The 57,671-nt window shown below is 42.7% G+C and carries 50 protein-coding genes and 3 pseudogenes (1 of these 53 running past the window's edge); 26 read left to right on the plus strand and 27 right to left on the minus strand.

Features of this window, described 5'->3' with window-relative positions:
* Nucleotides 1–491 precede the first annotated feature (491 nt).
* The 3 genes and pseudogenes from V6259_RS20040 to V6259_RS09655 all read right to left on the minus strand — a co-directional run.
* Nucleotides 492–695: an IS66 family transposase gene (locus V6259_RS20040; RefSeq protein ID WP_445928510.1), complete on the minus strand. Its 204-nt coding sequence runs from the start codon at nt 693–695 to the stop codon at nt 492–494.
* A gap of 182 nt (nt 696–877) precedes the next feature.
* Nucleotides 878–1,197: pseudogene (locus tag V6259_RS09650) on the minus strand (IS66 family transposase); the annotation flags it as partial.
* Nucleotides 1,198–1,369: 172 nt separating this feature from the next.
* A pseudogene (locus tag V6259_RS09655) lies at nt 1,370–1,895 on the minus strand (IS5 family transposase); the annotation flags it as partial.
* Nucleotides 1,896–2,059: 164 nt separating this feature from the next.
* Here V6259_RS09655 and V6259_RS09660 point away from each other — a divergent pair.
* Nucleotides 2,060–2,677 carry a MarC family protein gene (locus V6259_RS09660; RefSeq protein ID WP_133010955.1) on the plus strand — a complete coding sequence of 206 codons (618 nt, stop codon included), beginning with the start codon at nt 2,060–2,062 and terminating at the stop codon, nt 2,675–2,677.
* A 485-nt stretch (nt 2,678–3,162) separates the two neighbouring features.
* Nucleotides 3,163–3,417, plus strand: a complete 255-nt coding sequence (locus tag V6259_RS09665; RefSeq protein ID WP_240536974.1) for a hypothetical protein — start codon at nt 3,163–3,165, stop codon at nt 3,415–3,417.
* Nucleotides 3,418–3,503: 86 nt separating this feature from the next.
* On the opposite strand, the gene V6259_RS09670 is transcribed toward V6259_RS09665, so the two are convergent.
* From V6259_RS09670 to V6259_RS09680, 3 genes are all read right to left on the minus strand, one after another.
* Nucleotides 3,504–3,626: a hypothetical protein gene (locus tag V6259_RS09670; protein WP_341584364.1), complete on the minus strand. Its 123-nt coding sequence runs from the start codon at nt 3,624–3,626 to the stop codon at nt 3,504–3,506.
* Between the two features lie 173 nt (nt 3,627–3,799).
* Nucleotides 3,800–5,080, minus strand: coding sequence for an alpha/beta hydrolase family protein (locus V6259_RS09675; RefSeq protein ID WP_341584365.1), 1,281 nt, complete (start codon nt 5,078–5,080; stop codon nt 3,800–3,802).
* 513 nt (nt 5,081–5,593) lie between these two features.
* Nucleotides 5,594–6,565, minus strand: a complete 972-nt coding sequence (locus V6259_RS09680) for a histone deacetylase family protein (RefSeq protein ID WP_341584366.1) — start codon at nt 6,563–6,565, stop codon at nt 5,594–5,596.
* A 171-nt stretch (nt 6,566–6,736) separates the two neighbouring features.
* Here V6259_RS09680 and V6259_RS09685 point away from each other — a divergent pair, with 171 nt between their 5' ends.
* The gene (locus V6259_RS09685) at nt 6,737–7,198 is read left to right on the plus strand and encodes an EVE domain-containing protein (protein WP_341584367.1); all 462 of its coding nucleotides are present in this window, start codon (nt 6,737–6,739) and stop codon (nt 7,196–7,198) included.
* Between the two features lie 27 nt (nt 7,199–7,225).
* Here the strand turns inward: V6259_RS09685 and V6259_RS09690 are convergent, their stop codons facing one another.
* On the minus strand, nt 7,226–7,909 hold the full coding sequence (locus V6259_RS09690; RefSeq protein WP_341584368.1) for a hypothetical protein: 684 nt from the start codon (nt 7,907–7,909) through the stop codon (nt 7,226–7,228).
* 194 nt (nt 7,910–8,103) lie between these two features.
* On the opposite strand from V6259_RS09690, the gene miaB reads away from it, so the two are divergent.
* Genes miaB through lnt form a run of 5 tightly spaced genes read left to right on the plus strand, consistent with a single transcriptional unit; the run spans nt 8,104 to nt 13,462 of the window.
* The gene (gene miaB, locus V6259_RS09695; RefSeq protein ID WP_133011654.1) at nt 8,104–9,459 is read left to right on the plus strand and encodes a tRNA (N6-isopentenyl adenosine(37)-C2)-methylthiotransferase MiaB; all 1,356 of its coding nucleotides are present in this window, start codon (nt 8,104–8,106) and stop codon (nt 9,457–9,459) included.
* Between the two features lie 12 nt (nt 9,460–9,471).
* Nucleotides 9,472–10,518, plus strand: a complete 1,047-nt coding sequence (locus V6259_RS09700) for a PhoH family protein (RefSeq protein ID WP_133011653.1) — start codon at nt 9,472–9,474, stop codon at nt 10,516–10,518.
* A complete protein-coding gene (gene ybeY / locus V6259_RS09705; protein ID WP_341584369.1) occupies nt 10,518–10,982 on the plus strand; it encodes an rRNA maturation RNase YbeY in 465 nt (154 codons plus the stop codon). Before V6259_RS09700 ends, ybeY begins: the two co-directional genes overlap by 1 nt.
* A gap of 12 nt (nt 10,983–10,994) precedes the next feature.
* A complete protein-coding gene (locus V6259_RS09710; RefSeq protein ID WP_341584370.1) occupies nt 10,995–11,858 on the plus strand; it encodes an HlyC/CorC family transporter in 864 nt (287 codons plus the stop codon).
* A 2-nt stretch (nt 11,859–11,860) separates the two neighbouring features.
* A complete protein-coding gene (gene lnt, locus V6259_RS09715; protein WP_341584371.1) occupies nt 11,861–13,462 on the plus strand; it encodes an apolipoprotein N-acyltransferase in 1,602 nt (533 codons plus the stop codon).
* A gap of 56 nt (nt 13,463–13,518) precedes the next feature.
* Here the strand turns inward: lnt and V6259_RS09720 are convergent.
* Nucleotides 13,519–13,968 (minus strand): annotated as a pseudogene (locus V6259_RS09720) (zinc ribbon-containing protein); the annotation flags it as partial.
* A 154-nt stretch (nt 13,969–14,122) separates the two neighbouring features.
* On the opposite strand from V6259_RS09720, the gene leuS reads away from it, so the two are divergent.
* From leuS to V6259_RS09755, 7 genes are all read left to right on the plus strand, one after another.
* Nucleotides 14,123–16,561: a leucine--tRNA ligase gene (leuS, locus tag V6259_RS09725; protein ID WP_341584372.1), complete on the plus strand. Its 2,439-nt coding sequence runs from the start codon at nt 14,123–14,125 to the stop codon at nt 16,559–16,561.
* 63 nt (nt 16,562–16,624) lie between these two features.
* Nucleotides 16,625–17,143 carry an LPS-assembly lipoprotein LptE gene (locus V6259_RS09730; RefSeq protein WP_133011647.1) on the plus strand — a complete coding sequence of 173 codons (519 nt, stop codon included), beginning with the start codon at nt 16,625–16,627 and terminating at the stop codon, nt 17,141–17,143.
* A 24-nt stretch (nt 17,144–17,167) separates the two neighbouring features.
* Entirely contained in the window at nt 17,168–18,202 is a 1,035-nt protein-coding gene (holA, locus tag V6259_RS09735; protein ID WP_341584373.1) for a DNA polymerase III subunit delta, read from the plus strand.
* A gap of 175 nt (nt 18,203–18,377) precedes the next feature.
* On the plus strand, nt 18,378–19,037 hold the full coding sequence (locus tag V6259_RS09740; RefSeq protein ID WP_341584374.1) for a putative 2OG-Fe(II) oxygenase: 660 nt from the start codon (nt 18,378–18,380) through the stop codon (nt 19,035–19,037).
* Between the two features lie 115 nt (nt 19,038–19,152).
* Nucleotides 19,153–19,761: a flavin reductase family protein gene (locus V6259_RS09745; protein ID WP_341584375.1), complete on the plus strand. Its 609-nt coding sequence runs from the start codon at nt 19,153–19,155 to the stop codon at nt 19,759–19,761.
* Nucleotides 19,762–19,787: 26 nt separating this feature from the next.
* Nucleotides 19,788–22,406 carry a cyclic nucleotide-binding domain-containing protein gene (locus tag V6259_RS09750; protein WP_341584376.1) on the plus strand — a complete coding sequence of 873 codons (2,619 nt, stop codon included), beginning with the start codon at nt 19,788–19,790 and terminating at the stop codon, nt 22,404–22,406.
* A gap of 389 nt (nt 22,407–22,795) precedes the next feature.
* The gene (locus V6259_RS09755; protein ID WP_341584377.1) at nt 22,796–23,863 is read left to right on the plus strand and encodes a polysaccharide lyase family 7 protein; all 1,068 of its coding nucleotides are present in this window, start codon (nt 22,796–22,798) and stop codon (nt 23,861–23,863) included.
* 130 nt (nt 23,864–23,993) lie between these two features.
* Here the strand turns inward: V6259_RS09755 and V6259_RS09760 are convergent, their stop codons facing one another.
* Entirely contained in the window at nt 23,994–24,608 is a 615-nt protein-coding gene (locus tag V6259_RS09760; protein ID WP_341584378.1) for a LysE family translocator, read from the minus strand.
* 344 nt (nt 24,609–24,952) lie between these two features.
* Between V6259_RS09760 and dapA the strand changes: the two genes are divergently transcribed.
* A complete protein-coding gene (dapA, locus tag V6259_RS09765; protein ID WP_341584379.1) occupies nt 24,953–25,831 on the plus strand; it encodes a 4-hydroxy-tetrahydrodipicolinate synthase in 879 nt (292 codons plus the stop codon).
* 102 nt (nt 25,832–25,933) lie between these two features.
* On the opposite strand, the gene V6259_RS09770 is transcribed toward dapA, so the two are convergent.
* From V6259_RS09770 to V6259_RS09810, 9 genes are all read right to left on the minus strand, one after another.
* Nucleotides 25,934–26,797, minus strand: coding sequence for an isocitrate lyase/PEP mutase family protein (locus V6259_RS09770; RefSeq protein ID WP_133011640.1), 864 nt, complete (start codon nt 26,795–26,797; stop codon nt 25,934–25,936).
* A 435-nt stretch (nt 26,798–27,232) separates the two neighbouring features.
* On the minus strand, nt 27,233–28,240 hold the full coding sequence (locus V6259_RS09775; RefSeq protein ID WP_133011639.1) for a TIGR03842 family LLM class F420-dependent oxidoreductase: 1,008 nt from the start codon (nt 28,238–28,240) through the stop codon (nt 27,233–27,235).
* A gap of 99 nt (nt 28,241–28,339) precedes the next feature.
* Nucleotides 28,340–29,032 (minus strand): NADPH-dependent F420 reductase, encoded by a 693-nt coding sequence (gene npdG / locus V6259_RS09780; protein WP_341584380.1) that lies wholly within the window; start codon nt 29,030–29,032, stop codon nt 28,340–28,342.
* A gap of 105 nt (nt 29,033–29,137) precedes the next feature.
* Nucleotides 29,138–29,911, minus strand: a complete 774-nt coding sequence (gene cofE / locus V6259_RS09785; RefSeq protein ID WP_133011637.1) for a coenzyme F420-0:L-glutamate ligase — start codon at nt 29,909–29,911, stop codon at nt 29,138–29,140.
* On the minus strand, nt 29,904–30,563 hold the full coding sequence (gene cofC / locus V6259_RS09790; protein ID WP_133011636.1) for a 2-phospho-L-lactate guanylyltransferase: 660 nt from the start codon (nt 30,561–30,563) through the stop codon (nt 29,904–29,906). The genes cofE and cofC overlap by 8 nt, the downstream gene beginning before the upstream one ends.
* Complete coding sequence (gene cofD, locus V6259_RS09795; RefSeq protein WP_341584381.1) at nt 30,563–31,522, minus strand: 2-phospho-L-lactate transferase; 960 nt, start codon at nt 31,520–31,522, stop codon at nt 30,563–30,565. Before cofD ends, cofC begins: the two co-directional genes overlap by 1 nt.
* Entirely contained in the window at nt 31,522–32,736 is a 1,215-nt protein-coding gene (gene cofH, locus V6259_RS09800; RefSeq protein ID WP_341584382.1) for a 5-amino-6-(D-ribitylamino)uracil--L-tyrosine 4-hydroxyphenyl transferase CofH, read from the minus strand. Before cofH ends, cofD begins: the two co-directional genes overlap by 1 nt.
* The gene (gene cofG, locus V6259_RS09805) at nt 32,733–33,890 is read right to left on the minus strand and encodes a 7,8-didemethyl-8-hydroxy-5-deazariboflavin synthase CofG (RefSeq protein WP_341584383.1); all 1,158 of its coding nucleotides are present in this window, start codon (nt 33,888–33,890) and stop codon (nt 32,733–32,735) included. Before cofG ends, cofH begins: the two co-directional genes overlap by 4 nt.
* A gap of 245 nt (nt 33,891–34,135) precedes the next feature.
* Nucleotides 34,136–34,792 carry a TetR/AcrR family transcriptional regulator gene (locus V6259_RS09810; protein ID WP_133011632.1) on the minus strand — a complete coding sequence of 219 codons (657 nt, stop codon included), beginning with the start codon at nt 34,790–34,792 and terminating at the stop codon, nt 34,136–34,138.
* Nucleotides 34,793–35,126: 334 nt separating this feature from the next.
* Here V6259_RS09810 and V6259_RS09815 point away from each other — a divergent pair, with 334 nt between their 5' ends.
* The 3 genes from V6259_RS09815 (at nt 35,127) to hydA (ending at nt 39,558) form a co-directional block, all read left to right on the plus strand.
* The gene (locus V6259_RS09815) at nt 35,127–36,368 is read left to right on the plus strand and encodes a Zn-dependent hydrolase (RefSeq protein ID WP_133011631.1); all 1,242 of its coding nucleotides are present in this window, start codon (nt 35,127–35,129) and stop codon (nt 36,366–36,368) included.
* Between the two features lie 106 nt (nt 36,369–36,474).
* Nucleotides 36,475–37,959 (plus strand): NCS1 family nucleobase:cation symporter-1, encoded by a 1,485-nt coding sequence (locus tag V6259_RS09820; protein WP_341584384.1) that lies wholly within the window; start codon nt 36,475–36,477, stop codon nt 37,957–37,959.
* Nucleotides 37,960–38,118: 159 nt separating this feature from the next.
* Complete coding sequence (hydA, locus tag V6259_RS09825; protein ID WP_341584385.1) at nt 38,119–39,558, plus strand: dihydropyrimidinase; 1,440 nt, start codon at nt 38,119–38,121, stop codon at nt 39,556–39,558.
* Between the two features lie 131 nt (nt 39,559–39,689).
* Here the strand turns inward: hydA and V6259_RS09830 are convergent, their stop codons facing one another.
* Together V6259_RS09830 and V6259_RS09835 are read right to left on the minus strand one after the other, a co-directional pair.
* Nucleotides 39,690–40,523 (minus strand): inositol monophosphatase family protein, encoded by an 834-nt coding sequence (locus V6259_RS09830; protein WP_341584386.1) that lies wholly within the window; start codon nt 40,521–40,523, stop codon nt 39,690–39,692.
* Nucleotides 40,524–40,752: 229 nt separating this feature from the next.
* On the minus strand, nt 40,753–41,997 hold the full coding sequence (locus tag V6259_RS09835; protein WP_341584387.1) for a PqiA/YebS family transporter subunit: 1,245 nt from the start codon (nt 41,995–41,997) through the stop codon (nt 40,753–40,755).
* Nucleotides 41,998–42,424: 427 nt separating this feature from the next.
* Between V6259_RS09835 and V6259_RS09840 the strand changes: the two genes are divergently transcribed.
* From V6259_RS09840 to V6259_RS09850, 3 genes are all read left to right on the plus strand, one after another.
* Nucleotides 42,425–44,137: a glucan biosynthesis protein G gene (locus V6259_RS09840; RefSeq protein ID WP_341584388.1), complete on the plus strand. Its 1,713-nt coding sequence runs from the start codon at nt 42,425–42,427 to the stop codon at nt 44,135–44,137.
* The gene (mdoH, locus tag V6259_RS09845) at nt 44,134–46,251 is read left to right on the plus strand and encodes a glucans biosynthesis glucosyltransferase MdoH (RefSeq protein WP_341584389.1); all 2,118 of its coding nucleotides are present in this window, start codon (nt 44,134–44,136) and stop codon (nt 46,249–46,251) included. Before V6259_RS09840 ends, mdoH begins: the two co-directional genes overlap by 4 nt.
* A 414-nt stretch (nt 46,252–46,665) precedes the next feature.
* A complete protein-coding gene (locus tag V6259_RS09850) occupies nt 46,666–48,291 on the plus strand; it encodes a Na/Pi cotransporter family protein (protein ID WP_341584390.1) in 1,626 nt (541 codons plus the stop codon).
* 72 nt (nt 48,292–48,363) lie between these two features.
* Here the strand turns inward: V6259_RS09850 and rluF are convergent, their stop codons facing one another.
* A complete protein-coding gene (rluF, locus tag V6259_RS09855; RefSeq protein ID WP_341584391.1) occupies nt 48,364–49,395 on the minus strand; it encodes a 23S rRNA pseudouridine(2604) synthase RluF in 1,032 nt (343 codons plus the stop codon).
* Nucleotides 49,396–49,649: 254 nt separating this feature from the next.
* Here rluF and V6259_RS09860 point away from each other — a divergent pair, with 254 nt between their 5' ends.
* Nucleotides 49,650–50,141, plus strand: a complete 492-nt coding sequence (locus V6259_RS09860) for a cytochrome b (protein WP_341584392.1) — start codon at nt 49,650–49,652, stop codon at nt 50,139–50,141.
* 144 nt (nt 50,142–50,285) lie between these two features.
* On the plus strand, nt 50,286–51,365 hold the full coding sequence (locus tag V6259_RS09865) for an FAD:protein FMN transferase (RefSeq protein WP_341584393.1): 1,080 nt from the start codon (nt 50,286–50,288) through the stop codon (nt 51,363–51,365).
* A 92-nt stretch (nt 51,366–51,457) separates the two neighbouring features.
* Here V6259_RS09865 and V6259_RS09870 read toward each other — a convergent pair whose 3' ends face one another.
* Nucleotides 51,458–53,095, minus strand: a complete 1,638-nt coding sequence (locus V6259_RS09870) for an NAD+ synthase (protein WP_341584394.1) — start codon at nt 53,093–53,095, stop codon at nt 51,458–51,460.
* A gap of 73 nt (nt 53,096–53,168) precedes the next feature.
* Here V6259_RS09870 and V6259_RS09875 point away from each other — a divergent pair, with 73 nt between their 5' ends.
* Nucleotides 53,169–53,429, plus strand: coding sequence for a PP0621 family protein (locus tag V6259_RS09875; RefSeq protein ID WP_341584395.1), 261 nt, complete (start codon nt 53,169–53,171; stop codon nt 53,427–53,429).
* 2 nt (nt 53,430–53,431) lie between these two features.
* Here the strand turns inward: V6259_RS09875 and V6259_RS09880 are convergent, their stop codons facing one another.
* The 5 genes from V6259_RS09880 to V6259_RS09900 form a co-directional block, all read right to left on the minus strand.
* Complete coding sequence (locus V6259_RS09880) at nt 53,432–53,872, minus strand: hypothetical protein (RefSeq protein WP_341584396.1); 441 nt, start codon at nt 53,870–53,872, stop codon at nt 53,432–53,434.
* 24 nt (nt 53,873–53,896) lie between these two features.
* Nucleotides 53,897–54,793 carry a hypothetical protein gene (locus tag V6259_RS09885; RefSeq protein ID WP_341584397.1) on the minus strand — a complete coding sequence of 299 codons (897 nt, stop codon included), beginning with the start codon at nt 54,791–54,793 and terminating at the stop codon, nt 53,897–53,899.
* Nucleotides 54,786–55,148, minus strand: coding sequence for a hypothetical protein (locus tag V6259_RS09890; RefSeq protein ID WP_341584398.1), 363 nt, complete (start codon nt 55,146–55,148; stop codon nt 54,786–54,788). Before V6259_RS09890 ends, V6259_RS09885 begins: the two co-directional genes overlap by 8 nt.
* Nucleotides 55,145–55,648 carry a GspH/FimT family pseudopilin gene (locus V6259_RS09895; protein WP_341584399.1) on the minus strand — a complete coding sequence of 168 codons (504 nt, stop codon included), beginning with the start codon at nt 55,646–55,648 and terminating at the stop codon, nt 55,145–55,147. Before V6259_RS09895 ends, V6259_RS09890 begins: the two co-directional genes overlap by 4 nt.
* Nucleotides 55,649–55,840: 192 nt before the next feature.
* Nucleotides 55,841–56,707, minus strand: coding sequence for an alpha/beta fold hydrolase (locus tag V6259_RS09900; protein ID WP_133011614.1), 867 nt, complete (start codon nt 56,705–56,707; stop codon nt 55,841–55,843).
* 69 nt (nt 56,708–56,776) lie between these two features.
* Between V6259_RS09900 and pabB the strand changes: the two genes are divergently transcribed.
* A protein-coding gene (gene pabB, locus V6259_RS09905; RefSeq protein ID WP_133011613.1) for an aminodeoxychorismate synthase component I crosses the window boundary here: on the plus strand, nt 56,777–57,671 show its 5' portion. 530 nt of this gene lie beyond the right edge of the window; 895 of the gene's 1,425 nt are visible here — the first part of the coding sequence; the start codon lies at nt 56,777–56,779; the stop codon falls past the right edge of the window.

Consider the following 57,671-nt stretch of genomic DNA (forward strand, 5'->3'; position numbering starts at 1 on the left):
TCAAACCTTCTTGGGTAGTGTTGCTAAGAATGTGTTAAGCCACTCACATATCCCAATGTTGATAGTGCCTTTGCCGGAGCTTTAAAGCTTAGCTTACGACTCTTATGACTACGCGTTAATCTGCGTTGATCTACATTAGCCTCGTTATTATTTAAACGGGGCTTTTTTTTATGTTAGGTTTTCTGCCTTTCATCTTGCTTATCTATCTACATTTCAAACCGCTGCAGGCTCTAGAAGTCATGCTTAGTGTCTATATCTTCTCGTTGTTTTTTTAGCTATTGCTATGGTCTAAAGGTGAGTTTGTCCCATTAATTGAGATTATATTGGATAGCTTTGCCTAAGAGTGTTTTTGGCGGCACTTGTTGAGCGGACTTCTCCAGCCACACTTTGTACTTTGCTAATATCTTGTCGGATGTGAAGGGCTTCTTCAGCCATCCCTTGCTGTTTGGCTAAGACTTCGACGACATATAGTTTTTTAAAATGATTGATCGCTACTGTCGCTTTGCCCGGTTTCCCTTTGGGCATGCCTTTTTCCACTTCAATAATTTTCGGCGTGCGTGGGTCCAGCAACCGGCAAGCGTTGCCTTGGTCGATTCGTAGGCTTGGTAGCCATCTCCATTCAGATACCCATCGAACCCTTGTAAAAAATCGATGGAACATTGAGCACTTCGTGTGGGCTGGAAGTCGTATAACAGTGTAAGCGTCCGGCCATCACCACCAAGATAGGCTTAAATTAACTCACTTTTTTAATTTTGTTATTGGCGTAAAACGAGAAGCTGGTCTAGGGTTATGTGTAGACAGAGAGCAAGGGATTGTTAAAGCCTTCAGGATGATCTCCGCGCGACAAGGATGCTGTAAAGAGTCCTTTCCGTTGTCTCTATTTGATGTTCCATGGCAGTAAGCTGTCTATTTCTTTCTGGTCACTTTCATCGGCCAATAACGGCAGTTTTTCAAACAGCATCACCAGATAGTCGGATGGGATCAGCCCATTCGCTTTGACAGTCTCGATAATGCTGTAAAGCATCGCGCTGGATTGGCGTCATTGCCGGTGTTTGAGAACAACCAATTTTTACGGCCAATCACGAAGGGTTTGATCGCGCGTTCTGCTCGGTTATTGTCGATATTAATATCACCGTCTTGGAGGTAAGTGGTGAGTTTGTCCCATTGATTCAGATTGTATTGAATCGCTTTTCCAAGCAAGAGGCCGGCAGGACCTGTTATGCAGATTTGTCTAAGGAACATGCGATCAAGTAGAGCTGCTCGCCTTAAGGTTCTAAAAAATCCCATGGCAGTCAGTAATATGGCTGCTTTGTTACTTTTTTACCACTAAACAAGATAATTAAACCTTGTTTAGTGGTTTTTAAACGGATTAACCCCTCGCTGCTCGTATCATTTGATCCACTCGAACTACATTAGCAAGAGCAAGAGCAAATAACATTGCCAGCTTATTGTCATTTTTAGCAACTCCTCGATAGATCGCTTTTCTGAACCCAAACTGACACTTAATGATTCGAAACGGATGCTCTACTTTCGTTCGAATAGGTTGTTTATTCTTTCTTGGATGCTTGCTCCAAGCCTTTATTTTGCTCTGCATTTCTGAAATCAACCAATTGGCTTTTACATGCTTTAGTTCTTCTCTTTTTTGCGCGCCACGGTAACCAGAATCCGCTGTGATAAAATACTCTTCTCCGTGAAGAAGATTTGCTGTTTCATTAAGATCATGAATGTTCGCTGCGGTTGTACTTAAACTATGTGTTAAGCCTGTTCGGGCATCGACGCTAATATGCGCTTTCATTCCAAAATGCCATTAATTTCCTTTTTGAGTCTGATTCATTTCAGGGTCTCTTTGTCTTGTTTTTGGTCAAGCTGGCCGCCTCAATAATAGTCGCGTCAACATGGAAATACTCGAAGGTTAAAAATGAATTGTCTCATGAGTAGGACTTATTCGCATGCTCCCTAGCCGCAAGGGGCGTTCTTGCGGCTCACAAATGGTTAGTAGTAACATGGCAACACAACTGACTCACAAGCGCGTTAGCGCCATCAATGGAATAATAACTATATGAGCGATCTGTATACGCAAATGATCACCGTTTTTTTAGGTTTTTTTGCCATAATGAACCCGATCGCAAACACGGCAGCCTTCGCGGGCTTAGCCGGAGACAAAAGCAAAGCCGAACAAGTCAAAATCGCCGCAAAAGCATTGATCATTACATTCATCGTCATCTTATCTTTTGCTCTACTTGGCAAAGCCATCTTTCATTTATTTGGCATTACCATTTCTGCATTGAGGATAACGGGGGGCATTCTGGTGTTTCTAGTCGGTTATCACATGCTTAATGGACGCACCTCTAAAATGCATTCCGCTGAACAGCATGAAGAAGCAGACATCGCCGTATCGCCTTTGGCTGTGCCACTGCTTGCTGGCCCCGGCACCATTGCTACCGCAATGAATTACTCCTCATCAGGCGGCTTAACCGGCATATTAGTAACATTGTCGGTATTCGCCGTTTTATGCATCATCACTTTTTTCTGCTTTGTGTTCAGCTCACGTATTTTGGCACTCATAGGAGAAAGCGGACTCGATATCGTCACTCGTCTAATGGGATTAATTCTGGCCGTCATAGGCATGCAAATGGCAATCGCTGGCGTTACCGAAGTAGTCAAAGCCATGAGCTAAAACGACTCAAAGCCTAGTCAATAATCTTTAACGAGAAGGTGGAGAATTGGGATTCACTGACTTTTATACGCTGCTGGCACATCGCCAGCTCAACCATGGCTTCCCTTCGAAAGCACCGCCTACCTCATCAAAAGCACCAATTGATCTTACCTAAAAATCACCAAGCCTCATGGGCTTGTTACAATTTTGAGGTAGCTGTGGTGTTATTTACCCACTAAATAGACTATTGAGCGCTCTTCCCTTATCTTTTACCCTATCTATACCAATTTTAATCAAATTAAAGTAATCAGCTGACGGTGTTATGATGTAAGATGTTGATCTATACATTGCTGTTTATCATAGTAGTTGACGTTCCTATATTGTACATTAGAACTACATATCTAAAGGATGGTGTTTGTTACACTCCATTCTGAATACGCTTCGCTACTTTATCCCAAAACTCCACACTACAAAGACGCTTTCTTAGAAAGGCCTTAACTGTATTTATGATTGGAGCAACAACCTTATGTCAAACAAGAGAAATACCTTATATGAAAGATAAAAACTATATCTTTGAGCGAATTCAAAACTTCGCTGGAAAAGATTTTGATCCGACTGCTGATAGCCAGGTGGCGGCGGTGTTGCGTTCTAAGTTTAATATTTATTTACCACAGAGAATATCCATTGATAAATCGTTAGAATCAACAAGCAGTGACCATGAAATAATCAGTCTTATTTTAAAATATCGCACGATGAACTAAGAACAACTCGATCGTCCGCAGCCGTTGCTTTCAAATGACACTCTCTTCATGCAGACCTGTTCAAAGTACGCTTTATACCAACACCACTAGCATGACAGAAATCTTTTTTTCCAGACTCGATCTGCAGCTTGGTGCAATAAACTATGACGCCACGCGACACGCTCTTCTTGTCGATCGTAGCCACCACCAATAACACACGCTACTGGCAAACCTTGTACACCTGTTTATTAGGAGAGGCACCCCCAACTCTTTGTTATTAATAAATTTTAAAGATGCCTGTCCTAGCTAAATCTAGCCAATCGTCTCGTTAAATGTAACAAGCTGAATGGCGGTTTATTAGAGTATCCATGCTTATTTTAAATATTTTTGGCAAAGCGTTAACTTAATGACCCATCTTACTTTTCCATTCCATACCAACAGAATAGCGCTTATCAAAACCAAACCATGGGTGGTCTTCATCTGCATTAGATCTTTCAGATAGTGATAAATATTTACACTGTTTAGCGATATTTTTTACGTAGCAATCCATCATCGCTAAAGCAAAATGTTTGTTTATAGTATTTAATTTTTGAGTATCCCAAGTGGGTTCGTCGTAATGCCCTAAATCAAATGCATTTTTATACGCTATAGCCGGCGCTGGGTGAGGGGCAGTATTATGTCGAGCATTTTCATAAGTCAGCAAGAAAGTATTTTTTGAGCCAGTATTGTTATACAGTTTTACAATACTTTTATAGTCAGCCACATCATCAAGATCACCAGCAACATACAATAGTGGCGTTGTTATTTTTGCCAAACTATCCAGTGAAAACAAACGATATGCCTCACCCCATGGATCCATGGCTATCACAGCATCCCAGTGACTCGTACGCTGTTTTTCAGAAGGGCATTTATTCAGAAGGTTTTTAATATCATTGGCTACTTTTATATCTTTAACACCCATAAATTTGTTTATATTTTGATCGCTAAAATGATAACAACCTCCTGCTGATTTTATAGCGCCATACCCTCCCATAGAATATCCAATTAAACCGGATTTCTGTGTATCAAGTACCCCTGAAAGAAATGTTTTATTATGATTGAAATACTTTTTAGTGAACTCTTGATCTCTAGACCGGTTTATTAGAGTGCTTGGAAATCCTGAATAGGGGGATGATTTAAAATCGACTTCTGCATTTGTTGAGTCGGTATGATCAATACCTACTACTATGTACCCGTTAGATGCTAAGTGCTCACCTAAATAAAACATAATTGTTCTGTAGCCAGTATACCCATGAGAAAGAATGATAAGTGGAAATTTTCCTGCCGTATTAACAACCGCTGAATTTCTAACGGCATTTGCGATAATTGAAAACGGTTGCCCTGATCGAGTTACATTGTCATACGTAGTGGCATTATTACTATTTACTTTTTCACTACCTGGATACCAAACTTCTAGTTTCAGCGTTCTTGTCTTGTTGTCTGCATTAGTAAACGGGTCGTAATAATTTTTATCCGTTATTTCCATTGTTCTTACACCAACGCTATACCCCCCTGCTTTTGCCAAATCAGGGCTCATTTCTGATGGAACGTTAGTGTATAACTGCTCAGGCGTTGGCGGAACTGAAGCGATTGCCTGTTGTGAACATATAATAGTTGATAAAGAGAACAACATTATTTTAAACATACTCATCCTTAATTTTTGTCTTTATTATTTTGTTGACTTTATCACCCTACCAAATTACGTAAAAGATAACATTAGCGAAAAATTATTTTCAAACTGAGATTGGATGGGGAGAGTTATTTATCCATAACCTCATACACAAAAGTGGAACCTTTAAAAAACTCTCATCGTTTTGACTATGAAGCAACGACGTTATTACACACTAAGAAACCTGTGTTTTATGGCAGATAAGTACTTTATTTTTAAACGAATTCAGGATTTTACTAGTTGAGGGGTTGGTTCAAGCGCAAATGGTTAGGTCGCGGGGATGCCACTTCCTAAATATAATATTTATTTACCTCAGAAAAACTCTATCGATCCACCGCTGGAGTCTTTCAGCAGCGTCACAAAATTATCAGTTTTATTATCCAATGCTGCCCGCCTAAGCTTTTTACCTGTTTTTATTCATTACTATTGGGCGTGTTTTTCTAACTAACGGGCCTGTGCAAAAAAATGCTGCGTGAGTGAATACAAAGCTTACGAAGATGAAAGACTATTCTCTTCCCAGACTTGAGCTGCCGCTTGGTGCAATAAACTATGACGCCACGCGACACGCTCTTCTTGTCGATCGTAGCCACCACCAATCACACACGCCACTGGCAAACCTTGTTCAATGCAGGTGCCGATCATATAGCGATCACGTGCTAACACGCCACTGTCCGTCAGATTGACGTAACCTAATCGATCGTCTTTGTGCACATCAACTCCAGCATCATAGAAGATGAAATCCGGTTGATACTCAGCAAGCAAGCTCGGTAAGGTATTTTGCAGAATAGACAAATAGCATTCGTCATCGGCACCTTTTGGAATCGCGATATTGATGCCTTTTGTTTGCTTCACACTGGGGTAGTTTTCTTCACAATGCCAAGAAACAGGGATTATGTCGGTACGGTCTTGAAAGAAGGCTACGGTGCCATCCCCTTGATGCACGTCACAATCTAAAATGAGAATTTTTTTCGCTTTACCAGAATTGACTAACGCCAGTGCCGCAACCGCTAAATCATTAAAAATGCAGAAGCCCGCTCCGTGAGAAGGGTGCGCGTGATGAGTCCCGCCTGCAAGATGACAAGCCAGACCATGCTGCAATGCCAACTCGCTGGTTAATATCGTTCCTGAAACTGCGCGCAAGGTCCGCTCAACCAACCACTCAGACCAAGGTAAGCCAATGTTTTTGATCTCTTGAGCGGTTAATTCACCACGAATAAATCGTTGTACATAGCCTTTGTCGTGGGCTTGCATCAATGTTGTTAATGATAGTGGCGCTGGTTGATGTTCATTTTCATCAGTCAATATTCCCAGCTCTCGTAATGTCTCGGCAAGCAGCCTGAATTTATGCATAGGAAAACGATGCCCCGCAGGAAACGGAATACTGTAGTTAGAGTGAAACACCAATGGGAGCGCTTTATGGCTGACTGGCACGACATTGCTTACCGAAAGGAAGTTGGTCATAGAAAGTAGGGAAACTCTAAAACATCAAAAAAAACCATGCTATCAAGAATCAAGAGCGATGCGCTACCATCTCTTTAGGGTAATAGCCAGCCTAGATTAATGTGATAGTTCCCGATAACATGCAAAACAACACTGAGTTATATCCGTTATCGAGATACATACGAGGAAAACATGCCAAACTATTGGTTGATGAAATCTGAACCAGATGCGTTTTCAATAGACGATCTAATAAGACAGGGAGCTTCTCCTTGGGATGGTGTTCGAAACTATCAAGCACGTAATTTTATGAAAGAGATGCAGGTGGATGACCTTGTCTTTTTTTATCATTCGAGTTGCAAACCGGCGGGGATTGTCGGCATTGCAAAAGTCACTCGCTGCGCTTACCCAGATCACACGAGTTGGGACCCAAGCAGTGCTTACTTCGACCTTAAATCCACCCCAGAAAGTCCGCGCTGGTTTATGGTGGATATTGAGTTGGTCGAGAAATTCCCTGCGCTCATTCCATTAAGCACCCTAAAGCAAGATCCAGCATTAGCCGAGATGCTGTTAGTCAAAAAAGGCAGCCGTTTGTCTGTCATGCCCATTCAAAAAAATGAGTTTCAGCATATCATCAGTACCACTCACTATGCCTAATCAGACTAGCAGGCCAGCGCTTTATATTCAGTGATAACGCCTTTCACGCACTTTTAACGAGACGGCTTTATCAAAGTAGTAACGCGCGACAACACCAAAATAGTCGTTTCGCTCACCAGATCGTACAATGATCCCGACACTACCAAGCTGCTTATACTTTTCCGGCTGATAATAGGTTTCAAATCGCCAAGCCGCTTCGTCATTATAATGTTCGCGGTATAAGGAAATACGTTGATTATCCGTCAAATAGTAGCTCGCACCAACTCGTGTACTACTAATGTTACTCAAAGTATTTTTATAAGAAGTATAATTGCCCGTTAAAGTAACAGAACCCCAAAACACATCGGCCATCCCTCGACCAATAACGCTTCGCTCAGACTCTTTATTTTCATCTTTGGGTTTAAGTTCAGAAAGCCCGATACCAACACCAAGGCGGCCGTATTGATTACGAGCAAACCAATTAGAAGACAATTCAGACTGTGCAAAGCTGTCTTTTGATGACCCCGTAATTAAATAGTTACTGTTTAGCAACACTTGTGTGGAATACTCCTCACTTAAGGGTATATTAAGCATGACATCAATATTAAACAGCGCCTTACTGTTTAATAGCCCTGCGCCCAAACCAAGTTCGAAATTAGGCGCTTCGTCATCCGCCCACACCACACTGTGGAAGATGTTAAAAAAAATGAATATTGAAAACAGATACTTCATATAGGTTCCTTGCCTAGACAGCCCGTAACTGTGGCATTGTAGGGCAAATAAAGCAAAGCAGATGAGTCTTTCTTGACGAACTATTTCGACTTAAAACGCTCGGAATGTTCGAGACCACTGTGATTCAGACTAAATCCCCAATATAATGGGGACAAAGTCGATTAGACGAACTCTTTTTTAGGTTTATAGGTTACATGGCAAAAAAACTTTTTATCCAAACTCACGGCTGCCAAATGAACGAATACGATTCTTCTCGTATGGCGGATTTACTTGGCGAAAGTCATGAGATGGAACTAACAGACAACGCAGAGGAAGCAGACGTTCTGCTTCTAAACACATGCTCCATCCGCGAAAAAGCACAAGATAAGGTGTATCACCAACTTGGTCGCTGGAAAAAGCTAAAACTTAAAAATCCAGACCTTGTGATTGGTGTTGGCGGCTGTGTAGCTAGCCAAGAAGGCGATGCTATTCGTAAGCGCGCCAAACACGTTGATATGATTTTTGGACCACAGACGCTGCATAAATTACCAGAAATGGTGAATGCTGCGGGTAAGCACATCCCTATTACTGATGTGACCTTCCCAGAAATTGAAAAATTCGACCATCTACCCGCTCCTCGTGTTGATGGTGCAGAAGCCTTTGTTTCTATCATGGAAGGTTGCAGTAAATACTGCACATTCTGCGTAGTGCCTTATACGCGTGGCGAAGAAGTTAGTCGCCCATTCGAAAGCATATTAGTAGAAGTCGTTCAGCTTGCAGAGCAAGGCGTTCGTGAGATTCATCTTTTGGGTCAAAACGTAAACGCTTACCGTGGTGAAAATGAAGACGGTGACGAAACGGATTTAGCTGATATTATTCATGCTGTTGCACAAATCGATGGCGTTGAGCGTATTCGTTTTACAACCTCTCATCCTGTTGAATTTACTGACAGTTTAGTTGAAGCCTTCCGTAATGAGCCTAAATTAGTTAGCCACCTTCACTTGCCTGTGCAAAGTGGTGCTGACCGTATTTTAAGTGCGATGAAGCGCGGCCATGACCGTCAATACTATATTGATAAAATCAACCGAATCAAAGAAGCGCGTCCTGGCATCAGCTTATCTTCTGACTTCATCATTGGCTTCCCTGGAGAGACCAATGACGACTTCATGGATACCATGAACTTGATACAAGAAATTGGCTTTGATCACTCTTTCAGCTTCGTTTATAGCCAGCGCCCAGGCACACCGGCGTCTAATTTAGAAGATGACACGCCTGATGACGTGAAAAAAGAACGTCTTTCTATCCTGCAGCGCCGTATTAGCCAGCAAGCCTATGACATTAGTTTGGCAATGGTTGGGGAAGTTAAACGCATCTTGATCAGTGGCTATTCACCGCGCGATCCAGGTCAGCTACAAGGTCGTACCGAAAACAATCGTATTGTGAATTTCCGTGCTTCTGACCCTCAACTTATTGGTAAATTTGCTGATGTGGTCGTCACAGACGCTTATCCGAATTCCCTACTTGGTGAATTGATTAGCTCCGAACTTGATTCTGATTTCACTCTTCAATAAATTAGGTAACTCTTGGAAACAACACAAATAACACAACAAACTCGCTTAGCGCCGGCCGAAGCTTCGGCCTTGGCCGTTTTGTGTGGTCAGCTTGACGAAAATATTAAACTTATTGAAGCCCGTCTTGATGTTTCTATTCATTATCGTGGTGAATTATTCAATATTTCAGGCGATGACGCAGAACGCGTGGCTGCCACTAAAACGCTAATCGAAAACTTGTATCGCGAAGCGTTGGCAGAATCGGTATTAACCACCGAAAGCATTCATCTTTACCTGCAAGAATCTACCATTGAGTCCCTTACTAAAAGCTCAAAAAGCCAAAGTAATCAGTTGGTTGTTAAAACGCGTAAAGCGTTTATCAAGCCAAAAGGCGAAAACCAGCAAGGCTATGTACGCGAGATTCGCAAGAACGACATCAACTTTGGTATTGGTCCGGCTGGAACAGGGAAAACATATCTTGCTGTGGCTTGTGCGGTAGAAGCACTTGAAGCAGAGCGTGTAGAGCGTATTATGCTCGTTCGTCCTGCCGTTGAAGCAGGCGAAAAGTTGGGGTTTCTACCCGGTGATTTATCACAAAAAATAGACCCATATTTACGCCCATTGTACGACGCTCTCTATGAGATGCTCGGTTTTGAATTGGTAGAAAAATTCATTGAGAAAAACATCATTGAAGTGGCACCTCTTGCATTTATGCGCGGTCGAACACTTAATAATGCGTTTATTATTCTTGATGAAAGTCAAAATACAACACGTGAACAAATGAAAATGTTTCTCACTCGAATCGGTTTTGGTTCTACCGCCGTGATCACTGGCGACACCTCACAAGTCGATTTACCGCGCGGAACAAATTCTGGTCTTACCCACGCAATGCATGTATTACGTGGCGTAAACGGTATTAGTTTAACCCATTTCAGTGCTGGTGACGTTGTTCGTCATCCGATTGTTCAACGCATCGTTGAGGCTTATGAGCGCTTTGATGTGGAAGAAGAAGCAGAGAAAAAAGCACGTACCGAAGCTCGCCTTCAAGCACAAGCTGAGCAACAGGGTAATAAAGAATAATGGCTGATTTAGAGTTAGATCTGCAAATTGCGACACTAGCCACCGACAATCTTCCTAGTTTTGAGGATTTTTCACGCTGGATAAAAGTCGCTTTGCCGACCATTGGTGATGAGTTCGAAGTAACGGTTCGCCTTGTCGATGAAGAAGAAAGCCTTGCCTTAAACAGTGAGTATCGCGGCAAAGACAAATCAACTAATGTACTGTCTTTCCCCTTTGAAGCGCCAATGGATTTAGACGTGCCGCTGCTTGGTGATTTGGTTATTTGTACTCAAGTGGTTAACCGAGAAGCAGAAGAGCAACAGAAAACTGCTTTAGATCACTGGGCACACTTAACAATTCATGGCATATTGCATTTACGTGGTTATGACCATATAGATGATGATGAAGCAGAAGAAATGGAAGCATTAGAAACGCAATTGCTTGCTTCCCTAGGCATATCCGACCCCTATTTGATAAAAGAGTGAGTTCACAACCCCATGAGTGAAGACCGATCGAGTAATTCCAACGATCATAAATCTTGGTTTGAGCGATTAGCACAAGCATTTCATGACGAACCTCGTAGCCGAGAAGATATCGTCAAATTACTGGAAGCTGCCGTAAAATCGGACATTATAGACCGCGATGCCTTTACTATCGTAGAGGGTGCTTTAGAAGTATCTGAAGTACAAGCTCGCGACATCATGATTCCACCATCGCAAATGGTGATCATCAAATCTGAAGATGATCCAAAAACCTCGATTCGAAAAGTTATCGACTCTTCTCACTCTCGATTTCCTGTTGTTGGTGAAGAGCCTGATGAAATTCTGGGTGTTCTCCTCGCAAAAGATTTACTGCCTTTGTTGTTTAAAGATGAAGATATCGTTCTTGAAGATATTCTTTCACGTCTGCGTCCAGCAAACTTCATCCCAGAGAGCAAACGTCTGAATGTGCTACTGAATGACTTCAGAACCAAGCGCTATCACATGGCACTTGTTCTTGATGAATACGGCAGTGTCTCTGGCTTGGTTACCATTGAAGATGTGCTAGAACAAATTGTCGGCGAAATCGAAGATGAAACCGATCGTGAAGAAAATGAAGACATCCAAACAACGGATGAAAAGAATGTTTTTCTTGTACCGGCATTATGCACTATCGAAGACTTCAATGAGTTCTTTAAAATTGAACTAAGTGAAGAAGAATTTGATACCGTTGGCGGCATTATCGTACAGCAATTTGGTCATGTGCCAGTGCGTGGCGAAGAAATCACGTTCAATGATCTTCATTTTCATGTTGTGAAATCCGATGGCCGACGCGTCAAAACCATTCAAGTAACTATCCCAACACCTGAAACAACGGAATAATAATGGCTGATATCCACCCCGACTTAACCACTAAAGCGGGGCGGAAACGCCCTCGCTTTCTTCAAAATGGCTCCCCTTATATTATTTTCCTTATTGGCCTACTGGCTGGTGCTATTGGCATTACCAGTTTTTCACCGTATAACTTTTGGCCTAGCTACTTCGTTACACTGATTGCGTTCACCACCTTAGTTATTTCTAGTTCAACGGCAAAAACAGCCTTTTGGCGCGGCACTTCTGTAGGCTTAGGCTTCTTTGGTGCGGGTATTTCTTGGGTTTTTGTTAGCATTGATACTTATGGGCAAGTGGGCGATATTGTCGCAACGCTTATTACGCTACTTTTTGTCTTAGTCATCACTGCTTTTTGGTCTCTTTCTGCGTGCCTGTCTTGGTATTTAATACAACGTTTTAAGAACATCCCTCCTGCCCTGCTGATTGCTTTTAGCCTGCTATTGGGTGAATTTGCGCGAAGCCATTTATTTACTGGCTTTCCTTGGCTTTTACCCGGCTATTCAATCCAAGAAACATGGCTGTATGAATTATTGCCTATTGGGGGGATTTGGCTAACCAGCGCCATTGTTGTTATTACCGCTTGTCTTATTCCTGGCCGCTTGTTTAGCAATCATAGCCATGCTGCGCTGATCATCATTATGATTGCAGCTTGGTCATCTGGCCTGTACCTGCATTACTTTCCTGAAAAATGGGTCACACAGACTGGTACGATTAAAACAACACTGGTGCAAGGCAATGTGGCACAAGATCTAAAATGGCAACGAAGTACGGCCTCTGAATCTCTAGCATATTATGAAAAAGCGACTCAAGAGCATTTAGACAGTGATTTGGTGGTCTGGCCAGAAACGGCAATCACTTATCTTTACCAACAAGTGAAACCATTCCTTGCGCCTTTTAGAAAAGAACTTGTCGACTCAAACACCACGTTAATTACTGGCGTTCCAGATTATGATACAACAAAGAAAACCTATTACAACGCAATGTGGGCAACAGGAAATGGGCATGGCCTTTACTATAAACGCCACCTAGTGCCTTTTGGCGAATACATACCCTTTTCTTCTATTATTGGCCCTATTTTAGATATTTTCGGTATGCCGATGTCTTCTTTTTCTCCTGGCAAAGAGCATCAACCAGACCTAAACGTTGGACCATGGAAAGCCGCGCCGTTTATTTGTTACGAAATCGTGTATCCAGAACAAGTACGCAAACGAGTCCACGATAGCGATTTTCTAATCACCATTAGTAACGATGGTTGGTTTGGCGCTTCTATCGGGCCTTGGCAACACTTACAAATCGCACAATTTCGAGCAAAAGAAACAGGGCGGTATTTGATTCGATCAACCAATACCGGGGTGTCTGCGATTGTTGATGAAAATGGTAAAATAGTAAGCGAAGCGCCGCAGTTCAAAAGAACAACACTGACTTCTGATGTGAAAACATTTAAAGGACTGACGCCTTATGTCCAATGGGGTTACTGGCCTGTCCTGCTATTACTTTTCATCGGTTTTATCTTGTCTTATGCAAGCAATAGAATCATTAGTAAAAGACTAATCAGTGAAAAAAAGAGCCATCTTAAAAGACGAATCTATACATAAGCGCACTCAAGGGCTGGTTAAATCAATTGTGAATTTACCAGCCTTACTTGACCGTTCTACAGTGGGTGGGTCGACATCAAACCATAATGACAAATTTCACAGGTTGATAAAATCCCATCTTTTTCCAGTACATTATCGTGACCACAAGACATACAGTGATAAACCCCAGCGCTTGCCTTTTCACCAGCCACATGACATTTCTCTAAAGGCACAGGATTGTTGTTCGCGTGATTGATTAACCACAACAACGCCACATCTTCTTTATTATCAAGCTCATCAATAAAGTCTTGCCCTTCGTCCATGACAAGATGCCAGTTAGCATCTACCCACGCTTCGGTATAACCCATTTGATCATCCCAATAGGCTTTCATCAGGGATACATCATCTAACAACCAATCTTTCGCACCTTGCAATGTTTTACGTGCTTCCTCGACTAGATCCGTGTTGTTTTGCTCATTTTTATGATCTTTTTTCATTGTTTTCATAACTCCCCTTCTATGTGCCTTCTCATTAGAGCTCCATCTCTATAAAATAGCGAATATTCTTAGACTCTGTTGGGCTCTGCGCAAACATTTAATGTAATTCTTTTATGTTTCCTTACTTGGAGACGATTGTGTAGACAAGACCAACCTAACGCCTTTTACGGGACCATAAAACATCATGCAAGAACAATATAATCCTCAGCAAATTGAACAAGCTGCTCAATCATTTTGGGATGAAAACAAAGTTTTTAAAGCTGTCGCCGATACAAACAAAGAAAAATTCTACTGTTTGTCTATGTTCCCTTACCCAAGCGGCCGTCTACACATGGGTCACGTGCGTAACTATACCATTGGTGATGTTATTTCTCGTTACCAGCGTATGCAAGGCAAAAACGTTTTGCAACCAATGGGTTGGGATGCTTTTGGTCTGCCTGCAGAAAACGCAGCGATCAAGCACAAAACTGCGCCAGCAAAATGGACCACTGAAAACATCGCCTACATGAAAGGCCAACTAAAAGAACTTGGCTTTGGTTACGATTGGGATCGTGAAATCGCGACTTGCACCCCAGAATACTACAAATGGGAACAATGGTTTTTCACTCAGCTAGTAGAAAAAGGCTTAGCGTACAAAAAAACTGCAGCAGTGAACTGGTGTCCTGAAGACCAAACCGTATTGGCTAACGAACAAGTAGAAGATGGCGCTTGTTGGCGTTGTGGCACTACCGTTGAGAAAAAAGAAATCTCTCAGTGGTTTATCCGTATCACAGATTACGCCGAAGAATTGTTAAACGACCTTGATCAACTGGATGGCTGGCCAGAAAAAGTAAAAGCCATGCAGCGTAACTGGATTGGCCGTTCTGAAGGGCTAGAATTCAGCTTCGCGGTTGAAGGCAAAGAAGAACGCCTTTCTGTTTATACCACTCGCCCAGATACTATCATGGGGGTAACGTATGTTGCCGTCGCGACTCAACACCCACTGGCTCTAGAAGCCGCTGAAAATAACGCTGAGCTGGCTAATTTCGTTGCTGAAAGCAAGTTGATGTCGACCACTGAAGCCGACATGGCGACTGTTGAGAAAAAAGGCATGGATACGGGCTTTAAAGCTGTCCACCCTATTTCTGGCGATATCGTTCCTGTTTTCGCTGCCAACTTTGTGTTGATGGAATACGGTTCTGGTGCGGTTATGTCGGTACCTGCCCACGATCAGCGTGACTTCGAATTTGCGAAAAAATATGGTTTAGAAATCAAGCAAGTTATTCAAAGCGATGCTGCTGACCTAGAGAAAGAAGCGTTTACTGAAAAAGGCGAACTTTGTAACTCTGGCGAATTCAATGGTTTGACGTTTAAAGACGCGTTCGATGCTATTTGCGCTTGGATGACAGAAAATGGTATTGGCGAGAAAAAAGTCAATTACCGTCTACGTGACTGGGGCGTTAGTCGCCAACGTTATTGGGGGACGCCAATCCCAACAATCAACCTAAAAGATGGTTCTGTGGTCCCTGTACCAGAAGATCAACTTCCTGTTGTGTTGCCAACAGACGTAGTGATGGACGGTGTTAATTCCCCTATCAAGAACAACCCAGACTTCTCGTCTATTATGTTCAACGGCGAAGAAGCAGAACGCGAAACGGATACTTTTGATACCTTTATGGAATCTTCTTGGTACTTCGCTCGCTACTGCTGCCCAGATTCAAAAGACGCCATGCTGACAGAAGAAGCCAATTACTGGCTACCTGTTGACCAATACGTAGGTGGTGTAGAGCACGCAATCTTGCATTTGCTGTACTCGCGTTTCTTCCATAAATTGTTGCGCGATGCGGGTCTAGTAAATTCTGACGAACCGTTCAAACGTCTATTAACCCAAGGCATGGTTAACAAAGACGGCACTAAGATGTCTAAATCCAAAGGCAATACCGTTGACCCTCAACAAATGATTGAGAAATACGGTGCTGACACAGTGCGCTTGTTCATCATGTTTACCGCACCACCAGAGCAATCTCTAGAGTGGAACGATGCCGGTGTTGATGGTGCGTCACGTTTCTTACGTCGCTTATGGGCTTTGTCTTACCGTCATACCAATGCAGGTGAGATTGGACAATTAGACATTGCAGCACTAAACGGTGCACAAAAAACGCTGCGCCGTAAAACCCATGAAACGATTCAAAAAGTCACTGACGATATTGAACGCCGTCAAACCTTCAACACCGCGATTGCCGCCGTGATGGAGCTTTGCAACGAAGTCAGTAAGTTTGAAGACAATTCTCCATTGGGGCTTGCGGTGGTTCAAGAAGCGTTAGAAGCCGCCACCTTGTTGTTGTCTCCTATCGTACCGCACATTTCACACCAGCTGTGGGCAGATCTTGGCCACACAGGTAATGTTGTGGATACACCTTGGCCAACACTGGACGAAGACGCCTTGATCAAAGACGAATTGACCATCGTTGTTCAAGTTCTGGGTAAGAAGCGTGCTGAATTAACGGTATCGGCCAGTGCGGATAGTAAAACGATTGAGGCAGAAGCATTAGCACACCCTGGTGTGGCTAAGTTCCTTGAAGGAAAGACGGTTCGTAAAGTGATTGTTGTGCCTGGCCGTTTGGTCAATATAGTCGCAAACTAATACGCTCCCAAAGGGATGGCGTCGCCATCCCTTTTCATTCTTACTGAATAAGAGATCATGGATATGCTAGCGTCATTTAACAAAACATCGCGTTATCTTTTTCTTGCCTTCATCGCCCTTAGCGTTACCGCTTGTGGCTTTCATTTGCGCGGCCAAGTCAACATACCTCAATCACTAAAAACCATTACGCTAGTCTCTGAATCAAAATCCAATGCATTCAATACCGCCTTACGTATTGCCCTCACCCGTGCTGGAATTACCGTCGTATCACCAGAAGCTGCTGGCGCTAATGTCCTTGAGTTAAAAGTCAATGAACTAACTAATGCAGATACTGTACTCGCACGTAACTCGTCGAATGATATCACCCAAATCGAACGTCGCTTAAGCACCAACTATTTTATTCGCCAAGCCGATGGTAAATCTCTGTATGGCCCACGTACCGTCAGTACAACCAAAACGTTAGCGAACCAAAATGCAGAAGAAAGCACCAAGGCGGCATACAATAAATCGAAAGAAGAACAAATGAGCGAAGATCTAGCAAATCAACTCATCTATGATCTAGGCTATGCGCCTCTAAAATAATTACGCCAACAGGCCAATTTACGAATGAAAGTAAGAGCAGATCAACTGCCTCAGCAGCTCAATAAAAACCTTGCTCCTCTGTATATTATTTCAGGGGACGAGGTATTATTAATTCAAGAAGCGGCTGATAGCATCCGTAAAGCAGCACAATCTGCAGGTATTAATGAGCGCTTGCGGTTTGTCGCTGATGCCCAGTTTGACTGGCAAGATGTGATTAACGAAAACCAGAGTTTATCGTTATTTTCTAATCAACGTTTGTTTGATATACAGATCGATAAAATGGGCGAAAAGCACACCAAAGCCCTTACCCAACTGGCTCAATCCCTTACTCCTGATAACACCATATTATTGACGTTACCGAAGATTGACGCACGCACCCAAAAAGCCAAATGGTTCACACAACTAGAGTCTCAGGGTGTCTTTGTGCAAATCTGGCCAATTGACGCCAGTCGACTTCCTGCTTGGGCTCAACAAAGAGCCCAGGCACTCGATCTATCCTTGACGCGCGACGCTGCTAGCATTATTTGCGAACGCGGTGAAGGCAATCTACTCGCCCTTTCTCAAGAGCTAGAAAAGCTAGCACTCATACATGGCACTGGCACTAAGATAGACGCTGAAAAAGTGGCTGAGTCGATGGCAGACAGCAGCCGCTACTCCATTTACGATTTAAGTGATCGCATCTTAATGGGTAAAACCAAAGAAGCCATGCATTGCTTAAGTCAGTTATTGGGAGAAGGCATTGAAGCCAATATTATTCTTTGGCTATTTAATCGCGAAACGCAAACACTCGTTGCGTTACTTCAAGCCATGCAAACCAGCAATTTACGACAAGCCTGCCAATCCCAAAAAATCTGGGATAAACGCATCCCTTTTTATGAAAGCGCCATGTCACGTCATAACCGAGGCACCCTGCCCTATATCCAAAACTATTTGGCCTTAATGGATAAGCGCATTAAAGGACTAGAGGGTCCGGATTTAGACACAGGATTTCGCAATCTGGTGATGATGTTCTGCGGTTACAAACCAACCACCACTGAATTAGATCTGCCCACCTACTAGTAACCGTAAATAAAAGCACATTGTTTAAAATTCACCCAATGCAAAACGATTAATCTCAGCAGCACCGCTTTGATAGACTTCATTTATTCCCCTAGCCTGTTATCATGCGACATGCTCACGAATCGCCTTCATACACTACGTTTATAAACTGCCCATGCGCGCTAGGTAAAATAGAATGAATAATGAACCCATTGTTTTAGAAGAGATAAATGTCTGGAATACCCCCTTATTTGTGAGCCAGCTCCCAGACCATGAGTTTTTAAAAGATGCATTACTGGATCTAATCTACCAACAAAAAGACGCGCAAAAAACAGCCATCGACAGCCTAGTAGCCCCAACAGCAAAACACGCTATGCACGAGAGCACCTTGGATTTTCTAGACCAAGAAGATCCGACTGTGATGGAAACCAAACGTATTTTGGAAGAGCTAACCTTAGAAGTCGCAGCAAGTTTAAACCACTCATTTTGGCCTGAAGATGCCACTGCAGACGCTCACATTATTGAGTCCTGGTATCACGTTACGCAAAAAGGCGGCTACCATGATGTGCATTCGCATCCGAATTGCTCTTGGTGCGGCATTTATTATCTAGAACCTGGCGATGCGGCAAGTGCAGGTAATGGCGGGTTAAATCGTTTTTATGATCCGCGTATCAACGCAGAGCATTATACCGACCCTGGCACTGCGTATTTAGGCGCACAAGGGGTTTGGGACTTCACCCCAGTAGAAGGACAAATTGTCTTCTTTCCTTCTTACTTAAAACATTCAGCTTTGCCATATTTTGGTGATAAAGACCGCGTTGTCATCGCATTCAATTGCATTATCGAGCTTTACTAGTTTCAACCCATTTTTAAGGCAAGTAATTCCAATAAGTTACCAATCAGGCATTCACAAGCGACCAACACTTGTAGTAATTTAACTAGCATATATTTTTGATTTAATAGGAAGGTTTATGCTTTTTCAATTCGATCAACTCAGTGGCAGCGACCGCTACCACTTGATCACCCAAACGGTTACGCCAAGGCCCATCGCTTGGATTATGACTCGCAATGAAAACAAGTCGTATAATGTCGCCCCTTTTTCTTTCTTCTCTGCTATCAGTCCTGACCCAGCATTACTTGTGGTTTCCATTGGTAATAAGTCAGCAGACATCCAAAAAGACACCAAATTAAATCTAATCCGTGAGCGGGAATGCGTCTTACATATTCCTAGTGGTGAGCAAATTGAGGCCGTCAATAGCAGTGCAGCAACATTAGAGTATGGTGATTCTGAGTTAGATGACGCAAGGCTGACGCTGTCTGACTTTACCGAAAATATGCCACGTATTAGTGACGCAAAAGTCGCCATGCACTGTCGCCTTTATGATATACAATCTATTGGTGCATCGTCATTTAGCGCCTGTTATTTAGAAATTTTGAATTTATATGTAGACGATAACATCTTAAAACAGGACAACGGGCGTAACATAATCAGCAGTACAAAACTTAATCCACTTAGCCGTCTTGGCGGCAACGATTATGCACTGATTGGCCAAACACTGACGATCAAACGCCCTGCATAAGGGCCAAAAGAACCGAGGTAATAACAATGGATATCAGCAAACAAATACAAGCATTGCCGTTTATGGCAAACGTCAGTGCAGAGCTTCACACCTCATTGCTTAACATCGCCAGTTTCAAACATCTCGAAGCAGGAGAAGTACTCGCTAAACAATTCGAAATAGGCCAGTCACTGTATTTTCTCCTAGAGGGAGAAATTGCCATTTCGATTCCATTAAAGGAACAAGGTAAATCTTACAATGTTAGCTTAATCAATGACAAATACGCACCAGTAGGTTGGTCGGCTTTTCGCCACCCTTCTCGTTATGCCACGACATTTCAAGCAACTAAGTCATCTATACTGCTAGCTTGGCCAATTGTTGAACTCAATAAGATACTTGAAAGCGACCTTAACTTTGCAAATCTATTCTTGCGCTTTGTCTATGAGCAATCTTTACCTGTATTAGCCACGGTTCAAAATAAGACTCGCCCTTATTTTTCTAACGAGTCTCTGGCGTTCGACGAAACTCGTCCGTTTACCAACCCAGACAAGCAAACTCAATCATTAAAAGAGTCTATTGCGCTGTTAAACTATGCGGCATTTTGTGAAAAATTTACCCAAGCCGAAATTCATGCCTTAGCCAAAAATGCTTCCATTTTATTAGCCCACCAAGGCGATATTATTTGTCAGCAGGATCAGTGCCCTGATGGACTGTATTTTCTAATCAAGGGTAAGGCGATCATCAGCTACCAGACTGATAATGGTGACATTATTACTACCCGATCGATCGCTCGGGCCGGAACGGTATTAGCTTGGTGCATACCGGGCAGTGAACTCAAAAATAGAACCTCTATTATTTCTTCTCGTGATAGCAGCATTCTGTTTATACCAAAAGAAAAGTTACAATCGATCTTCACAGAAGACCCAAAATTCTCTGTGAAATATCTATACCGCTTAATATGGTTAGTAGGAACCCACCTACTGGCAGCTAGAATGCGTTATTTATCACAAATCGCCAATGACGAAGCACTCGCGGTAAGCAATGTCATTGATCAAAATGCGGCGACACTCCCAGTAAGTTCACCCCTTTATAAAGTGAGCGAATTACTAAAAAGCGCCATTACGACCGATTCCGCTTTTGGTGTTCTATATAAAAGCCTCCATTTCGGCAGTGTGTTAGAAAGAACCATTGCAGGCATGTGCTTAGATATTCTCAAGGATTTACAGCGCGAAAACGCTTTTTATCGTCATCTCCAAAAAGCGTATGACAACATTAATGCGTTGCCAAAAGACACTACGGCGCTGGATGTAAGGCGCTTCGGTACCGAGCAATTTAAACAGGCGTTTAAGCAGGTTCCTTATGTTATAAAAGGGCTTGAAAACCTGCCCAAAAAAGCGGGTAGCTTGTTTATCCATAACCATTTACTTGGCTCACCAACCAACCGATTACCGAATGGCTTTCGCTTTTCAATGGACGCTCAGTTTATTAGCACCATGGTCATTGATAAAGAGTATGGGATTTCCGGCCAACGAATCGTCCGTCGTAGCGGAGAAAATGAATTTTGGCGAGATGATTACTATGAGCGTTTTGGTAATGTGTTTGTCGATAGCTGGCAAACACTGGCAAAAGACACACCAGAATACGATCAGTTTATTAAAGAATCCCAGGAAACATTGCGCCACAACTATCCTTTGATGATTTCACCCGAAGGCACTAGTTACGGTACCCATCAGTCACCTGGTGCTTTCTTACCACACGCTTTTGAACTAGCAGGTTCACTGGAAGCAGAAGAGCCTTGGATCGTTCCTATTGTCGTGGCAAACTTTGATCGTCGTGCAGATCACAACCTTTATACCGTTATCATTAAGCCAGCGTTTAAACTGTCTGAACGCGTCGACTATAAAGATAAAGAAGCACTGGCCTTGTTTTTAATTGAGTACCAAGAAGAATACCGAGGCTATGTCAGCGAAGCTGTTGAGTTATCTCGTGAAATTCGTCAGTATCCGATTCTTAGTGGCCGTGCCGGTTATCGCTCTAATGTCATGAGCTTAAATCAGCTCGATGTCGAATTCGAATCGGATGTACGAGAATTAGAATTCCGTACCGCTCATCAAATTTACAAAGATCGTCCGGTCGCATTTTATGGCTCTTCTACCATGCGCCTATGGCATGATTTTGATGAACACTTTCACCCTAAAGACGCCATTAACCTTGGCTTTAGTGGAGCAACATTAGAAGCTTGCGTGTACTATTTTGAGCGCATTATCTTGCCTCATAACCCACGCTCTATGGTTATCTATGCGGGAGACAATGATATTGGCAATCATTGTGACAGCAACAAAGTAACCGAGCTATACATTGATTTATTACAAAAAATCGATCGATACCTTCCCGGCATTCCTGTGACGTTAATCAGCATTAAATGCAGTCCAGCACGGACAAAAATGCGCAAAACGATCGAAAAAGCCAATCTACAGTTAGAAAGACTGGCCATTACTCGTCCCAATACGAAATACATAGACCTCTTCTCAACATTGCTTGATAAGCAAGGAGAAATGAAAGAGACGTTATTTGAAGGGGATAAACTGCACTTGAACAATAAAGCCTATGAGATTTGGACCAAGCATTTACTAAATTTAGAAGGCTTCATTTTTGATAAAAAATAATACGAACCAAGAATAGCTAACGACAACTCAAGCCGTTGTGTTCTCACGCTATCAGTAGCATAGGATTAAATAGCCATTATGTAGGTTATTTAATCCTTTTCGCTCAATCGTTCAAATCCCCCTCCCTAATCCAACAAAAAACACCCTTACTAGCCAACTAGATTGCTAGCAATAAATACCACGAAACTGTGAACGCATTTTATCGGTAACAATTTTTGTAAAATTTAATTGTATTATTATAATATCATATTGTTTTTATTGTCGATCCTATCTATGATGAATATCAGTCAACTGTCTGTATTGCAGTAATGACAATCTTGTTTTATGGCAATAAAAAATAGCACTAAATGAAATTTTCTGATTCCAACAAAAATAAAAAGGTAAATCACATGTTAAGAAAATATCTCTGCATTCCTATACTTTTCAGTACAGCGATGAATGTTATGGCTCATGAGCAAACAACACCTCAAGTGCCAGCTGACCATTTTGATATGTCTCATTGGAAAATCACCTTACCAATGGATAAAGATAAGAACGGTAAAGTAGATGAAATAACAGGGGTTGCTCTTTTGAGCTATTCGAACCCTAATTTTTTCTATCTTGATAAAGATAATAATTTAGTCTTTCAGGTCCTAAACAAAGCAATCACCACATCAGGATCATCAAATGCTCGCTCTGAGCTTCGTCAGATGAATCGAGGCATTCACTACGATGTTGATGTAAAAGCGCCAGCGAACAACTTCTCATTAAAAGTCAATCCTAAAGCTAACCAGTTTGGCTCTATTGGTGGGAAACTTGAAGCCACACTGGCAGTGAATCATGTTTCTATTCATTCAAAATACCCATCAAAATACCCAAGCTATTCCCTTGTCGTAGGCCAAATACATGCGAATAAAAACTCAGCTGAAATTAAAGCTAAAACAGGTTTCGGTTATGGGAATGAACCCATTAAAATATTTTACAAAAAATGGCCTAGTCAAAAAACAGGGTCTGTTTTTTGGACCAATGAGAGAAATCTAACAAAAAACGATCCAAATCGTATAGATGTTGTTTATCCTGTGTGGGGGAATACTTGGGAAAATAAGAACGATCCAAAAGAGTCAGGAATCGCTTTAGGTGAAAAGTTCAGTTATACCATCGATGTTTATGGCAACATGGCTTACCTAACTTTTAGTACCAAAAAACACAAAACAGTAAAGTATCAAATTGACCTTTCTAGTAACGTTAATGCGTATGGGAAAGTAGATACGAAAAATAACCCTCATGGCTATGCTGGAGACTCCTTATACTTTAAAGCAGGTGTTTATGGCCAATGCAGTGTCAAAGGTGGCAAAGGGTTTTGGTCCACTGGCTGTGCTGGCACAGGAAACTTTGCAACCGATATAAAAAATGGCGATTATAATAAAGCCACCTTTTCAAAGATCAAATTAAGCGCAGGAACACCACCTAATAACTAATGATGTTACGCCTCACAAAATAGAAGTAAGTAACGGCCTAAACGGGCACATTAAAAAAGGGACATCCAGTTATTTGAATGTCCCTTTTTTGTGAAACCACCATCACTCTCTATTCTTTATAACGCTGCATTTATGAGCCAATAATTACTTTCAAAGCCAAGGCAATAAGTAAGCAGCCCATCGCCCGATCAACCCAAGCCATATGGCGACGCAGCCAAGATAATACCGGGCCACCAGCCAGTAATAGAGCGACTAAAATATACCAACCACTGTCTATCAGTACAACGGTAGCCCATAATTCTAGTTTAATATAAGCACTCATATCAGCCTGAATAAATTGGCTAAATAGCGCAAGGAAAAACAATCCAGCTTTCGGATTCATCAACGCGATAAGAAGACCATGTCTAGCGGATTCCCAATAAGAAGATTTAATCACTTCCGTGTCTATCTCCCCACCTTGCCCAGCATAACGAATCGATTTAATACCTAACCACGCTAGATATAGACCGCCTGCGACTGAGAGAATATAAAACGCTTTGGGGTGTTCTGTTACTAACAAGGCCAAACCTTGCATCGTAAAAAGCGCCCAAAGACCAATCCCAAAACCATGGGTTAACGCAGCAACTGCACCGTGCAAAGGAGACTGAGAAAGTGTCACTCTAAGTATAACGGCTAAGCTTGGGCCGGGAGAAATTGCTCCCATAATGCAAATAGTGACTAAAGATAACCACGTCGTTATATCCATCTGAACTCTCTAGTTATTTTAATTTCGCTTTATAAAATCGGACAAAAACACTGTAAGACATTATTTTGCCAGCATTAGTCTCTAAATCCTAGATAATTGAATTGTGAGTATTGACCTTCTTCGTCAAAAACGGCAGCATGCTAAATATCAAATACACAACACGATCTATTTAGAACTATGCTTGATTCAATCTTAAAGAAACACAACGGCGATAAACGTAAGGCGAAGAAGCCCTGCAACGCTGACGTGTGGATGTAAGATAAAAAATCCCCGGCAGCATTTCTCGCTGACGGGTTCACCACCTCTTCAGCGACATGCTTACCCACTATTAATGAGGCAACAGTATGTTCCACGGTGCAATAACCGCTTTAATTACTCCTTTTCATGATGGTCAGTTAGATGAAGACGCTTTACGCAAGATTGTACGCTGGCAAATAGACCAAGGTATCGATGGGCTCGTTCCTGTCGGCACCACTGGCGAATCTCCTACTTTGAGTGAACACGAACACAAACGCGTCATTGAAATCACCGTAGAAGAAACCAATAAAGCGGTCCCTGTCTTAGCGGGTGCGGGTTCAAACAACCCAGTTGAAGCAGTGAACTATTCTGAATTTGCTTATCAAGCAGGTGCCGATGCAACGCTTCATGTGGCAGGTTATTACAACCGACCTAACCAAGCGGGCTTGTATGAACATTTTAAATACGTTCATGACAACAGCAAATTACCTATCGTTCTGTATAACATTCCACCGCGAGCGGTTGTTGGACTTGAGGTGAATACCTTAGCGCGCTTAGCCGAATTGCCACGTATCATTGGCGTTAAAGATGCGACTGGGGATCTTACTCGCCCTATTCGTGAACGAGCATTAGTGAACAAACCTTTTAGTTTTTTAAGTGGTGACGATGTAACAACCGTTGCTTATAACGTTGGTGGCGGTAATGGCTGCATTTCTGTGTCATCCAATGTGGCACCAAAACAAGTGGTTACACTTCAGCGCCTCTGCCGAGAAGGAAAGTTCACCGAAGCGGCTCAATTACAAGATAAGTTGTTTAACCTGCACTGTGCGCTTTTCCTTGAACCAAACCCAGCTGGCCCGAAATACGCCATGTCACTACTTGGTTTTTGCTCAGAAGAATGTCGCCTGCCTATTGTACCTTTACAAGACAGTAGCAAAGCCACCATTCGCCAAGCAATGATCGAGCTAGAACTGATTACACAATAACAGTTATCCTTTGATACCTGCATAAAAAAGCCAAGGTTCGCATATTGCAAACCTTGGCTTTTCTACTCACAGAGAATTTACTAAAAAGTAATATTCTGTAGATTATTCTTGAACATCCATGTACTTATTCGCCCACGCACGATTTTCTGCTAACGTAGAATAACGAGTAGACAATTCAGATGGATTCAGCGTCCCTTCTGCAATGCCTCGTTGCTCTCGTAAACAATCATACGTCGCTTTAATCGCGGCAAAGTACGCAGCATGACCGTTTACAACAATACGCACACCACACGCCGCAAGACGTTCACGATCACGTAACTCAGGATTATCGTAAGCGACCAACATTACTGGGATCGTTAAGTGCTGAGTAATCGCTTCTAGATGATCAAAGTTACGAATACCGACCATACAGATGCCGTCCACACCAAGCGCTTGATACGATTTAACTCGCGTCACCGTTTCTTCTATTGTCAGCTGACCCGCATTGGTACGCGCAATAATACTCATCGCTGGATCAATACGCGCCTCTAATGCGGCTTTCAATTTACCGACGGCTTCTTCAAGCGGAATTAAATCCGTTGATTTACGGCCATATTTAGCAGGCAGAAGCGTGTCTTCAATCGTCAAAGCAGCCACACCAGCACGCTCTAATTCAGTGATAGTTCGCATCACATTCAAAGCATTACCATAGCCATGATCCGCATCCGCAATAATAGGCAGTCGTGCCACTCGACCAATGCGTGTCGCTTGCTCGGTAAATTCACTTAAAGTGATCAATGCAAAATCGGGAGCAGCCAATACTTGAAGTGACGCGACAGAGCCGCCTAGTATACCGACTTCGAAGCCAAGGTCCGCTGCGATACGAGCTGACATAGGGTCAAATGTAGATGCCGTATAGTAACATTTACCGCTTTGTAGCAAGGCACGAAAGTCATTACGCAAATCATGCTGAGAAGGTGTTGCCATTTATTTACTCCTGAAGTGTCACTAAATTACATATGGCTAAGATTCCGGCGATTATACTCGCCTTATTGACAAGCTTCATTACCAACCGACCAACTGGTTAGGTTTAATCAGCTAATGAAGGCAATAAAAAACGTGTATCACCGTATTGTTAAAGGTTATTTCGGGAGTATGTAAAAAGTAGGGATATTTATGCTGAATACAAAAATGCGAGAAATTCTCTTTAGAAAAGAGCGATTTAAAGCAATAACTTACCTAATTGAGATACTTGATGCTGAAAAACGAAAAATGGCCAACGTAGTTCGTTGACCATTTCAGTATTTTTAGCATTATAAAGAGAGCACATCTGTAACGCTAGACCAACTCTCTTTCACTTGAAAAAATAAGCCTATCTATTTTATAACCTCTTTTTTCTAAATAAGCCATCTACACCTTTGCTTATGCTTTCTTAAACTTAGGAATAATATGACGGCCATACTTAGCAATAATTTCTTCTTCATCACCACTGTCTAAATAGATATTAAACTGCGTAGTACCGGCCTCTTCTAGCGCTTTTACCTTAGCTATATGATCTTCAACTGTACCAAGGACACAGAAGCTTTTCACAATATCTTCCGTGATAAAGTCCAAAAATGGGTTATCGCTTTGGCCATGTTTTGAATAGTCGTAACCACGACGCTTTTCAATGTAATCCGTCAAACTTTTTGGCACTAAGCCAGAATCACTGCCGTATTTTTCAACGATATCGGCAACATGATTACCCACCATCGCAGGGAACCATTTCGTATGTTCGATGCAGTAATCCATATCACCAAAATAGGCAGGAGCAGCGGCCTGTACTTTAAAGTTAGACATATCTCGTCCAGCTTTTTCACCCGCTTGAATCGCTTGATCTTTAAACCAAGTTACCAAACTAGGATCGCCGATTTGTAGAATTAAGCCATCGCCTACTTCACCTGCTGTTGCCAGCGCTTTTGGTCCATAAGCACCAATCCAAACAGGCAATTCATAACCTGTGGCCCAAGGCAATTTTACCGCTTCAGGACATTCTCCGTACTCCACTTCATCACCACGAACCATGGCTTTCACTTTAGTTGTGAACTCTGCCAAACGCGCGAGTGTCGCAGGCTTTTTCCCCATGACGCGCATAGAAGAATCTCCACGCCCTAAACCAATATCAAAACGACCATTACTTTGCAGCGCTAAGCTGGCATACAAGCTCGCTGACAACGACCAATCACGAATATTTGGATTGGTTACACATGGGCCAAAACGCATAGTTTTTGTGTGTTCCATACACATTGCCATGGCCACAAACGACTCGCGCCATAAAATGTGAGAATCGTAAAACCAGCAATAATCAAAACCGGCTTCTTCTGCCTGACGTACCAAGTTTCGTGCTCGATCTGGACTTACAAAGCCTTTAAAAGTAATACCGAATTCCATGATGTGTTCCTCTTTATGATTTTTGTGTCTTTTGGATTTTTCTTTTAGTTTCTATATTTCAAATCTTGAATAACCCGAGCTAAAGGCCCGTTAGTAAACTTAATGTTCAGGTGGACAGATACGAATACCGGCATGACTAAACGGCACGTCTTTTGAAATATTCAAACGAATCAAGATAGGTGTAATGGCTTCAATACAGCGGGCGCTTTCTGCAAGCCCTGCGTTATAAGCTTTAGTTCCCATAGTATCGACCAGCGCCATAACGCGTTTTTTCGCCGCTAAATCGTTACCACAAACCAAGATATCGCAGTTAATAGAGCGAGACAGGTCATTCAAAGTAATCGCTGACACATTATGCAAGGCACCAACTACAGGGATGCTTTCACCAAGCAAAGCTTGAGCGTGCTCCGTAACGGAACCTTCTGCTGGCATCTCAACAGCTTTAGGGTTACCCGGTGCTAATGGCACCACAATATCCACTAGAATCTTGCCTTCCAGCAAAGGCTTTAAGACTTCCAAGGTGGCATCGTGACCACTAAAAGGCACGGACAAAATAACCATATCCGTGGCGACCTTAGTCGCGTCCTCCATAGACAACCCACTAATATTTGCAGATTGAGTACCCAGTTCAGCCAATTGAGCGATCAATTCATCAGCCACAATTTGTGCTTTACTCGCATCACGAGAGCCTAATACAACACTGACGCCAGCCATCGCTAATCGCAATGCTAATCCTTTCCCCTGTGGGCCTGTGCCACCAATAATAGCGACGGTTCCGATATCTGTATTCATTCTTGCTTCCTTTTGATTAAGCATGCTGTCTATTTATTAATAGTTTCGTTCTTATGTTTTTTATTACTGATAGCTCTTAATTACTAATCGCTCTTAGCACGGCCTTTACTTAAAAAGGTCTTCGTTTTGTGCCCGAATAAGATCGCGGCTACTGCTATCTGTTTTTGGCCAATCAAGTCCCCGAAAAACAATCACTGGAGCCTTAGCGCTTTTTTCCATCAGCAAGCCAGACGCTGCGGCTAACTCATCCGCAAAAGCGGGTGCGGTTACACTAAGAGGACGGCCAAATGCATCTAGCTCTCCTTCCATCTTCATCACCCCAGGAACATTAGCGAGACCGATTGCCACATTGGTCTGACCCAAGCGCCAAGGACGTCCAAAGGTATCGCTGATGACAATGCCCAAAGAGCAACCAAAATGCGCTTCCAATCGCTTGCACAGTAGTCGTGCACTTTGATCCGGATTTTCAGGGAGTAAAATAAGTTGGCCTGGATGATCTGCATTGGATTCATCTACCGCGGCATTGGCGCAGATGTAACCATTTTTGTGCTCAGCAATCAGTACTCCTTCTTGCTGATCAGGGCGCTTAACCGCACGTACAATGCGTTTCGATTGAGATAAAATCACTTCGACTTTTCTTGGATCTTTATTAACGCTCTTGGCCAGCTCAATGGCTTCTAAGCTCGGTGTAATTTGATCTAAATAGGCACAAGCACCTTCGCTTTTCGACACTACCTTATGAGCAATGACTAAAATATCGCCAGCCACTAGCGCTTTCTGCTGAGCAATCAGTGTGTCGATAATTACTTGCGCAAGATCATCCCCGTGCTGGAAATCAGGCAAGCCTTCAAGGCGAAACATGGACATAGACTCAGGCATACTGTCTCTCCTTCATAAGATCCGTATTAGACAAATGGCGCCACGCTAAAAAGCGTTCCGGCTGCTGAGCAATCGCTCTTTCTAGGTCATCACTTTGGTCTATATCTTGTGACAAATTCGGCAGCTCTAATTGGCAAAAAGACAAATCGTGATCTAAAGCATCCATTCCATGCTTTTCTGCAGAGTTCTGCCCATAGTGGAAATCAATCGCATTTGGTGGCGATGTCACCAGTGCATTCGTGCCGCCATCTTTCGCTTTAGCAACAACGACCTGATGACGTTTAGCCGCTTTCAGCAAGACACTAAATTCACATTTATCCAGCAGCGCAATATCACTCGGAACAATCATTTGATGGCTAAACCCTGCTTTGTTCACCCATTCACATGCTTGTAGTAATGCCCCGTTTAAGCCTTTTGATCCTTTTTCTAATACCGTCTGTGCGGAATAGGAAGACGCCAACGCCAACATCTCAGAAGACTCACTGATCACCATGACTTGTAAGTCTGGAAAGTGTGTACGGAAAAACGCCAAGGTATTTTGAAACATACTGATAGCAAGACTTTCGCGCTCCACTTGAGGCAAACACGTCGCTAATCGCTGCTTTGCACGTTTAGGACATTTCATCGGAATCACAATACAAAGTTTGCTCATTAGGCCACCCTCTGTTGACGTTGCGCTAGCGCAAACGCCACGACGTCTGTTAGCAAAGCACGCTTATCCTCAGTGCTACTCATAAAGGTAGGCGTAACCAATACATCCAAACCTTTGCCTTCTAACCAAGGAGCGTCGCTGCGGTCTACATCATCAATAACCAGCGCATTTAGAAAAGAGGAATAACACTGATAAATACCTTTAGAATCGGTGCTTTTACCCATACTTTCCAACATTTTATCCGCAGGGCCTTTGATCGTTTTACCAGCAATTAACGGTGAAATAGCAATCACATAAGCACCACTTTTCTCAATCGCTTCTTGAATCCCTGGAATCGCTAAAATGGCGCAAATACTGACAATTGGGTTACTTGGTGCCACAATAATCACGTCGCTATTTGCAATCTGATTTAGCGCTTCTGATGTAGCTCGAGCGATCTTAGCGCCCTTATAATCGATACCAAGTACCTTAGGTTCGCAGTGTTCACGAACAAAATACTCTTGAAAAGACAACCAACCAGACGCGGTTCTCACCTGAGTTTGGACCACATCGTCTGTCGGTAATAAAATGGGCACTTGTACACCATGACGATTCGCTAAACGCTGAGTAATATGACTCGCTCTCACTCCTTGTTTACGCAATTCGGTACGATAGATGTGTGTCGCCAAATCTAAATCCCCAAGGGTCATCCAAGTCTCTTGACCCAGCGCTTTGAGTTCATTAAGCACTTGGTAGGACTCATTCTTTCTTCCCCAACCACGTTCTCGATCAATCTGATCTCCAAGAGAATAAATTAAGGTGTCGATGTCAGGAGATATCCATAAACCATGGAACTCTTCATCATCAGCAATATTACCGATGATGTGAGTCGCATCAGAATAAGCACTCGCGGCAAGCCCTTCCGCCGCCTTCGCGCCTCCCACACCGCCCGCTAATAAGGTAATGGTTAAATCGGACATTACGCGACTCCTTGCACAGGGATACGCAAGTGAGTGATCGAATCAACAGCAAAGGTTTTTAGTTCCTCATATACGGTATTTCGCTGAATCGCTTTCAATCCTGCTGAATGAATATTGGCAACCATGTCTTCTGGCATCACTTCTTGACCATGAGTTGCACCAGCCGCCCGAGAAATACTCTCATTCATCAGGGTTCCGCCTAAATCATTGGCGCCTGATCGCAACATTTTTGCGGCGACATCTGGTCCCATTTTGACCCAAGATGCTTGAATATTATCGATATGGCCTTGCAGCATAAGGCGTGCAATAGCGTGCATTTTGAAATGTTCATCACGGGTAGGACCAGGGCGAACCTTGTCCGGATTCTCGTTAAACAAACGCGTTTCATAATGAATAAATCCCAATGGCACAAACTCAGTAAAACCACCGGTTTCTTTTTGAATATCACGCAATAGCTTAAGATGATTTGCCCAATGAATCGGCTGATCCACATGGCCGTACATGATGGTAGACGTTGTTTTAACACCCACAGAATGTGCTGCTTTTACGATGCGAACCCACTCTTCTGTAGTGAGTTTATTTTTGGTCAGTTGTTTGCGTATCTCAGTATCCAAAATTTCTGCAGCGGTACCCGGCATGGTGCCAAGCCCTAACGCTTTCAGCTCAGTCAAAAAAACCTCTGGCTCAAGTCGCGCTTTCTTACAGCCATACCAAATTTCAAATGGCGAAAAGGCATGGATATGGATTTCTGGCACTCGAAATTTCACCGCAATAATAAGGTTACGGTAATAATCCGCATCAATATCTGGGTGTAATCCACCTTGAATACAGACTTCTGTTGCTCCGCGGGCCCATGCTTCTTCGGCTTTGTCAGCAACTTGCTCAACGGTCAAAAACTCCGCATCTTGATCGCCTTTTTCTTTGGCGAAATTACAAAACCGACAACCCATATAACACACGTTGGTAAAGTTAATGTTTCGAGTAATAACAAAGCTGCCAGTATTACCAACACGCTTTTCACGTACTTTGTCAGCAATGTCTAACACCGCTTGAGCTTCTTCACCTTGCGTGGCGAAAAGTACACAGGCATCTTCCACACTCAGCTCTTTACCCGATAAAGAGTGCTCTAAAATGGCACGTACTGGTGCACTAATATTGTGACTTAATAGGGTTGGTGGAAGCATTTCTTCCAATATTGAATGTGATAAGCTCATGCGCTGATATCTCCTTCTGACCGATGACCAGAATACTGATGGTTAGAGCGAGCGGCATGACTAGCAAGCGATGCGACTCGATGAGTTAAATTGGGCGTTAGATATTTATCGTCTTGCTGCTGAAAGCGATCATAAATAGTCAGTCGCTCTGCCAACGAATAACCTAATCCTTCACAAGCTTGCGCTACGCTACTAATCTGAGGCCACGCTCGTTCTGGATTAATAAAATCTTTGGTTAACGGAGAGATACCGCCCCAATCATTAATGCCGGCATTAATGTAACTGCCGTATTCCACTTCTAAATTGGGTGGCGCTTGAATGCTAATTTCTTTTGGTAGGATCAAACGTGCTATCGCAATCGTCCGCTTCATGTCATCTAAATTAGGCTCTTGATAACCCGCCATGACGGTGCCCGCTTTAGCGCGAAAATTTTGAATGATAACTTCTTGTATGTGTCCGTAAGAAAGGTGTCGATCACGAATCGCTACCAAACTGTTAATGCGGTCTTGCCAAGTTTCACCAATGCCAATCAAAATCCCCGTAGTAAACGCAATATCAAGCTTTCCCGCTTGCTCGATTGTATCGAGTCGTCGTTTAGGCGTTTTATCTGGGCAAGCATGGTGTGCTTGACCTTTTCTAAGTAAATCATTGGATACATTTTCCAGCATCATCCCCATACTCGCCGCGACGGGTTTTAACCGCTTCAGTTCGTTATAAGACAATGCGCCTGCATTCACGTGGGGTAATAGATTGGTATGTGTTAATACGCTTTCACACTGATCATGTAGATAATCTAGCGTGCTTTCATAGCCTAAGGCCGCTAATAAGTCGCGAGCTTTTTGATGCCGCTCTTCTGGTCTTTCACCTAGACTAAATAAGGCTTCCTTACACTCTAGTGCTTCACCATCAAAAGCGGTTTTCAATACCTGATCTGGTGTCATGTAATTGGAATTGGGGGATTCAGGCCCTTGTACAAAAGTACAATAACCACAAGTATCACGGCACATATTAGTGAGTGGAATGAAAACTTTTTTTGAATAAGTAAGTTGTTTTCCCCAATAGTCATCACGTACTTGAGCCGCTTGCTGACAAAGAGCATACAAGTCTGGTCCAGTGACAAATTCATTAGATACAGCATCAGAAACAGAAATCATATTTAATCCTAACCAGCCTTAATTTCATTTTTTACCATTTGGTATAAAAATTAATATCAAGAATTCAGAAGAGAGTAAATCGTTTTTTTTCGGTGCATCCTTGCACCAAAAAAAACTTACCAACTTAAGTTTAGTTAACTAAAAAGTTAACTAAATGGTTAAGATCATGAATAGGAAAGATTTTTCTTTAAACAATTTATATTAAAAACAAAGCTACTCTACGTTGAACAGATGAAAACGTGGCGTTAATTATTATTATTTTTTTTGTGCGCACCAAGACCGCGCACGATAAAATCTGTGACTGCAATCTCAGCTTGTTCAAAATCAGTTTGATGCAAACTGCTTCTACCTAATAAAATTTCAATTTGAGTCGAGAAATCCGCATAAGTTTGTGTTGCAGCCCATATCGTAAAAAATAAATGCTCAGGATCTACATTTTCTATTAATCCCTTATTTATCCAAGACTTAACTAACGAAACATCTCTATCAAACTGTGGTTTTAAGTGGCTAATCAAATAGTCTTTTAGGACTGGAGCACCGCTAATAATTTCATGGGCAAACACTTTCGAGCCATTTGGGTAAAGCCTTGAAATCTGCATTTTCTCACGTACATAACTGCGTATTACCTCTTCTGGAGTATCACCATGATTTTCTAGAAAAGAGAGTTTCTCTATCCAAATATCAAGAATCTCCTCTAATACTCTTCTATACAGTAAGTCTTTGTTTGGAAAGTAATAAATGAGGTTTTGCTTAGATATTTTAGATATTTCTGCAATGCGTTCCATAGAGGCACCACTAAACCCCTTAGAAGCAAAAACAATTTCAGCCGAACGTAATATACGTGATTCTAGTATCTTCCTATTAACCGATTGCTTTGTATGCTTTGATTTTTTTCCAATCAAAATTCGCCCTTCCTTATTTTATAATACTAAAAAAATACCCACGATATTTTATTTACTTAATTCTACCTTTAAAGTAGCATCGAAAATCACTTAAAATTAGCCTGTTAATTAAACTTCTAATTAATTCACCAACTAAATCATTAATAATAAAAGTTGGCCTGCTAATTGCTTTCTGTAAAGTTCAATAAAAAACACTTAACCATCATGAATTTACGTTGAACCATTATATTCTCTCTTCTAACGAAATGAATATGTGATTCACTTCGTTTTGGTGATTTTTTTACCTTTTGGTAAAAAAATACTGAAGAAATATTAAGTTATCTAGGAGAACACTATGCAAGATCTTCGTATTAACGAAAAGCGTCTTTGGGACACCCTTATGGAAATGGGTGAAATTGGTGGTACAGAAAAGGGTGGTTGTAATCGCCTTGCTGGGACCGATTTAGACAAGCAATCTCGTGACCTTTTCGTCTCTTGGTGTAAGGCTTGCGGTTGCGAAATTGAAGTCGATAAAATAGGAAATATCTTTGCTCGCCGACCAGGGAAAAATAACAATCTACCAGCCGTAGGTACCGGTAGCCACCTTGATACCCAGCCTACCGGTGGCAAGTTTGATGGTGTTTTTGGCGTACTTTCCGGCGTAGAAGTACTTCGCACACTCCATGAAAATAACATCGAAACACCAACGGCAATGGAGTTCTCTGTTTGGACGAATGAAGAAGGCTCCCGCTTTCAGCCTGCTATGCAAGGTTCTGGTACCTATGTTGGCCGTTTTGACCTAGAGACAGAGTTAAATAAAACCGACGTCAATGGCATTCGACTCGGTGATGAACTAGAGCGTATTGGCTATTTAGGTGAGATGGAACTAGGTAGTCGCCATATGGGCGCATTCTTTGAGGCTCATATTGAACAAGGTCCAATCCTAGAGGATGAAAAAAAATCCATTGGCATCGTAAGACTAGGACAAGGTATTCGCTGGTATAACATCGAAGTTGTCGGCCGCCCTTCTCATTCAGGCACCACCCCTATGCATTTGCGTAAAGATGCCATGTTAGCCGCCGCCGCGATTGTGACTGAAATGCAAGCCATTGCAAACCGCCATGAAAACGGTCTGGGTACTGTCGGCTTTATGCAAGTCTGGCCAAATTCTCGTAACACCATTCCCGGTAATGTGAAATTCAGTGCCGATCTACGTAATCCAGTTCCCAGCGTATTGTTGACCATGCATGAAGAGCTACTCGCTTTTTGTAAGAAGATAGCCAGTGAACACGAACTGGACGTTAATATCGACCCTTTTTGGTATTTTGCTCCCGTAGAATTTAATGCGTCTGACGATGTTAAGTCCGCCACAGAGAAATTAGGCTACAGCAATATGGATATCTACGCTGGCGCAGGACATGACGCCTGCTACATGGCCGACTTGGTACCCACTGGCATGATTTTTACACCCTGCCTTAATGGGATCAGTCATAACGAAGCAGAATATAGCTCTCCAGAAGAATGTGGCGCAGGCGCCAACGTACTGTTGCACTCCATGCTTGAAGCCAGTGAACGTATCGCCAAAGAACACGAATAAAGTAAGAAGATACATAAAAGCACTTAATAATTATGTTACTCAAATGGAACATCGCTATACACACTAAATAAACACTCATAATCAAAAAAATCGAAGAGGTGGCAACATGACAAGCAAGTCCATTCAGCAAGGTGAGTTTTTCGAGCTCGAGGTCGATAAAGACCTCAGAGAAAGTTCGGCATACAATGACGATTTAGCGCCAACCAAGATTAAAGATCGCACTTGGAACAAGTGGAATATCACCGCGTTATGGGTAGGTATGGCGATTTGCGTACCCTCTTATACGCTGGGTGGCGTGTTAACGTCCTACTTTGGTTTATCGGTTATGGAAGCCTTGCTTACCATTCTAATTGCCAACATTATCTTGCTTGTTCCCCTCACATTAAACGCCTATCCGGGCACAAAATACGGTATCCCTTTCCCTGTTTTATTACGCTCCTCATTCGGCATAGTAGGGTCTAATATTCCTTGTTTAATTCGTGGTTTTGTTGCGTGTGGCTGGTTCGGCATTCAAACCATGTTTGGTGGCCTAGCCATTCACTTGTTTTTATCAGCGATATCTTCAAGCTGGGCAAGTTTAGGTGGCGTTGGTGAAGTCATTGGCTTCTTTCTATTTTGGGCACTGCAAATGGTTGTGGTTGTACGTGGATCAGAGTCAATCAAATGGCTAGAGACACTTTCTGCACCGTTATTGTTGGTTGTTAGTATTGGCTTGATGATTTGGGCAGGAGGTAAGGTCTCCTTTACCGAAATTTTAGCAACCCCTGCTAATCGCCCTGAAGACGCTGGCTTTTGGGGATATTTCTTCGGTGGTTTAACCGCCATGGTTGGTTTTTGGGCAACCTTGTCCCTTAACATTCCTGACTTTAGCCGTTATGCAAAATCACAAAAAGACCAAGTACTTGGTCAAATTATTGGCTTACCTATCACCATGTTCTTCTTTGCAGCATTGGGTGTTGTACTGACCGCGGCCTCGTCAACATTAGTAGGCGAAACCATTTCTGATCCTATTTCATTAATTGGTAAAATCAACAGCCCATTTTTAGTTGCGATCGCGATGGTCTTAATCATTATCGCTACGCTGTCTACAAACATTGCAGCCAACGTTGTCTCTCCCACGAACGATTTCCAAAACATTGCACCGAAACTTATCAATCATACCCGCGGTGCGTTATTGACTGGCTTGGTTGGTATTCTATTAATGAGCTGGGAACTGTTGAAAAAAATGGGCTGGATAGAATCCGATGTGAGTGTTGAAAGTATGTACTCTAATTGGCTATTAGGTTACTCAAGCTTACTAGGCCCTATCGCAGGAATCATGATCGTCGATTACTTCTTAATTAAGCGTCAAAACATTGATTTGGTCGCTCTGTATACGCCGAATGGTATTTATCCTGCTTTTAACTATGCTGGCTTGCTCGCCTTTGCCGTACCGGTAGTGATTACTATTGCTGCGCTAAGTGTTCCAAGCATTAATTGGTTTTATCGATACGGCTGGTTCACGGGTGCTTTTACTGGCGCCATTGTCTATTTCGTTTTGGCCAAAATACTGGCATCGTCAGCTAATCAAACGCAAGCCATGCCGTCTTAATATCGAAATAAGAGAGGCCTAAACAGTAGGAGAATCAAACTAATCATTGATGCTCCTACTGTAGGACTTGTACGACAGGAAATTTCAAAGAAGCACATCTATCAGAACTTAATAAATACGAACAAAAATACTAATAAAACCGACAAAAAGGACGACACTATGAGCCTGTTTATTAAAGGGGGGACGATCGTCACCCACGAAGAAACTTACCAAGCTGATATCTTATGCGATGGTCATAAAATCATTAGCATCGGCCAAAACATGACACCTCCAAGCGACGCAACTGTCATCGATGCAACCGGCAAACTCATTATGCCTGGCGGAATTGACCCTCATACACACATGCAACTTCCTTTTATGGGCACCGTCGCCAAAGACGATTTCGCATCCGGTACTCGAGCCGCATTAGCTGGCGGCACCACCAGCATCATCGATTTTGTCATTCCTAATCCACAGCAATCTTTATTAGAGGCTTATCATCAATGGCGTGAGTGGGCAGAAAAAGCACATTCAAATTATACTTTCCATGTTGCCATTACTTGGTGGGATGACAGTGTTGGGGAAGAAATGGAAACGCTGGTAAAAGACTATGGCGTTAACAGCTTTAAACATTTTATGGCATACAAAAACGCCATTATGGCCACCGATGACATTTTAGTTTCCAGCTTCACTAAATGCGTTGAATTAGGCGCTATTCCAACAGTACACGCAGAAAACGGTGAGCTGGTGTACCATCTTCAAAACAAACTCATGGAACAAGGCATGACTGGGCCTGAAGCTCATCCTCTGTCGCGCCCTTCTTCCGTCGAAGGAGAAGCAGCCAATCGTGCAATTAGCATTGCCAATACTCTTGGCGCACCGCTTTACTTGGTTCACGTATCTACCGAAGAAGCAGTAGATGCTATCCGTTACGCTAAAGACCATGGTCACACCATATTTGGCGAAGTATTAGCGGGGCATTTAACCGTCGATGACAGTGTATATCAAAATCCAGATTGGGCAACGGCCGCCGCCCACGTCATGAGCCCACCATTTCGCCCTAAGCATCATCAAGACGCCCTATGGAAAGGTGTGCAAGGGGGAACGCTACAAACCACAGCAACCGATCATTGCGCATTCTGCAGTGAACAAAAAGCCATGGGCAAAGACAATTTCACACAAATCCCTAACGGCACCGCCGGCGTCGAAGAGCGCATGATGGTGCTATGGGAAAAAGGCGTCAATGCAGGCAAAATCACCCCTAATGAATTTGTCGCGTTAACGTCCACTAATACAGCAAAGATTTTCAACCTCTACCCAACTAAAGGCTGCGTGCGAGTCGGAGCGGATGCGGATCTGGTTATTTGGAACCCTAACACAGAGAAGACGCTATCAGCGAAAACGCACCAATCGAATATTGAGCACAGTATCTTTGAAGGCATGACGATTCATGGCATTCCAGAAACGACGATATGTAATGGCAAATTAGCATGGCACGAAGGCAAGTTACTTGCTCAGTCAGGCGATGGCCAATACATTGACCGCCCTGCTTACGCCCCTTATTACGAGTCATTGAAAAAACGACAAAGTCTATCAAAACCCAAAGCAGTTATTCGCTAACCGCTTTAAAGCTAACAGCATTAAAACTATCTGTACTAAAAGTAAAAAAGGGCACGTGATGCCCTTTTTTTAAGGGACGTTTTTCGTGCTACTGTTGGCCAAATTCAATATTAACTGGCGCGAGCATAAAATCATCCGATCAAAATAGCCTTAAAATCATTCGTAATTCTAGCCAATATACTCTCAGTTCTGGCCGCTATAATAGTGCCTGTTCGGACCGACGCCTGATAATCTTCTCCAGTCAACATTTTCACAAAACCGCCCGCTTCTTGATAGGCCAAAATACCCGCTGCATGATCCCAAACTTTAGGTTTAGGGCTGACAAAGAAATCATAACTACCCTGCACTAATGATCGGTATTCATGGCAGCAACACCGTAATGAATTAGTGCGAGCATAACTCACTTGCAACAAGGCTACTGGCTCTTGATACGTTTTCTGAAAAAGAAACGGTGACATTACACCAACAAGGCGAGGTTCTTTTTCCTTATCTGACAAGGTTATTTGTCTAGGTGCCTGATTCGGTTTTCCATACCAACAGCCCTTTCCTAAACTGGCCTCAATCCAATCATCTAAAACTGGATCATAAAGCAATGCAAACACTGTTTTCCCCTCAAATACAGCCGCAATCAATACCCCAAAAGTGGCTAAGCCATTGGCAAAGTTCCATGTGCCATCAATAGGATCAATAATAATAGATAAGCCGGAAGAACTAAGACTGTCCAGTAACGAAGGGTTGTCTGAAACCGCCTCTTCGCCCAAAACATTCGCGTAGGGCAGCAGAGCTTGGAAACGCTTAGTCAGCTCCTTTTCGGTCGCCAAATCTGCAATGGTCACCAAGTCATCAAAACTCGATTTTATAGATATCTCTTCTGAAGGTAAGCATCGAAAACGAGGCAAAATCTCCTGCTTAGCGACATCTCGTACCTGCTCAATAATTGCTAATTCTTGCTGACGACTTAACATAATAAAATTACCTTTAGTCCTTGGGTAAGTATTCATGAAAAATAGCATGCGATAAAAACCATACCATGACGCGACTATGATGTTAAAAGTACGATGATATTCAGCGAACGCTATTTGCCCGACTCAATGTTTAGACAAGCAATTCATTCGAGTAATTTAAACCCCAACCGAATGAATTCAATATAAGCATATCAATATGACAGATTAGCCATACTTCGTTACATTTCAATTATTCTTGATCCAATAATAATCTAGAATCGAATGTCATTGCGGCGAGCATCGTCAGAATAACCACACTTGCAAAAGATAAAGCGGCTGAGCCCGGAACAATCGATATAACGCCACCAACCTGTATCAACCCAGTCAAAATCACTACGACAAAAATATCCATCATGGACCAACGCCCTATTACTTTCGTTATTCGATAAAGAGTGAGCTTTTGAGCTATAGGGCGGTCATTTGGGTAGCTCGCCTGCCAACACAGCCACCCTAAAGACAACATTTTGGCAAGAGGAATAAAAATACTCGCTAATAAAATAATAATCGAAATGGCGTAGGAGCCTATCCCCCATAATTGGTAAACACCTCCTACTATTGTTGATGGTTCATTCATTCCAAGAAAAGTGGTTTGCATAATAGGCAGTAAATTAGCAACAATAAACATCATCAAAGCCACAACAAGTAATGCGACCGTGACTTTAATACTTGCCGGTTTTCGACTATAAATTTTATGGCAACAACGTCCACAGTGACTAGCATCGATTGAAGTGATCGCACCACAAAAATGACAGCCTGCCATGCCTTGAGAGCGTGAAGATATAGCCTTTAGCGTGCTAAGTATTTCTTGCTTCAATACAACAGGCCCCGCCACTTGATACCAAAGCCAGCGCCGATCAATCAAGGGCCCCGTTTTGAAAAGGCAAAAAACATAAATACAAAAGGCCCAAAAAGATAAACCAATCTCTACCGTTGCGATTGTTTGCATTTTTACTAAAGCAACAAGCGCTCCCACTAAAAAAACGTCGATCATCAGCCATGGCTTGATAACAATAACTGTTTGCAGCAAACATCGTTGGAGGGCATTATATTTGCGTTTTTTTATCGACCAAGAAAGCACAACAGCGCTAAGTAAATAGCTGGCAGGCAACACTAATAGCGCAAAAACAATAAGCGCTCCCAAAAAGACAGACGACTCCCCTAACAACACGGACAAACTTTGCCAAAAAGTAACCGTTCGCCCCATCCCAGCATAGGTAAGACTCAAAAAAGGTAAGCTAAGCGACAGCACCAACATTAGCAAAGCGACACTTCCATAAGCCAAAATCTTTTCTAACCCGCGTTTAGGTAAACGAATTAAAATATGATGGCATCTTGTGCACCGCAGTTTTTGGTTCGATTTAAGCTCAGGTAGTCGGTTAACCAAATCACACTCGTCACAGACAGTAATACAGTCTTCAAATTCATAGCGCCCCATAGCTATCCTGTCATAAATAAGTTGAAGTCATCAAATTACCACTAATCTCTTAATAAATAAGTCTTTTTACAATTAATAGTTTTCTATAGTCACGTAATTTCATACACTACTAGACAGGCTTAATGCTCACGCACTTTGTTTAGTTTTTATTGATAATTTACTCACAAACAGGCCTATTTGTATCTCTATGTAAATTAGTCACAAATAAAGGACATCACTTGCACTTTCTTAGGAAACACGAGCAAAACTCTCTCTAAATCTTTTCAATTTTTGTACGTCAAAGACTCACTTTCAAGATGTTAAAGCTTTATCATAAGGCTTCATCTAAACAGATTCTCAAGGAGTTAGAGCCTCAAAAAATCGCTATGTTTAGAGCTGTTTATCAAACTCGGTTCTGCATTCTTATTTAGAGCTCATTTTTCTTACTATGCATAACACGAAATCTATTAAGTCCTTCTTTCTTGTCGCCTCATTTTTATTAAGCACCTTTGCTCAAGCACAAGGTGGAGCAACAGCGGCCCAAGCAAATACTAAGGATAATGTGGAAACCCCACAACAAAAGGAAATAACACCTTCTCCAGCGCAACCCTCAGAGACGGATATTGCTGTTCCAAAACAACAAGGTAAGGCCTCGGAAAATAAGGTAAAAGCGTCAGATGAAGCAACAAGTGATTCCTCTAAAGCAAACAAGGACACAGACACAAAGCAAGATTACGCATTTTCTGCCCAAACTGTGGTTAATATTGCCAAAGAACTTGCTAAATCACCGATGGAAGCTCCAGATATCGCACCTAAGGAATTAACGGATTTAGACTACGCCACCTATGAAAAGATTGACTTTCAACAAAACAAAGCCGTTTGGGGAAATACGCCCACGCCTTTTTCTATTCAATTGTTTGCTCCTGGCTATCTCTATAAAGACTTAGTCTCTATTGATGTGGTTGAAAATGGTCGCGCCTTCCCTCTTGAAGTCTCCGCCTCTTCTTTCACGACACCTACACAAAAAATTGATGACCTCATTGCAAAAGCAGGAAAATACGCTGGATTACGTCTGCATTATCCATTAAATGCACCGGATCAGAATGACGAATTTATTGTTTTTCAAGGTGCGAGTTATTTTCGGGCGATTTCGAAAGGGCAAACTTATGGCCTTTCATCACGCGGTCTTGCTATCAATGTTGCACAACCCACAGGGGAAGAATTCCCAAGGTTTAAACACTTTTGGATCGAGCGTCCATCCGTTACTCAAAAAGCCATTGTGGTGCATGCACTGTTAGACAGTAAAAGTGTCACCGGCGCTTTCCGCTTCGGTATCTACCCAGGGTCACCAACACGGGTCGATGTTCAAGCAACGCTGTTTCCAAGAGTAGACATTCAACATGTTGGCTTAGCCCCACTTAATTCCATGTTCATGTACGATGGGACGTTAGACCATTCAGATCGTCCAAATTATCGACCTGAACTTCACAACTCTGATGGTCTACAAATTCAGACCGGCAGCGATGAGGTATTGTGGCGCCCTCTCAACAATCCTAAAACACTACAAATCAGTGCTTTTCTTGATACATCTCCAAAAGGCTTTGGACTGATCCAACGTGATAATAAATTCAGTGATTACCAAGATTTGGACGCCGACTACCAAGATCGCCCATCCAGTTGGATCAAACCGTTAAACGATTGGGGCGCTGGCAATATTGAGCTGGTAGAAATACCCTCTAACTCTAAAAGCAATGATAATATTGTTGCTTATTGGGAACCTAAAGATGGTCTAAAAAAAGACGTTCCATATACCTACTCCTACCAGCTGACCTGGCCTAATGACACACCTATATTAGCGGGCAAACCGCATATAGTACGCAGTGCAAGAACTGTCAGCCTACCGAATAACAATCCTGAGGTTGTGATCGATTATAGTAATTTATCCGTTAGTGACTTAAGTAAAGTTGCTGTGGACGCGAGCATCAGCCAAGGCAGTATCATTAAGACTCGGGTGGTTCAAAATCCTAATATTAAGGGCCTAAGAGTTTTCGTTACATTTGATACTCAAGAGGCAGACGTCGCTGAATTGCGAGTGCAGTTGAAAGAAAATGATCAACCACTTGCTTCCACCTGGTTATACCGATGGTTGAAACAAAAATGATAAATACACAAGGAAGTCAGTACGAACGTCTGGCGTTACCGCCAGAAGCACCACTTGCCATGCCTCGTCACAAAGTGAATGAGGCTCGCCAAAAAGCGAAAAAATTAGTCAAGCCGTTTCTATTTAGAACACTCTTGGCTCGCCTTTGCGTGCTAACCATTACACTTGGTCTAACCTGGTATGGTGCAACAGAAATGTATGCGGTGCTAAACACCAATGCCATTGCGGGTTTGCAATGGGCGTTTTTAGTCTTATTCTGCATAAACTTTACTTGGATCTCTTTTGCTTTTTCGCAAGCGATTATTGGTTTTTTATGCCGCCTATGGCCGTTTTCTCGCAAAGTAAAAGAAGTGGATGTTGATGGCGTTACTGCTATTTTATTGCCTGTTTACAATGAAGACCCTGCTCGGATTCGTGCCAGCATTGAAGCCATGCATGAAGATTTATTGGAAAAAGCACCCGGTAAATTTGCCTTTTTCATTCTTAGTGATAGTAATCGCTCCGAAGCCTGCATTAAAGAAAAGCACACCTTTTACCCATTATTAAATCATGATGATCAAGCCTGCCCAATCTACTATCGCCGTCGTGATAATAACAATGAACGTAAGGCGGGTAACATTGCCGATTGGGTAACGCGTTTTGGTGCTAATTATGAAAGCATGATTGTTTTAGATGCCGACAGCTTGATGAGTGCGGAATGTTTAATTAGTTTATCTCGCCGTATGGCTGCTGAACCTGGTCTCGGTTTGATACAAACGCTACCCACCATTATTAAAGCCAATACTCTGTACAGCCGTATACAACAATTTGCGAACCAATGTTTCGGACCGGTTTATGCGTCTGGTCTAGCGGCATGGCATGGCACAGCCTCGAACTTCTGGGGACACAATGCCATCATTCGCACCAAAGCGTTTGCTGAAGCATGCGGTCTGCCTATTTTAGAAGGGAAAGCCCCTTTTGGTGGACACATTATGAGCCATGATTTTATGGAAGCCGCCATGTTACGTCGCGCTGGCTGGGGTGTGCGCTTTGATATGGACTTAGAAGCGTCTTACGAAGAAGCGCCACCATCTCTGATTGATGTGATGGTACGAGATCGTCGCTGGTGTCAGGGTAACTTGCAACATAAGGCATTTTTGTTCGCGAAAGGCTTTCACTTCGCTACACGCATTCATTTGTTCTCAGGTATCTTTTCTTATCTGAGCGCTGTCTTTTGGTTCTTACTGATTGCTGTGGGTTTCGCTCTCGCTGTACAGGCACACTTTGTCCGTCCCGAGTATTTTTCTAACCCGTCATTATTCCCAACTTGGCCGGTCTTTGATTTTCAAAAAGCACGGCTATTATTCGAGCTTTCAATGGCACTAGTCCTCGCACCAAAGGTCTTTGGTTGGATCAGCGCTATGATCTACCCTCGCCGCTGCATGGCGTTTGGTGGTCCAATATTATTGACATTGGATACCTTGCTGGAAGTTATTATGTCGGCGTTGTACGCTCCGATTTTAATGTTTTCTCAGTTCTTGGTGGTCTTTGATGTTTTAAAAGGCCGTGATAGCGGCTGGAAACCACAGTCTCGTGATGATGGCGCTACACCATGGAAAACCGTCGCGCGTGCCCATTTATCTCATACGTTATTGGGTGCAGGATTAGCAGGCGCCGCCCTATTTCTTAGTCCTGAACTCTTCTACTGGTCACTGCCTATTACCATCGGCTTGGTATTTTCTATCCCTCTTTCTTGGCTTAGCGGTGGCGAAAAACGCGGCAATCTACTGTCTAAATTTATGTTGCTTCGCTCTTCAGAAGAAAAACACCCTAAAGGGATCGTTAAACGCCTTAACGACAGGCAAAATCATATCGTTAAAGATGACGATTATGATAAGCAGCCTCCGTTGTCTCGATTTATCAGTGATGTAGGATTCTATCATTGGTATGTTGCTCAACTTCCTAATGAAGAAGAAAACACATTATGCCGTAATCGTATTTGTGCCGAGTGGCAAATTGAGCAAAGCGACAGCATACCTCAGCTCTATGAGCACCTCAAAGAGAGTGAGTGCTTGGCTATTTTGAAACACAAATCACTTATGTTAGCGATGGGTAAATATTTACCCCAATCTTAAAAATAACAAACTATGGCTGGCATCACTCCGGCCATAGTTTTACTTTTAATAATCTACACCTCCTTTCAGAGCACTCTTATTTTACAAAAAACGATTAGCTTCTTCTAAAACGCCCTTTATTAATCAAAAAAACACAGTGCATATAGGCATCTTTTACTCTATAACTAATTAATATGTTTGGTTTTTACAGTAAGAAAAATAATTTCCCTCATCCTATAAATACAGCTCAAGATCGCAGTGTTTATGGGTTTCACAAAAACAAAAAAAATGATTAATGAGACAAATAGGTGTCGTAAAAAAGCAGACAAAAACACCGACACTCTGCTAATGTAACGTCATATCTAAGCGTAAATCGACTAACTACATTACTGTTCATAAAGACTCTGTCCGTTAGTCCTAAATTAGGACACTACTATGTTTGAGATTATTCAATTAGCTGGCGCCATCACCCTACTACTCTGGGGGATTCGCATGGTGCGCACTGGCTTCGAACGCGCCTATGGCAAAAATCTAGAAAATGCGATTCGTTTGATGACACGTCATCGCCTTCAAGCCGCGGCTTTAGGAGGGATCGCCGCCGCGGCACTACAATCTGGCACAGCGGTTGTACTGCTGGCGGCAGGCTTTGTCGCAACAAGTGCTTTAGGGCTTATTCCTGCCCTCGCATTAGCCGTTGGTGCAGAAATAGGCTCAAGCTTAATGGCAATGCTACTTAGCTTTGACTTGTCTGCTCTTTCTCCATTGCTATTGCTGATTGGCTATATTAGTTTTCAGAAATCGACAAAACGAAAGTATAAATACTGGGGACGAATCTGCCTTGGGCTTGGCCTTCTCCTGCTCGCCTTATCTCTGATCGCAAGAAGTACGGCAGACATGCGCTCTGGCAACGGCATGACGTATCTCACCAGTTTATTGGCTCACGATACCTTACTAACCTTATTTTTGGTTGCGCTCTTTACTTGGCTTGTTCACTCAAGTTTAGCGATGATTTTGATTATTACTCACCTTGTCACTGACGGCGCTATCTCTATTGAGATGTCGATGATCATGGTTATTGGCGCTAATATCGGCGGCGCATTGCCCGCATTAAGCTCTGGGTGGGGATTGAGCGCAAAAGGACGACTGGTGATAATAGGCAACCTACTTATACGCTCTTGTGCCGTTATTATTGGTTTGCTGATTTACTTCATTCAAGAGTCTGGATGGCTTTCACTACAAAGCCTTGGTTTAGATTCACCGATGGTTTTCCATGTCATAATCAATGCCATCAACGGTATTCTGTTTCTTGCCATGCTGCCTTTCTGGGCGAATCTATTAAAGAAATACGTCTCTCCTAACAACACGGAAACGGATGGTCACAAACCTTTAACATCCGTCTATTTATCACAAGACGATATTAAGCACCCTACTCGAGCCATTGCTAATGTCGCCAATGAAACTTTGCGAATTGCTGATATCGCTTATCAAATGCTGGAAAGTACGCCTAAAACATTTACCAATGGTAAACACATTAATAGAGTAAAAGAGTTAGATGATGATATTGATCGAATTCATCGCGAAGTAACTTACTACTTGGCCGCGATAGAAAACATTAAGAGCTCATCGGAAGAACAAAATAGCTGGCAAGATGCGTTCAGTTTTGTAACCAATTTAGAGCACGTGGGGGACATCATTGACGCAAGCCTTATGGTGCTAGCTCGCAAAAAACACAAAGAAAAGATTCATTTTTCTGAGCAAGGTGAAAGAGAGTTAGATACTCTCTTCTCTGAATTGTTTGAAATTTTTCGTTTAGCTCAAGCTGTTTATGTGTCAAAAAGCCCTGATCTTGCGGCCGAATTGGTCGATGCCAAACACGTATACCGCAATAAAATTGCCGTATGCCGAGAGCAACATACTCGCCGTATTAGAGATCAGATTCCTGCAACACTGGCCTCATCACAAATACATATGGATATTTTACGAGACCTACAGCGCCTATCTTCATTACTGGTCGCTACGGCATATCCTATTTTAAAACGTCATAAACAAGAAATGACCTAATCGCTCATGTACAAGACGACTAGATCATTTCTTACAGGCACCATTAATAGTGAGTACTATCTATATTAGTTACTATCGAGAAGGCTTAGGCTTTCTCGTATTTCCTTTAGCAAAAGGTTTTGCTCCGGGTTTTGTACCCGATGGCTTTGGCCTTTGTCCTGATTTACTAGGTCTCGCTGGGGCATTATCAGACGGGCGTTTATGTTTAGTATTCGGCGCCTTAGGGTTACCACCTGCTCGACTAGGCTTGCCTCCTGGTTTTGAATGACCTGAAGCCGCACTGGTTGCTTTTGTTCGTGCACCGGTTCCGTTCTTAGCGCTATTCGAAGGTTTTTTCGCCGCTGATGATGACTTTTTTGAAGGTTTTTTGTCTGTTTCAGAAGAAGACTCTTCTATTGCTTTCGAGAGAATTTCAATCTCTTTTTGCGTAAAGTCACGCCACTCTCCAACCGGAACGCCCTTCAATCCGATGTGCATGATACGGACTCGCTCAAGCTTAACAACCTCATAACCAAAGTGTTCTGTCATACGACGTATCTGACGGTTCAAACCTTGCACCAAGGTAATACGAAAGACGTTATTAGACTCTTTCGATACTGGGCACTTCTTGGTCATGGTGCCTAAGATAGGCACTCCATTCGCCATGCCATTTATAAAATCATCGGTCACCGTCTTGTTCACTGTGACCAGATATTCTTTTTCGTGATTATTACCAGCACGCAGTACCTTGTTCACTAAATCGCCGTTGTTGGTCAAAAAGATCAAACCTTGAGAGTCTTTATCTAGACGCCCAATCGGGAATATCCGCACCCCGTGATTGACAAAATCGACAATGTTGTCTTTCTCAGTGCTTTCTGTCGTACTAACAATGCCGACCGGCTTATTTAATGCGATCAAAACAAAATCTTCCGCATCTTGCGGTTCAATCAGCTGTCCGTTTACTTTAACCGTATCACCAGACGTAACCTGATCCCCTATTTTTGCTCGCTTACCATTAATAAACACATTGCCTTGTTCAATAAAGCGGTCTGCATCTCGTCGGGAGCAAATACCACTTTCGCTAATGTATTTATTTAAACGGGTTTTGTTAGAAATATTTAGCATAAATAGTGTCTTATAAATTCTGGGTGATGGCTGTAAACAGGGAAAAATAACAGCCTAATTGTAATTTAAATAGGGTCTTCACCGTAGTGTAACAACTCAACTAAGAGAGATGAAATTTTACAGAGATTATAGGGGATGGAGAAAGAATAAACTGCATAAAAGCATACAAAAAGACCTCTTTATCTTGATCGTCGTTCACTTTTTTTTTGCGTTTAAAATAATACACTGACCTTATTACTAGGAGAATCGTAATCATGTCAGAAAAAGCATCATCTTATAATCCATACCAAATAATACTGCATTGGCTTATTGCTGTGTTAATCATTGCTAACTATTTCATTAGTGATCATATGAAGCGTTTTTTTGATGCCCACCTAGCAAACAATAACAGCCCTGCTAACTGGGTAGAAAACTTTCATATTTATGCAGGCCTGACTATCCTGTCATTGGTTGTGATACGAACCATTGTTCGTCTTCTCAGTAGAAAAACCGAGAAAATAAGTACGGGTAACGCCTTTCTAGATAAAATATCCCATTACTCACACGAACTCTTGTATGTATTGATGTTTTTGGTTCCCGCATTTGGTGCAATCGCTTGGTTTTTTGATGTTGACGAACTGGGATATATTCATGTGATTACCATGGATTGCATGATGGCATTAGTGCTTGTACATGCCGCAGCGGCCCTGTTTCATCACTATATTCTCGAAGACAAACTACTTTTGCGCATGCTAGGACGATCCTAATACTAACAAGTAAAACACACCCTACTGAAAAATATAGCCTTGTGTGAAATGTAAAAATTCACGTAAATTCTCAGCAAAGTGGAGTTACGCAAAGGCTATTGGTAAACTGCGCACAGATTTAATTTTGAATGGATACGTCATTTCATGTTTACCTCAATAACATCACGATTTTCTCTGCCTATTTCCCTACGCTTTGGCACACTATCTTTAGCAACAGTGCTGATTATTAGCGGATGCAGTCAGCCACCGAAGATAGAAAAAGTAGAAGGTTATGCCCAAGGAACCACCTACCATATTAGCTTTTGGTCTAATGACGCCGTTCCCGTTGAGGACGTTCGAAGCAGCTTTAATGTCACCTTGGCACAAATCGATAAAGAGCTATCTACTTGGCGCAATGACTCTTATATTTCAACATTTAATCACAGTACTTCCACCGCTTGGCAACCAGCGTCGAAAGACTTTATTGAACTAATAGAAATCGCCAAAGACATCAATAAAAAATCAGAAGGTTGCTACGACCCAACTGTTGGGCCTTTATTTGATTTATGGGGGTTCAAGAAAGATTCACTCCATGTTCCGACGAAGCAAGAGCTTGCTGCAACAAAGGCAGACCTTGGAATGGAAAAGCTCGAAATAGATAAGACAGGCAAACGCATCCGTAAAACCATCCCTGCCCTACAAGTGGACTTCTCATCCATGGGCGAAGGTTATACGATCGGCAAATTAAGTCAGGTTTTAGAGGCTAAGGGCGTCACCAACTATCTTGTTGAATTTGGTGGTGACATGAAGATCAGAGGACACAAGCCGAACGGTGATAAATGGCGTGTTGCCATAGAGCGCCCAGTGCCTGACAAAGGTAACCCAACGCCCTATCAAATCATCACCATCAATAACGAAAATGGCGTAACCCTTGATACATCGGGGACTTATCATCATTACTTTGATGACAAAGGTAAAGAATACTCGCATATCCTAAACCCAAACACTGGCCAGCCAGTTTCTCATGACTTGGTATCGGCATCTGTCTTTGGAACTGACCCTCGAATCAGCGATGCCTGGGCGACGACTATGCTCTGTCTTGGCCAAAAAGAAGGCGCTAGAATTGCTAAAAAAGAGCAATTAGAGGTTTTCTTTATCGAGAATAAAAAAGGCAACTTGGTAAATTCAACCAGTCAGGCATTAGATAACTCTAAACGTGTGACTTTCGAAAGTGACAAAAAATAGTTGAGCTAGCTCGTACCTACACCAGCACGAGTACACACAAAAATGGCCGCATCATGCGGCCATTTTTACGACTAGACAGCAACGCTCATCGCTTATCCACCAATATGCCAACCGTTGGTGATCGGATAACGACGGTCACGACCAAAACCACGACCTGTCACACGAACTCCAGTGGGTGCTTGGCGACGCTTATATTCATTTACATCAACTAAGCGAAGGACACGATAAACGGTATCTCGATCAAATTTTTTCGTTGCCAATATTGCTTCAGCACTCCAATCTTGTTCGATATATAGGCGTAGAATCTCGTCCAAAATATCATAGCTTGGTAAAGAATCTTCGTCTTTTTGATCTGGTGCTAATTCCGCGGATGGCGGACGAGTAATAACCCGTTCAGGAATAACATAACCGAGGGTATTACGGTAACGGCACAACTTAAAGACCAGTGTTTTGAAGACGTCTTTTAAGACAGAATAACCACCGACCATATCGCCATATAAGGTCGCATAGCCAACGGCCATTTCACTCTTGTTACCAGTGGTCAGAACCATAAGGCCCTTTTTATTAGAAATTGCCATCAAAACCACACCGCGAGTACGTGCTTGTAAATTTTCCTCGGTAGTGTCTTTCGCATAGCCTTCAAATTCTGGTGACAAGACATCGGTAAACGCAGACACCATAGGTTCGATAGGCAAAACACTGTATTTAACACCCAATAAATTGGCTTCTTCTTCTGCGTCATGCAAGCTGATAGACGAGGTGTAAGTGTATGGCATCATCACTGCCTGAACACGCTCAGCACCAATCGCATCCACTGCCACCGCCAACGATAGCGCCGAATCAATACCGCCACTCAGCCCCAGTACAATGCCTTTGAATCGATTCTTTTCGATGTAATCACGCAGACCAAGTACCATCGCTTCATAGACACTGGCTTCGACGTCTAACGCTGGTGCAATATTGCCTGCCACAGGTTCAACCTTGTTTGGCTGGCTGTCGTCTACGATTAGGTCCACGCAATACAAGCCTGACTCAAACCAAGGCGCTTGGTAAACTTTCTCACCTTTAGCGTTCACCACAAAAGAGCCGCCTTCGTAAACAAGCTCATCTTGCGCACCCATATAGTTCACATAAACAATAGGCAAGCAGACTTGCGTCGCACGTTGATGCAACAAGGCTTCGCGTTCGCCCATTTTTTCAATATGGTAAGGCGAGGCATTCAAGTTAAGGATTAACTCAGCACCCGCCGCTTTCGCTTGTGCGATGGGTTCTGGGTGCCAAATATCTTCACAAATACTCAGACCGACTTTCACCCCTTTGATATCAAGAATGCCAGCATCGCAGCCTTCGCTGAAATAACGTTTATCATCAAATACTAAGAAATTAGGCAGCTTTTGTTTGGCGTATTCCGCCAACAAAGCACCTTGATATATCACGCCAGCACAATTAAACAGTTCACCATCAATGCGTCTTGGGTAACCCACCACAACATAAATGTCATGAACCTCCTGTAAAATTCGCTGCAAAGCAGATTCGATACGAGGATCTAAGCTGGGTCGCAGCAATAAGTCTTCTGGTGGATAGCCTGTTAAGGTTAATTCAGGGAAAACAATCACATCCGCATGTTCGTTATCACGCGCTTTATTTGCCGCGTCGATCACAGATTGTGTGTTTTTTGCTATGTCGCCGACCAGCATATCCAGCTGGGCCATTGCTACTCGTAATGTCATACAGTTGCTATCTCGTTAACTCTGTTAGAATATGCCCTTTATTGTCTGGAATTACCCAACCTAGGTAAAGTATATGATCGTCAGATTGATCGTTTTTATTGCTATTTTCGTAATTGGCTGGTGGTTATACCGCCAAGTGCTCGCTTTTCAACGTACAAAGAACCCAAGTAAGTCTCATTCTCCTTCAAAAACCACGGAGAAAGATGCGCAAGAAAACATGGTTCGCTGTGAACAATGCAAAATTCATGTCCCAAGATCCCATGCAATCCATGATCAAGAGGCCAATGCGTTTTGCAGTAAAGAGCATTTACAAGCGTTTCATAAAAAACCATAACATCAGCTTGCTACGCCAACAAAACCTCGGCTTATTGGTATTTTTTCCTGCCACCACCAGCAATGATATTGTTGGTGGTTTTGGCTAGCGCACAAACGATAAAAGCGGACGCCTAAACTGTTTATGTAATAACGCCATAAATAAGTAATACTCTCTTCACCATGACGCCATACATTGGTATTCACAAGATGAGAACTAGGCGTTAGCGGGCAAAAACCGTCACAAAGACTTTTTTGTGCTGCGTTAAAGACTGGCGAGGTCACAATATCTTGTTCAAACATGTACCAGCGTTCACGACTTTGATTTGACTCTGCCAATGTGGCTCGCCACTGAAAGCTCTCTTGTAGCTTTTGCTGATACGCTACCGAAAGGCCTGCCACCACCAGCAAAAAGAAAATAATCGGCAGTGAAATCCAACCTTTTTGTGTCTGTCTAGCGTGCATCACAAACCTCCCGTCACTCGATGTTTAAAAACTATTCAACACAATGATTTGATTACCCACACCTTGGCACGGTGATAAGTACTCCCAAGTGTTACCTCGCATCGTTTTATAACGCTGAGTGATTGGTGTTTGCGCATGAGCCTTACAATTGCCCAGTTCATAAAGGTACTCGACCCATAAAGCACGCACTTTATTCAGAGAATAGGGACCATAACGGGCATTTATTGAGTCCACAAAACCATCTTGGTTTGTATCTATAAGAGGCAGTACTGTTAACGCTTTTAAACCTGCCCATAGCTCTAACGAGTTACCGCTGCTTTTGGGCGTTCGCCACAGTGCTTGTTGAGTGTTTTTGCCTTCGCCTACATACCAATAAAAAGCGGCTTGGCTTTCTAATATCCCAGTTTGAGTAAGCACACTACTGTTCAATAAATCGAAGCGTAATTTTTGACTTGTCGACAGAGTAACTTGAGCTTGAACACTCGTCTCACATGTTGAAATTCGGACTGAATCCCCAACATTAAGACCACAACTATTCGGTGTTTCTATAGGGTTAGATATTGTATTAAGAGACTGTCGGCAAGCGCCGTAATCCATTGCTTCTAACCAGTCTGACTGACTTGATACCGAGCGCCTAGACAAACGTTCGGGTAAATTATTACCTGCGCCAATCACTAGGTTTAATGCATTATCAATATTGCAACCAGCCGGTAGCAGCCGCCCCCAATGCGCCTTAAATTGTGCGCCTAATGCCGACTCAAAAACCGCTTGATCAAGGTAAGTTAACGTAAGATTATGGCGTGCTCGAAGTTGCCACAGTGACGGGATAAGTAAAGGAAGAATGACGGCCAATAACACGCAGGCAACCATTAATTCTAATAGCAAACTTCCTCGTAAGGTCGCGCGTCTAGGACTAGTCATGGTCAGACACCATGGTTTGAACGCTTGACGAAACCTTACCCTGCGCGGCATTAAACCATTGTGTCAGGTCATCACCAGAACATATTTCACAGCTAGGATAATCACCTTGTTGATGCGATTTATCGCTATCCAACCAAGCTTTAGACCCCGTTAACAGCGTCATCACTTCTTGTTTATTGAGATTATCTCTTAGCCTAGAAGTTTCTTCTCGCTGCTGAAGCGTTTGCCATTGGCGATCAGACTGCTGCTGAACCAAATGCAATACCACTGATAGCAACACCAGTGCGAGAATGATTTCTATGGTAATCCAACCATGAAGAGAAGCACGATGGGACAATGAGTACGATGCTTTCATCGGCACGAATCCTCATCACCATCAATAATATCTGAGGTGTAATAACGACCGCTCTGATTAATAACAATGCTGGTTTTCCAACTAAGATAACAAAACCAAAAAGTACCATTTTGATAGCTGGATAAACCGTTAGGAAGGAAGGTTATACGTGATTTATTAGCAGGAAAGCCTTTCCAAAGGATTCGAACATCATGGTCAAATACCACTTTTCGATATAAGCCACCCAAATGATCTGGTTGAATGACTTTAAAGCCATAAGACCAATCTCCACTGCAACTGAGGCCACCACAAATATAAGTGGGCTCACCAGATTCGATCGATAGCTGACGCGCTTCTTGAAGCGCGTTCGTTACGTTTAAAACATCAGCAATTAGGGTGTCTCTGTCTTTGCTCTTTTGCTCCGCTTTCAGAAACACCGCGGACCCAATAACGGCGAATAAACTCAATACCGCAAGCACACACATAAGCTCTAGTAGAGAAAACCCTCGCTTATTTCGCATAGAAACCTCCTTGTTTCTTGCTATTAAAACGACTTAGATTGTTAGCACCTTATGAGAAGTCTAATAAGCAATGAAACTCATGCATGTCTATTCAAACATCGCACACTTCCACTATCGCCTACAGCCCCATAATTAACCTTATGCATGCGGCCTAACGACTCATTGTTTAAAAGTATAGCTTACTCCATAAATCTAGCCTGCAGAGAACCAACGATTAATATGATTCGCAATCTGCCTAGGCTTTTGAAATGGCAATGAATGATCACACGCGCTCATAATTTTATGCTGCCAGCCTTCATATTGCTCACTCAGTTGTTGATAATGTGCTCTTAATTGCTCGCTGCTTAACTCTCCAGAAAATAAAAACACCTGCTTGGCAGAACGAATCATAGCCTCTCTGTGTTCCGGTGCTTCAGCGAGAACATCCACATGATTAGTAACAGCATCCAGTGCGTAAGAAAAGCCATAGGGACGATGAGCCAAGCGAGATTGTGTGGTCGCCTCGGCAACAGGGTGCTTACGTCGATTAGGCGAAACGCCGTCCATAAAATGCGCCACACCCTGCTCCACATCGCCAGTGTCGCGAATAATGCTAGAAGCTTGACGATATTTTTTACGCACTTCTGAAAGAGCATTTAAATCTTCTCGATCCAAAGAGGCAGGTTCCATCAGCGCCATTTTGATGGCAGGTTTACCAGAAATAACGCGTTCATGATTGAGATTAAGCCCAATTAAGCCCCCTAATGAGTAGCCTACCAGATCAAAATCTTGCCAATTAAGATGCGCTAATAGTGCCTCTATATCATGCGTCAACTCGCTGATGGTGACAGGCGCTTCTTGACCATGCAGATGAAATGACTCGCCCATACCCTTGATGTCAGGCACTAACATCCAACGCCAATGTGTGAAATAAGGCAGGATAGGTGAATAGGTAATCTCGCCCGCAACGCCCGCCCCATGAAGCAATAAACAATGGCGGTCGCTTGTGGCTTCTTTATTTTCATAAAGACGATACGCAATACGGCTGTTAAATAAACTAAGAAAATGTACGTCAGACACTTGTAATAACCCTGTGGTCGCCCTTATTAAAGGACTACAATTGTAAACTTTTTAAATCATGGTTCCATTATGCCAGAAATAAAACGGATAACACTGCCCTATCAGTTGTCTTTGCTTTCTTTGTACCAATCCGTAAGAGCATTGCCTTATCCGGCAGTATTAGACAGCAATCACGAGTCTTTTCCTGATACGCGGTTTGATATTTTGGTGGCAAATCCTCTTGCTCGGGTGTACGCAACACAAGGTAGGCATGATGTTCAATGGCGCAATGAGTACCAAGAGAAACCTCTTTATTCTCTAGATAAGACAGAAGATCCGCTAGATACTCTGAATCAATTATATACCATGACCACGCAAGAAACGTGGGCGCAGAGTGCACCGAAAGACTTACCTTTTGTTGGCGGTCTATTAGGCTATTACAGCTACGAATGCGGGCATTATATTGAAACACTACCTGACAACGTAGAACACGACATCAGCTTAGATCAACTCAGTGTCGGCCTTTATGGCTGGGGCATAATTACCTCCCATGCAGACAAAAAAACCGAGCTCATCGTCACACCTTGGTGTTCTCAACAAGAGGAAACGGCGCTACTCACCCTCATCAACAGCGCTCTTTCTAACGATCAAAAAGCGGCAACATCGTCTTTTGAGCTAAAAGCACCCTTCACCTCAAATATGACTGCAGACGAATACCACACCAAATTTGACACAGTAAAAGACTACATTCTCTCTGGAGATTGTTATCAAGTGAACTTAGCACAACGCTTTTCAAGCCAATATGTAGGCGATCCAATGGAGGCTTATCAGCGCTTGCGCGAAGTCTGTCCGACGCCTTTTTCAGCGTTTATGGAGCTGGGCGAACAGCAAGCCATCTTGAGCCATTCACCAGAGCGCTTCTTATTGTGCGATCAAGGTCGTATCGAATCCAAGCCGATTAAAGGCACCATTGCTCGCGGCAACA

Source organism: Marinomonas sp. TI.3.20, from assembly GCF_038155025.1.
In the GTDB taxonomy this organism is placed as follows: Bacteria; Pseudomonadota; Gammaproteobacteria; order Pseudomonadales; family Marinomonadaceae; genus Marinomonas; species Marinomonas flavescens.

Excerpts from the sequence above, each read along its gene's own strand:
- V6259_RS09660 (WP_133010955.1), top strand. The coding sequence starts at position 2,060 with ATGAGCGATCTGTATACGCAAATGATCACCGTTTTTTTAGGTTTTTTT.
- V6259_RS09665 (WP_240536974.1), top strand. The coding sequence starts at position 3,163 with ATGATTGGAGCAACAACCTTATGTCAAACAAGAGAAATACCTTATATG.
- V6259_RS09675 (WP_341584365.1), bottom strand. The coding sequence starts at position 5,080 with ATGTTTAAAATAATGTTGTTCTCTTTATCAACTATTATATGTTCACAA.
- V6259_RS09680 (WP_341584366.1), bottom strand. The coding sequence starts at position 6,565 with ATGACCAACTTCCTTTCGGTAAGCAATGTCGTGCCAGTCAGCCATAAA.
- V6259_RS09685 (WP_341584367.1), top strand. The coding sequence starts at position 6,737 with ATGCCAAACTATTGGTTGATGAAATCTGAACCAGATGCGTTTTCAATA.
- V6259_RS09690 (WP_341584368.1), bottom strand. The coding sequence starts at position 7,909 with ATGAAGTATCTGTTTTCAATATTCATTTTTTTTAACATCTTCCACAGT.
- miaB (WP_133011654.1), top strand. The coding sequence starts at position 8,104 with ATGGCAAAAAAACTTTTTATCCAAACTCACGGCTGCCAAATGAACGAA.
- ybeY (WP_341584369.1), top strand. The coding sequence starts at position 10,518 with ATGGCTGATTTAGAGTTAGATCTGCAAATTGCGACACTAGCCACCGAC.
- V6259_RS09710 (WP_341584370.1), top strand. The coding sequence starts at position 10,995 with ATGAGTGAAGACCGATCGAGTAATTCCAACGATCATAAATCTTGGTTT.
- lnt (WP_341584371.1), top strand. The coding sequence starts at position 11,861 with ATGGCTGATATCCACCCCGACTTAACCACTAAAGCGGGGCGGAAACGC.
- leuS (WP_341584372.1), top strand. The coding sequence starts at position 14,123 with ATGCAAGAACAATATAATCCTCAGCAAATTGAACAAGCTGCTCAATCA.
- V6259_RS09730 (WP_133011647.1), top strand. The coding sequence starts at position 16,625 with ATGCTAGCGTCATTTAACAAAACATCGCGTTATCTTTTTCTTGCCTTC.
- holA (WP_341584373.1), top strand. The coding sequence starts at position 17,168 with ATGAAAGTAAGAGCAGATCAACTGCCTCAGCAGCTCAATAAAAACCTT.
- V6259_RS09740 (WP_341584374.1), top strand. The coding sequence starts at position 18,378 with ATGAATAATGAACCCATTGTTTTAGAAGAGATAAATGTCTGGAATACC.
- V6259_RS09745 (WP_341584375.1), top strand. The coding sequence starts at position 19,153 with ATGCTTTTTCAATTCGATCAACTCAGTGGCAGCGACCGCTACCACTTG.
- V6259_RS09750 (WP_341584376.1), top strand. The coding sequence starts at position 19,788 with ATGGATATCAGCAAACAAATACAAGCATTGCCGTTTATGGCAAACGTC.
- V6259_RS09755 (WP_341584377.1), top strand. The coding sequence starts at position 22,796 with ATGTTAAGAAAATATCTCTGCATTCCTATACTTTTCAGTACAGCGATG.
- V6259_RS09760 (WP_341584378.1), bottom strand. The coding sequence starts at position 24,608 with ATGGATATAACGACGTGGTTATCTTTAGTCACTATTTGCATTATGGGA.
- dapA (WP_341584379.1), top strand. The coding sequence starts at position 24,953 with ATGTTCCACGGTGCAATAACCGCTTTAATTACTCCTTTTCATGATGGT.
- V6259_RS09770 (WP_133011640.1), bottom strand. The coding sequence starts at position 26,797 with ATGGCAACACCTTCTCAGCATGATTTGCGTAATGACTTTCGTGCCTTG.
- V6259_RS09775 (WP_133011639.1), bottom strand. The coding sequence starts at position 28,240 with ATGGAATTCGGTATTACTTTTAAAGGCTTTGTAAGTCCAGATCGAGCA.
- npdG (WP_341584380.1), bottom strand. The coding sequence starts at position 29,032 with ATGAATACAGATATCGGAACCGTCGCTATTATTGGTGGCACAGGCCCA.
- cofE (WP_133011637.1), bottom strand. The coding sequence starts at position 29,911 with ATGCCTGAGTCTATGTCCATGTTTCGCCTTGAAGGCTTGCCTGATTTC.
- cofC (WP_133011636.1), bottom strand. The coding sequence starts at position 30,563 with ATGAGCAAACTTTGTATTGTGATTCCGATGAAATGTCCTAAACGTGCA.
- cofD (WP_341584381.1), bottom strand. The coding sequence starts at position 31,522 with ATGTCCGATTTAACCATTACCTTATTAGCGGGCGGTGTGGGAGGCGCG.
- cofH (WP_341584382.1), bottom strand. The coding sequence starts at position 32,736 with ATGAGCTTATCACATTCAATATTGGAAGAAATGCTTCCACCAACCCTA.
- cofG (WP_341584383.1), bottom strand. The coding sequence starts at position 33,890 with ATGATTTCTGTTTCTGATGCTGTATCTAATGAATTTGTCACTGGACCA.
- V6259_RS09815 (WP_133011631.1), top strand. The coding sequence starts at position 35,127 with ATGCAAGATCTTCGTATTAACGAAAAGCGTCTTTGGGACACCCTTATG.
- V6259_RS09820 (WP_341584384.1), top strand. The coding sequence starts at position 36,475 with ATGACAAGCAAGTCCATTCAGCAAGGTGAGTTTTTCGAGCTCGAGGTC.
- hydA (WP_341584385.1), top strand. The coding sequence starts at position 38,119 with ATGAGCCTGTTTATTAAAGGGGGGACGATCGTCACCCACGAAGAAACT.
- V6259_RS09830 (WP_341584386.1), bottom strand. The coding sequence starts at position 40,523 with ATGTTAAGTCGTCAGCAAGAATTAGCAATTATTGAGCAGGTACGAGAT.
- V6259_RS09835 (WP_341584387.1), bottom strand. The coding sequence starts at position 41,997 with ATGGGGCGCTATGAATTTGAAGACTGTATTACTGTCTGTGACGAGTGT.
- V6259_RS09840 (WP_341584388.1), top strand. The coding sequence starts at position 42,425 with ATGCATAACACGAAATCTATTAAGTCCTTCTTTCTTGTCGCCTCATTT.
- mdoH (WP_341584389.1), top strand. The coding sequence starts at position 44,134 with ATGATAAATACACAAGGAAGTCAGTACGAACGTCTGGCGTTACCGCCA.
- V6259_RS09850 (WP_341584390.1), top strand. The coding sequence starts at position 46,666 with ATGTTTGAGATTATTCAATTAGCTGGCGCCATCACCCTACTACTCTGG.
- rluF (WP_341584391.1), bottom strand. The coding sequence starts at position 49,395 with ATGCTAAATATTTCTAACAAAACCCGTTTAAATAAATACATTAGCGAA.
- V6259_RS09860 (WP_341584392.1), top strand. The coding sequence starts at position 49,650 with ATGTCAGAAAAAGCATCATCTTATAATCCATACCAAATAATACTGCAT.
- V6259_RS09865 (WP_341584393.1), top strand. The coding sequence starts at position 50,286 with ATGTTTACCTCAATAACATCACGATTTTCTCTGCCTATTTCCCTACGC.
- V6259_RS09870 (WP_341584394.1), bottom strand. The coding sequence starts at position 53,095 with ATGACATTACGAGTAGCAATGGCCCAGCTGGATATGCTGGTCGGCGAC.
- V6259_RS09875 (WP_341584395.1), top strand. The coding sequence starts at position 53,169 with ATGATCGTCAGATTGATCGTTTTTATTGCTATTTTCGTAATTGGCTGG.
- V6259_RS09880 (WP_341584396.1), bottom strand. The coding sequence starts at position 53,872 with ATGCACGCTAGACAGACACAAAAAGGTTGGATTTCACTGCCGATTATT.
- V6259_RS09885 (WP_341584397.1), bottom strand. The coding sequence starts at position 54,793 with ATGACTAGTCCTAGACGCGCGACCTTACGAGGAAGTTTGCTATTAGAA.
- V6259_RS09890 (WP_341584398.1), bottom strand. The coding sequence starts at position 55,148 with ATGAAAGCATCGTACTCATTGTCCCATCGTGCTTCTCTTCATGGTTGG.
- V6259_RS09895 (WP_341584399.1), bottom strand. The coding sequence starts at position 55,648 with ATGCGAAATAAGCGAGGGTTTTCTCTACTAGAGCTTATGTGTGTGCTT.